Origin of the sequence: Paenibacillus sp. FSL R5-0766, from assembly GCF_037971845.1 — a bacterium.
Lineage (GTDB): Bacteria > Bacillota > Bacilli > Paenibacillales > Paenibacillaceae > Paenibacillus.
The window spans coordinates 4,094,320-4,151,990 of sequence record NZ_CP150227.1 but is presented as its reverse complement, the minus strand read 5'-3'; the positions used below and the strand labels follow the sequence as shown (position 1 = coordinate 4,151,990).

The window sequence follows — 57,671 nt, the reverse complement described above, 5'->3', positions numbered from 1 at the left end:
CCCCTGGAATTGGGGGAGAGGTTGGAGCAATGCTGGGGACAACACGTGGCATCTACCAAGGACTTTACATGGCACCGACAATTGTAGGACAAGCTATCAAAGGAAGTACGTTTGCTGCTGCGATGTTTGCTGAATCCGGATTTGTAACCAAACCAGCTTGGAATGAAGCTCGCACAGATCTGATCCAGGCTGTTAAGTTTAGCTCTGCCGAGCATCTGATCGCCTTCGTGCAGGGGATTCAGCGTGCAGCAGCTGTGGACAGTCATGTGGTTCCTGAACCGTGGGATATGCCTGGTTATGAGCACCCTGTCATTATGGCGGCAGGTACGTTCATTCAGGGTGGAAGTCTGGAATTATCAGCCGATGCGCCTATTCGGGAGCCATATATCGGGTATATGCAAGGCGGATTAACGTACTCTCATGTCAAATATGGCGTTTTGATGGCGTTGCAGACTATGAAAGATCGTAAATTATTGTGAGTTTATCTAACACGTCATTGACACTTGGTAATAACTAAATGTACAATAGGGTGAAGAATAGATGACTGGAAGGTTGATGAACATGGGTGATGAAATCCGCAGAAATATGGCCTTATTCCCAATTGGTATTGTAATGAAACTTACGGATCTGTCTGCACGTCAGATTCGTTACTATGAGCAGCACAGCTTGATCGTTCCTGCGAGAACGTCAGGTAATCAACGGTTATTCTCTTTTAATGACGTAGAGAGATTGCTAGAGATCAAGGCTTTGATTGAAAAAGGAGTTAACATCGCGGGGATCAAACAAGTGATGAATCCTGTTTCGAAAGAATCCGAGGAAGCTACAGTGATCACGCCGGATACTGAAGTTAAACGCAGAGAGCTGTCCGATACGCAGTTGCACCGCTTGCTGAAGCAGCAGCTTGTATCAGGTAAGAGACCAGGACAAGTATCTCTCATTCAGGGAGAGCTTTCCCGATTCTTTAATAAAAACTAAATTCGCATAACTTGGCGAGTGAGGGGAAAACATGCACTTTTGGTGTGAGACTCCTTGACCCGTGGAACTTTCTAATGTACAAATATAACAGGCAAGCCAAATACGCAGATAAGAAAGGGAGAGGTTATAGTGAGTTATACAAAAGAAGACATTCTCCGCATTTCGAAAGAAGAAAACGTACGATTCATTCGATTGCAATTTACTGATTTGCTTGGAGCTATCAAAAACGTTGAGATTCCTGTGAGTCAGTTGACTAAGGCTCTGGATAACAAAATGATGTTCGATGGATCTTCCATTGAAGGTTATGTACGTATTGAAGAGTCCGACATGTACCTCTATCCAGATCTAGATTCTTGGCTTATTTTCCCATGGGTTGCAGAGAACCGTGTTGCACGTCTGATTTGCGACGTATATCTTCCGGATGGTAATCCGTTCCCAGGAGATCCACGTGGCATCTTGAAACGAAACCTGAAGGAAGCCCAAGATATGGGATTCACTTCCTTTAACGTTGGTCCTGAACCCGAGTTCTTCTTGTTCAAAACAGACGAAAAAGGAAACCCAACTAACGAGCTGAATGACCAAGGTGGTTATTTCGACCTTGCGCCTACGGATCTTGGTGAAAACTGTCGTCGTGACATCGTTATCACACTTGAAGAAATGGGCTTTGAGATCGAAGCTTCCCACCATGAGGTAGCTCCAGGTCAGCATGAGATCGACTTCAAATATGCAGACGCTCTGAAAGCAGCTGACCAGATCCAAACGTTCAAACTCGTTGTTAAAACGATTGCACGTCAGCATGGTTTACATGCTACATTTATGCCGAAACCGCTGTTTGGTATGAACGGATCCGGTATGCACTGTAACCAATCCTTGTTTAAAGGCAATGAGAACGCATTTGTTGATGAGTCGGACGAGTTGGGTCTGAGCAAAACTGCTCGTCACTTCATGGCTGGAACTCTGAAGCACGCACGTGCGTTTGCAGCAATTACTAACCCAACTGTGAACTCATACAAACGTCTTGTACCAGGTTATGAAGCACCTTGTTATGTAGCATGGTCTGCTAGTAACCGTAGCCCAATGATTCGTATTCCAGCTTCCCGTGGTCTGAGTACACGTGTTGAGGTTCGTAACCCGGATCCGGCTGCTAACCCTTACCTGGCTCTGTCTGTTCTGTTGAAAGCAGGTCTGGACGGAATCAAACGTGAGCTTTCCTTACCAGCTCCAATTGACCGTAACATCTACATCATGTCAGAAGAAGAGCGTGTGGAAGAAGGCATTCCAAGCTTGCCAGCTGACCTGAAAGAAGCATTGAATGAATTGATCCGCAGCGAAGTCATCTGTGATGCTCTGGGCGACCACGCCTTGGCTCACTTCTATGAGCTGAAAGAAATTGAGTGGGATATGTACCGTACACAAGTCCACCAATGGGAACGCGATCAATATATTACTTTGTACTAGGGATAACTAAACCTTGGTAATGCTGGATTTTCAGCGTTCCAAGGTTTTTCTCTTTCTAGAGAAAAATTGGTGGGATATTTGTTTTGACCGCGGTTTTGACCGCGACTTAATTTATCTATTCTTCTGGATAGTCCATATAAGAAGAGTATTTATCTATGCTCCTAGCCTCTATCACTTCTGTAATATGTGCGTAAATATCAGACGTGACTTCAATGGAAGCGTGTCCTAATCTTTCCTGGACTTCTTTCATGCTTGCCCCGGATTCTAACATCATAACAGCATGTGTGTGTCTGAGTCCGTGAATAGTGATATCTTTATCTATTCCATTATTTTACAGGTCTTTTTGAGAGATGATAGATATTTGCAAGAAAAAAGTTTCTGATATTTCCTAAGTTAAACGTAATTATAGAAATAGGAACGAATGTTTGGCTTGATTCAATAAGAAAGAGAATGCACCTTTCAGTCAAATCCTGAAAGGTGCATTCTCTTTCTTATTGCTCACATCTAATTAGAAATATATCCTCCATAGGTAACAGTCCACGTATAGCCTGTCTGACCATCCACTGATGATAACTGCAAAACACCAAAAAGGTCGTTTTCAGCATAGTTTAATGTTGTAGGGATATCCCCGAGAGTAGGATATTGATATTTCGGTAAAATTTGTTGAACCTTAACATATTTTGAAGCGAAAGGAGCAGCGTGTACTCTTTCTAAAGAGTTGTTGTTTGGTGTAATGGCACTAGCTGCAAAGGAAGTTGAACCAACAGTCATGCATGCAATGGCAGTTAAAAGACCAATCATAAGCTTCTTTTTCATCTTAATCTCCCTTTCTTTATTTGGAATACAAAACCATTATATAACATTATTATACATAAATGTATAATTGTTAACATAAAATTTTTGTCCAATGAATATTGTGTGAACTAACAAGAATGAATTGTTTTTTAATTAAGAGAAAGAAATTTAAGGCTTCATTGGGATTATGAGAAATGCTCGATAGAAACTAGGGTGTGTCTGAAAACGCTGAATGTAGCCAATTTTGCCGAATTTCCGTTCCAAGTCAGGAAGTTTACCGTAGTTGTGTCGGGGCACGTTAAGGGAAAGTGACGCAGGAGGGGGAGAAAAGGCGGTAAAAGATGCACTTCAGTGGGTTTCAGGACACGCCATAATTTGAAACTCAAGTTTCATGAAAACGTAGTGAATACGGACTATTATTATGATAAATTTTATCCATTCCATATAATAACGTAAATGAGAAGGTCGCTCTTTGAGCGGCCTTTTTGTATAGAAGGGAAGAAAGTGGAGGGTAACTATTTCAGTAAAACTGAACCGGCTATTCCAAGGGTATCTGATCAGCATCCTAATAAATGCCGGGGATGTGGGTGGGAACGTGGACCGGATTGAAACAGTTATGTATTATGCCGCGATGCTGGAAGAAGGATGATGATGTAGAGAAGGTGATGAGATGAGGAAAGTACAGCCGATCTGGGACGAACGGGTTATAGATGAAATGAAGGAAGACTTCTATATACGGAGTATGCGCAACTACTTATTTTTTTGTATGGGGATATACAGCGGACTGCGGGTTTCTGACTTGCTAAGTCTTAGGGTTTGGCAAACGAGAGGCACACACATAGCATGGTTGAGTAAAAGAACAAGCATGCCAAAACTTTTATCATTCATCCGAGTATTCGATCAGATCTGGATGACTACACAGCCGACATGCTTCCGACTGATTTTATATTTCCCAGTCGCCAGGCAAAGACAGTTAGCCGGATGCGGAAACAGCCAATTGGCCGAACGACAGTATATTCGATTTAAAACAGGCGATGTCGGAGGGACTTCTGACAGCGCCTGTTATTTTAGTGCAACTGGCATGGGTGCACTAAAGTTTGTCATTGTTCGTTGATACTAATAGCTAACATGGAATTTGAAAAGTATCGTATAAGTACCGTGGTTTGCACTTACAACTGTAAGCCCAGGTTGAATAGGAGTAACTAAAAAGTCAGGGCCAATATCACAAGCGCCATCGCTATAGATTACATCATAAGTGTAGCCGCTATACCATTGTCCAGGTTGGCCTACTTTAAGGTAAATATCGCGCTCAAAAAAAGCATGAGGTGCTATCACCTGGGACATTTCCGATGGTGAAGAATTAGGTGTTGAAATAGTGGCATCAGCAGCGAAGGACGTGGATCCAATTGAAAAACATGCAGATACAGCTAATAATCCAGCAAGTAATTTCTTTTTCATTTAATCTACTCTCCCTTTAGTTATTTTATCCCGATCGGTAAATTTATCATACCTTATATGGAAAATATATACAATAATTAAAAATTTAAGTTTTTACACTACTATTTTGGTTTTGATAAATAAGAAAACTCGCTACCCTTTTGGTCGATGCTTTTGAGTGTGGCAATCGGTATCGCCTGACCGCTGTTGTACTATTATAAAGGGGTGTTTCTGATATATGATTATAATCTATTGGAGCTGTACTGACGGTTCATTTAAAGTTCGTGGAGCATCCCCCAAATCGTCTCCTGAATGTCCCCAATGTCGTGAAAAGCTATGATCGACTACGAACTTTAGTTCCTATTCTAGTCGTAAATAGCGCATAAATATTGAAAGAAACAATAATATTAAGCGATCGTACATAAACTGCACACCAGCCCATCAATGGGAACGCGATCAATATATCAGGTTGTACTAATAGCTCTCAATACCTTGGTGCTCTAGCGCTGAGGTTTTTTTCCTTTTGTGGACAATTCTCAACATACTTAATCAAAAACCAAATTACCCACAAAAGTTCACTATTTGTGCTAAATAAATGAGCAAAAATAGTTATTAACAAGATCATCAAAGAGATTTTACAGAGTAATTTACTCTGTAATTGAAAAACTAGGAGTGCTACTACTATATCGCTAAATGTAGATAATTTTTATAAGTGATATATTTCCAGGCGTTTAGAAATAGAATAAGGCCTTATCAGGTCTTAGCTGACAGGGCCTTATTTTCATTTAATCAGACTTTTCTTAACAATGTCGAATATCATCTGATGGTAGACTTTGTTATAAAATGCCCATTTCGGATTTCATAGCTATCCATATCCCAGTTTGATGAACGATGACTTATTTATATAGGTTTGAGCTGGAAAATGCTCTTTCAGGCTGGGCTTCACAATCCGATCTTCATTACATTTTACTGTCAATCTGAAATTTGAAAGAATCGTAACCCGTAAGATCATCCATTGAGTAAAACTCAACCGTTTTGCTTTCACCTTTTCCCAGGAAGTCAACCGTACCGTCTGCTGTACCGATTTGTTTTCCGTCTTTGTCGTTAATGGTCGCTTTTAGCAAAGCAACTTCGAATTCTTTATCAGTGTTTTCAATAGAGGCTGTTAAAGACCACATCCCATTATCATCTTTCACGGACACTTCTGATATTTTTAAACCATCAAGTTCATATTCGATTGCTTCACCTGTTTCTGCTACTTCCTCTTGCTTAGTTTCTTCTTTTGCCTGCTCAGTGTCTTCTAATACAGGCGTTTCTACTAGATCTGTTTCAGTTGATTTCACTGGCGCTGTATTGGCTGTTTTTTCTGTCTCACTTCCACATGCTGTTATTGCTATAGTCAGCATTAAAGCTGACAATAAAAGTGATGCTTTTTTCAAGATGATTCCTCCAATATATGTATTCTGCATATAGTCTATCAGACCAAGGTATATTTTTCTATGTAAATGAGTGGATAAGGAAAAGCTAATACATGTGGAGTCGCAACTAGAAGGGGATAGCCTCTCATAAACCTTAATAAAGGTCATTGTATCAGTCAGTCTGTCCTAGATGGTCGCGAACTTCTAACTTCTTGCGGCACCTTGTCTTTAGGCATCTCAGTTGTTCTTATCAGGCAACGGCTGAACATTCAGTCATTTCTCCTTAGGCATTCATCCTTTTACTCAGATATTAGAATACCTGCTACGATAATAGATGTTTTCCATGAGACTGTTGAGTTTAAAGCCAGAACTCACCTACTATCGCAGTAAGCTGATACTGTCTATAGAATGAAAGACTTACATAGCACCCTCATAAGGCAACTTGATAGCCACGAATAGAAAGGAATACTAGCTTTCACTCTTTCAAAATTCCAACCATCGTTCAAATACATACAAATGGATGTTTCATTTGTATGTTGAAAGTTTCATATAGAAGAGGTATACTTTAATTGAATTTTGAACAATTAAATTTTTAATAATTAATTGGAGATGTTAATATGGATCAGGCAAAACAACTTGTGACAGAACAACGTACATTTTTTTATACAGGACAAACTAAAAAAATCGAGTATCGGATTAATGCGCTTCAACAGCTTAGAAAGGGAATTGAAAAGTTTCAGCAACGGATTCAAGACGCACTTCGGGCGGATCTGAACAAATCTGAGGCGGAAGCTTACGGTTCCGAGATTCGCGTTGTTCTGGGTGAACTGGATTTTGCATTAGAACACCTGCAGGAATGGGCTGCACCAAAACAAGTCCCAACCAATTCGGCTATGCCGGATGGGGTGAGTACCATTTACCCTGAACCATACGGAGTGGCTCTTATTATTGCACCTTGGAACTATCCTTTCCAACTGGCCTTTGGTCCACTGATTGGAGCAATTGCAGCCGGTAACTGTGCAGTTATCAAGCCTTCTGAATTAACACCAGCCGTATCTCGTCTGACGTATGATCTGATTCAGGAGATCTTCCCTCAGGAGTATATTGCGGTTATGGAAGGCGAAGTTGAGGCTAGCACAGCATTGTTGAAAGAGAAGTTTGATTATATTTTCTTCACAGGCAGCACAGGTGTTGGTCGCATTGTTATGAAGGCAGCTGCGGAGCACTTGACTCCTGTAACTCTTGAGTTGGGTGGTAAGAGTCCTGCTATTGTCCATAGTGATGCAGATCTGAAGCTGGTGGCCCAACGTATTGTTCGTGGTAAATTCCTGAATGCGGGGCAAACATGCGTTGCTCCGGATTATTTGCTTGTACATGAACAAGTTCATGACGAATTGATCAATCTGATTGGCGCAGAGATCAAAGATAAATTTGGGGATGATGTGTTACAGAACGCTGATTTTCCGCATATTGTTAACGCGCGTAACTTTGATCGGTTGTCGAAGTTCCTTACAGATGGGAAAACGCTGATAGGTGGACGGTCTGTGTGTGAGCAGTTGCTGATTGAGCCAACTGTACTTGGGGATGTGAACTGGGAATCGGCTGTCATGCAAGAAGAAATCTTCGGTCCGATTCTTCCTGTATTTACGTACAGTGACCTGAATCCTATGCTGGATGAGATTGTTCGCCGGCCAAAACCATTGGCGCTATATCTCTTCACACAGGATGAGCAACTGCAGGATCAGGTTCTGAATCAAGTATCCTTCGGTGGGGGATGTATTAATGACACACTTTCTCATATGACTTCACACTATCTCCCGTTTGGTGGTGTAGGAGAGAGCGGTATGGGCTCATATCACGGACAACAGAGCTTTGATGTGTTCTCGCATCACAAGAGTGTTCTGAAACGCAGTGAATAATTGGCCGCAAAAAAACATGAAAAAAAGAGGTTGTCCTGTTGATCAGGACAACCTCTTTCGTATTTCATTACATCTAGTTTGTTACTCAAGTTAAATATTAATGAATATCTCGGAAAAGGCCAATGACTTTACCCAGAATACTAACATGTTTCAAACGTAAAGGTTCGAAGGTCGCATTCTCCGGTTGAAGGCGAATATGATCTTTCTCTTTATAGAACGTTTTCACTGTAGCTTCATCGTCTTCAGTCATTGCAACGACGATATCACCGTTATCAGCAGTTTGCTGTTGACGGACAATAACGTAATCTCCATTAACGATTCCAGCTTCCACCATACTATCTCCGACTACTGAAAGCATAAACACTTTTTGTTCGCCTACATAATGTGTAGGAAGAGGGAAGTAGTCTTCAATGTTCTCGGTTGCAGTGATTGGAACCCCGGCTGTAACTTTACCAACGACAGGAATACGTGCAACGCTATGAGCAAATTGATGAGAATGCTCAGATTCTTCCTGGCTCAAAAGCTCAATGGCTCTTGGCTTGGTAGGGTCGCGTCGGATCAAACCTTTTTTCTCCAAACGATCCAAATGTCCATGTACTGTTGAGCTGGAAGCTAGTCCAACCGCTTCACCAATTTCCCGTACGGAAGGAGGATACCCCTTCAACCGGACTTCATTTCGTATAAACTCCAGAATAGCCTGCTGCCTGCTGGATATCTTCGACATACCGTATCAACCCCATTTTAGTAACGTTTGGGAAAATTATAACATAGAACCTCCGTTCGTACAAACATAAGTTCTAAATAAAATAGCATTAAATCAGTGTTTTTTAACTTTTAGAACAGCATCTGTCCAAAATCCAGAGCATAATACTGCAAATGTGCAAATGCTTTGCAAAAGAACTTCATATATGATATATCTCCCTTCGAAAAATAAGCGAACAATTGTTCTAAAAATCTATTGAACAAAACAAGTGTTCGTGTTATATTGATTTCAACAGATAGGAACAAACGTTTGGAGGCGGGTATTTAATGAGATATTCTACTTATCAAAGCATTTATGAACCGATGAATTCGGAACTGGTGAAGTCTAACATAGGGAACTACAAGAAGGTTTTAGCGCGTTTCAAGATTTCTTCATGGATGTTAAAGGTAGCCATTACCTCTATGATTATATTTATTGGATGCAGCACCGTTTTAACTGTATTTGCCGGCAATGAGAATGATGTTCTGCCTGGAGGAAAGATAGCTGTTTCACAAGGGGAAACATTATGGAGTATTTCTTTGGAACATAAACCGACGAATATGGATACACGTATTTATATAGAAGCAATTAAGAAAGTGAATCAACTTCATACAACTTCCATCCAAGTGGGACAAGTACTAGCTCTACCGCAATTTGCAGAATAAAATGCACATCAATGAGTGTTAGCGCGTGTCAGCTTGACAAGTAGCCTTTATAATGGCAAAGTTAATATGACTTTGTATTTTTGGAGGGGACAAGCTTGGATATAGATAGTCTGGTAGCACGCATTAACGAATTGGCTCGTAAGCAAAAGTCCACTGGATTGTCGGAGGAAGAACTTGCTGAACGTGCCGAGCTAAGAGAGATTTATTTGAGCAATATTCGCAGTAATTTCAGACAACAACTGGATACCATTGAGATTGTTGATGAGGAGAATGACAAAGGCCACCAAGGCAAACTCAAACACTAACGAAACCTAATGATATCATTATGATATTTAGGTTTCTTCCTGTTATTTTGAGTGTGCAATTTATAGGGGGAAATGTTGGTTTACAGTTATGTAAGCCGATACAAAGACACATAAGGGGGATTCTCATGTCGCGTTCGTTCGAGAGAACGGTTAAGAAAAATTCCAAGCAGTTAAATCAGCAACGCAAAAAAAGTGGTCAACCAATCACAGGTACACCAGGTGAAGAAGTCTTTAAGGGACGCAGCTTGTTGTTCCCAATATTTTTGATCGGTCTCGCCTTTTTGTATCTGTTTATGAGCACATTCCTTGTGCAAGCTCCAATGACAACTTGGGACTGGGTGACCATGCTGCTTTACGTATTTTTGGCAGTCATCTTCATGCTTCGCCGTCCATACATCAAGATTAGCAGTAATCGGATTATAACGACGAAGGGTAATCGTGAACGTTCAATTGGGGTTGACGATATCGTCAAATTCAGAATTGAACCAGGTACAGTTGTTATCGAACATAACAGTCGCGGGAAAAGATGGGTGTTTACCAAGTTATTGAACCGTTACGATACAGATGCGATTGCAGAACGTTTGCTGAAATTTGCAAAAGCACACCAGATCACCGTGGAAACCGTCGAAAAGTAATTATTGCATAAAGGGGTAGATGATCGGAATGGCGTTAAAAGCGATTTTGTTCGACCTGGATGATACTTTATTATGGGATGAGCGTAGTGTTCGAGAAGCTTTTCATGAGACTTGTCTAATCGCAGCGCAAGAGACTGGGGTCAAACCAGAAGAACTTGAAGAAGCTGTTCGTAATGAGGCACGTGGGCTGTATGAATCATATGAAACCTTTCCTTTTACCAAAATGATTGGAATCAATCCGTTTGAAGGCCTTTGGGCTAACTTTACTGGTGGGGATCAACCTGAGTTCCGTCAGTTGGAGCAGCTTGCTCCAGTATACCGTAAAGAATCCTGGCGTCGTGGCTTGTTGAAGTTGGGTATAGATCGGGAAGATCTTGCTGAACAACTTGCTGCGCAGTTTGGAGTAGAACGGAGATCCAGACCTCATGTATACGAAGAAACGATGGATACCTTGCGTCAGTTACAAGGAAAGTACAAACTGTTATTGTTAACAAACGGTTGTCCTGCTTTGCAACAAGAAAAGTTGGATGGTGTACCTGAATTGACTCCTTTCTTTGATGAGATTATTATCTCGGGTAACTTCGGAAAAGGAAAACCAGATCCGTCGATATTTGAACATGCTTTGAGTAAACTGGGTGTTAAACCCGAAGAGAGCATGATGGTTGGAGACAAGTTAACGACTGATATTCGTGGTGCTTTATCATCTGGCATCCAATCCGTATGGATTAACCGTGAGCATAAGACCAACAATGAAACGTATGCGCCAGACCATGAAATAACGCATTTATCGGAATTAAATCAGCTTATAGCTAATTTCTAAGCAGATCAGCTATAACATCTTTCCTCAGCACCCTGAAACATTGGAAGCTTCAATGAACGATAATGTCGTTCTTGAAGTTTCCAATGTTTTTTTATTTGAGCTTGTTGACTAAATTACCTTGTTAAAAGAGATCTCCATTTATTTTGCTAAAAGTTATTGAAATTAGGGGGAAGCTGGATTAAAATATAACTAACATACTAGTATGACTAGTATTTAGATTGTCCTAAAGCAATTTCTTTTTGACTTACATCATTAAATGGAAGCAGGGAGTTATTGCTAATTATTTTCGATTGATTGTAAGCGCTTAATATTTTGAAAAAGCTTGTTTTGATTTGGAGATCACACCACTTAGTAAGTGCTAATGAATGATGTGAAGCACCTTGGATTGTGTGATTCTACATAATACATCAAATTGATATCGCTTACATTCAGCAATTATCTATTTGGTAGTGGGGGTGAAGTTAAAGGAGTTGTTGTCTTCTACAAGAGGAGAAACGATGGAGTTTGTACATGAATTACTCTTACTTATCAAGTCCTGGATCGGAGTGAAAACACATGGAGTCGGAAACCGCTAAAACAACGTTAACCATGACATCTTTACGTAAAGAGAGCAGATTACGAACGGCAGCAACCTTGTTTCGCAAAGACTGGCAGCTGTATTCACTATTAATCCTTCCCATCATTTATCTCCTTATTTTCAAATATGGACCTATGATTGGTAATGTGATTGCGTTCAGACGTTTTGTTCCCGGGGGAAGTATATTTGGAGAAACTTGGGTTGGATTAAGGTACTTCAAAATGTTCATTGAGGACCCTACCTTCTGGAGAGTATTCGGTAATACGCTGATGTTAGGCGGACTTGCGTTACTCTTTACATTCCCGGTTCCAATCATTTTTGCCTTGATGCTTAACGAAGTGAAAAGTAAACGATTCAAGAAGTTTGTACAGACCGCGTCATATCTGCCTCATTTTCTGTCTATCGTTATCGTTGCGGGTATGATCCTGCAGCTGACAGCAGTGAATGGTTCCATTAATGGACTGGTGGCTTTCTTCACCGGAGACAATATTCCTTTTATGCAGCGGGCTGAGTGGTTCAGAACAATCTATATCACTTCCGAGGTATGGCAGGGTATGGGTTGGGGAGCGATTCTGTATCTGGCTGCACTGACAACCATTGATGATTCTTTGTATGAAGCTGCGCGTATCGATGGTGCCAATCGGTGGAAGCAAACGATTCATGTAACGTTACCAGGGATCTTGCCAACGATTGTGACGTTATTGATTTTGAACATGGGTAATTTCCTGGCAGTTGGGTTTGAAAAAATCTTACTCTTGTACAATCCGCTTATCTACGAAACATCTGATGTGATCTCCACTTACCTGTATCGGGTTGGACTGGAATCCAGTAACTTCAGTTATGCTACCGCAATTGGCTTGTTCGAATCGCTGATCGGTCTGATTCTGGTGTTCTCCGTAAATGCCATCTCACGCAGACTGACACAAAGAAGCTTATGGTAAAGGAGGAGCATCATGCAGGAATCCAGATCTTATAAGGTATTTAAAGTATTTAACGTTATCTTTCTGCTGTTTGTGGTATTTATAACGCTCTATCCATTCTTAAATGTCGTGGCACAATCCTTCAGTAGTGAGTCCTATATTAATTCAGGCAAGGTTAGTCTGTTCCCAAGAGGATTCAATGTGGAGACATATAAGACTATCTCACGTGACAGCATGTTCTGGACGAATTATAAAAATACGATTATCTATACTGTAGTAGGTACATTAATCTCCATGTTTATGACGACTATTTTCGCCTATGCCCTGTCCAAAAAGAGGTTGATGGGTCGCAAGTTTCTGACGATGTTCGCCGTATTCACGATGTTCTTCAGTGGTGGATTGATTCCAAACTATGTGTTGATTAATTCCCTTGGGTTCAACAACACCATGTGGGCACTTGTTGTTCCTGGCGCAATTAGCATATACAACATGCTGATCATGAAATCATTTTTTGAAAATATGCCTGAAGAACTGGAGGAAGCTGCCTCCATTGACGGTTTGAACACCTACGGGATCTTGTTACGCATTATATTGCCGCTTAGTAAAGCAGTTATGGCAACCATGGTGCTATTCTACGCAGTAGGTCATTGGAATTCCTGGTTCCCAGCCTTTCTGTATCTGGACAAAAAAGAACTGTTCCCGGTCACCATTTATTTGCGCAATATGATTGCAGGAGCGACAAGCGGGGCATCTGCCGGTGCAACCTCAGCTGATAACCTGACACAGATTGCTGCCAATATTAAGTCTGTAACGATGGTATTAACCATCTTGCCGATACTCACCATCTATCCATTTGTCCAAAGATACTTTGTAACCGGTATCATGTTAGGGTCTGTTAAACAGTAATACGTAGAAGCTATATAAATTGAACTAAACATTTACACAAAACGGAGAGGACAGAAAGGACCTGAAGAAGCAGCGCGTTCGTCTTTATTCCCGGATTTCCCCTTTATAAAAGGAATCAAAAAATCTGGGGATAACAGCGATCGGAAGGTTGTTCTGTCATCGGAGTGTGCAGTGTAAATATTCTTTAGTTCAATTTGTATAGAATACCAAACCAAATTCAGGGGGATAACCTAAATGAATCAAAAGCCACGTAAGTTTGTTGGTAAAATGGTGTTGGCATCAATGATGACCGTTGTTCTGGCAGCATGTAGCAGCGGTAATGGAGCTGGAGGTGACGTCACAGAAGTTCAAACCAAGGCAGCGATGGAGACGTACAATGTCGGGGATACATTCAAGGCGACTGAGCCGTTTAATCTATCGATACTGTATAGTGATCAACCCACCTATCCGTACAAAAAAGACTGGTTGCTTTTCGAAAAGATGACTGAAATGACTGGTGTTACACTTGAGCCAACGATTGTTCCTATGAGTGACTATTCTCAGAAGAGATCTCTTCTAATCAGTTCTGGTGATGCACCACTGGTTATTCCTAAAACGTACCCTGGTGAAGAGTCTGCATTTGTATCTTCCGGTGCGATTCTGCCCGTTAGTGATTATATTGATTTGATGCCCAACTTCAAGGATAAAGTGGAAAAATGGGGATTGGAAGAAGAAATCGAAGGACTTCGACAGGAAGATGGCAAGTATTATGTACTCCCGGGTCTGCATGAAGAAGTATGGCCAGATTATACATTAATCGTAAGAACAGATGTTTTTGAAGAAAATAACATTGCTATCCCAACCACATGGGATGAACTGTATGACGCTGCAAAGAAACTCAAAGAGCTGTACCCGGATTCCGTTCCGTTCTCGGACCGATTCCAATTTAATAGCACATTAGGTATTGCGGCTACCGGCTTTGGTACCAAGGCTGGATGGGGTTTTGGTAACGGATTGACGTATAAGGAAGATCAGGATGAATTTGTATATACGGCTACTACGCCGGAGTATAAGGAAATGCTAACGTACTTTAACAAGTTGGTATCCGAAGGATTGCTGGACAAAGAAAGTTTCACACAGGATGATGATCAGGCTGTACAGAAATTTGTATCCGGCAAATCATTCATGATTAACGGTAATTCCCAAACGGTGGTGCTGCACCGAAATGATATGAACAAAACGCTGGGAGAAGGCAAATACTCTGTTGCGAAGATTACAGTTCCTGGTGGGCCAAAAGGGCAATTAATGTCTGGCTCCAGACTTGAAAACGGTGTTATGATATCCGGAAAAATTCAAAAAAGCGAAAACTTCAAAGCCATTATGCAATTTGTGGATTGGTTATACTACAGTGATGAGGGTCAAGAGTTTGCCAAATGGGGCGTTGAAGGCGAAACATTTACCAAAGAGGGCGGAAAACGTAAATTGGTAGAAGAAGTGAACTACAATGGCTTGAATCCTAAAGGCACGAAGGATCTGCGTATTGACTTTGGTTTCTCTGGTGGAGTATTTGCCTACGGTGGTACGACAGATCTGCTGCAATCGATGTTTAGTGAAGAAGAGTTGAAATTCCAACAAGACATGAAGGATACCAAGGAAGTGATCCCGGCAGAACCACCAATTCCTTACTCTTCAGAGGACCGTGAACGGGTGACACTTCTGAGTACACCACTGAAAGATTATTCGGATCAAAATACACTTAAATTTATCTTGGGTGAGCGGGACTTGTCTGAATTCGATACGTTTGCCAAAGAGCTGGATAGCCAAGGATTATCTAATTATCTGAAGCTGGCAAATGACACGTACAAAGCCTACAAAGAAAACAAGCAATAATATAGTTGATGTTGGCCAGTTTACCGTTTCACACCGATATATAAGTGGAACGGTAATTTGTGCTAAGATGAATGAATACGGCTGATAGAAAGAGGTCTAGGCATGTCACTTAATCAAAAAATTAGAGGCTCGACCCGGGCATATTCATATAACCTGTTAAAAGAACGAATTCTTCACCTGGAACTTAAGCCGGGTACCAAGATTTCAGAGAAAGAGATTGCAGATGAACTGCAGGTGAGCAGAACACCCGTTAGAGAAGCATTCATGAAGCTTGCTGAAGAAGAACTGCTGGACATTATTCCCCAGAGTGGAACGATCGTCTCTCATATTAATCTGGAGCATGTGGAAGAAGGCAGGTTTATGCGGGAGAAGATGGAGAAGGAAATCGTGACTTTGGCTTGTGTTTCTTTTCCTGAAGAGTACAGATTTCGACTTGAAACCAACATTGCAATGCAGGAAGTCTGTATAGGAAAAAACAATTTCTATCGTCTATTTGAACTGGATGAAGAGTTTCATCAGATTTTGTTCCAGGGCACGGGTAAGCTAAGAACATGGAAAATGTTGCAGCAGCTGAATATTCCGTTTAATCGGTTGCGTTTATTACGTCTAGCGGAGGACTCCAACCTGGAGGTCATTATCTCCCAGCACAAAGAGATTTATCGTCTTATCACAGAGCGTCAGACCGAGCAAGCTGTTCAGGTGATGGAAGCTCATCTTAGACTAGTTGTTATTGAACAGGAATCGATAAAGGCGAAATACCCGCATTATTTTATATAATGCACCAATGTTGTATACTACTCTCCATATGCATATGCCAAAACCCCTGTTCAATTGAACAGGGGTTTTGGTTAAGCAAGTTGTAACACGAGAGTGTTAGGCTTGTTTGATAAAAGTAGGATCAGGGTATGGATCTGCAATCCAGCCATCTTTTTCGATGAACAGACGTACAGCAATAATTTGTTTGTTCTCCATTAAAGTGAAGAAGTGCGGTGTATTCTCAGGTACGGAGATAACGTCTCCAGGAGACAGTTCTACATTAAAGTAGCCCACATCATCTTTAGCTTTGATAACAAAGATTCCTTTACCAGCAACAATTGCACGAATCTCATCTTCAGCGTGGGTGTGGATCTCTTCGAACTTGGCCAGCTTTTCTTCGATATCTGGTGTTTGTTCGGACAGTGTGATGACATCCCAGATCTGGTATCCGCGACGTGCAGCCAAATCTCTGATTTCATAATCGTAAGTTTCTAAAACCTCGGTTTTCTGTTCATCAGTTAATCCAAAGTTATTTTGCAGATCAGTGTTCAGTTTGGAAGCGTCCCACTTCTCATATAATACATCGTATTTGTTCAAGAAATTTCGAACATTTTCGTCACCAGTGATGCGTTCGTTCGTATTTCGGATAACAATTTCAGCCATGTTCTTTCCCTCTTTTCCACTTGGTTTAATTGAATTATATCGGATTGCTTTGTTTTTGTCGATTCTCAAATTCCGTTCATATTCGTGCAAACCCGCCATCTTTCGGGACCAAACCCGATCTTTCACAATAAGTTAGTTTCTGTTAAACTAAGATCTAACGTTTTGCGGGGGTGAAGATATTGGATAAGATTAGTCTACACGATGCATTAAAACAACGAATATTAATCCTCGACGGTGCAATGGGGACCATGATTCAACAAGTTGATCTGACTGGCGAAGATTTTGGCGGCGAAGATCTGGATGGATGTAATGAAATGTTAGTGCTTACTCGTCCAGAGCTGATCCAGCGCATTCATGAAGAATATCTGGAGGCTGGCGCCGATTTAATTGAAACCAATACATTTGGTGCGACATCCGTTGTGCTTGCTGAGTACGATATTCAGGATCGGGCACGCGAGATCAACCTGGAAGCAGCCAGAATTGCGAAAGCTGCGGTTGATCGTTTCTCTACACCTGAATCTCCACGTTATGTGGTAGGTGCGATGGGACCAACAACCAAAACACTGTCTGTAACTGGGGGAGTAACGTTCCAGGAACTTATCGACAGTTATTTGGAGCAAGCGCTTGCTTTAATAGAGGGAGGCGTTGATGCGCTACTACTCGAAACCTCACAGGATACCCTCAATGTAAAAGCAGGCAGCATTGGAATTCAGCAGGCCTTCGAACAGAGTGGCGTTACACTGCCTCTGATGATATCAGGAACGATCGAACCGATGGGAACGACCCTTGCGGGTCAGAACATCGAATCCTTTTATATATCCTTAGAACACCTTAACCCAATTTCGGTAGGACTAAACTGTGCTACGGGTCCGGAGTTCATGCGTGATCACATTCGCTCTCTTTCCGGAATGGCATCGGTTGCCGTTAGTTGTTACCCGAACGCGGGTCTTCCGGATGAGAATGGTAATTACCATGAGTCACCAGACTCGCTTGCTCAGAAGATTGGTGCTTTTGCCGAACAGGGCTGGTTGAATATTGCTGGTGGATGTTGCGGGACAACCCCTGCACATATTCGGGCGATGCGCGACACACTTGCCCAGTACCCCCCAAGAGAAATGAACGGAACACATCCACCGGCATTGTCTGGTATAGAACCAATCTATATTGAACAGGACAATCGTCCATATATGGTCGGTGAGCGTACGAACGTGCTGGGATCACGGAAATTCAAACGCCTCATTGTAGAAGGCAAATATGAAGAAGCTTCGGAAATTGCTCGTGCTCAAGTGAAAAATGGAGCGCACATTGTTGACGTGTGTGTACAAGATCCGGACCGTGAAGAGTCTGAAGACATGGTGAAGTTCCTTGAACTGGTTGTGAAAAAAGTAAAAGTTCCTCTCATGATTGATACGACAGATGCTTCAGTAATTGATCTGGCCCTTCAGTACTCACAAGGTAAAGCGATAATTAACTCCATTAACCTTGAGGATGGCGAAGAGAAATTTGAGCTGATTACGCCGTTGCTTCATAAATATGGTGGTGCGGTAGTTGTCGGAACGATTGACGAACGAGGTCAGGCGATTAGTCGGGAAGACAAGCTTGACGTAGCGAAGCGCTCTTACGATTTGCTGGTGAACAAATATGGTCTCAAACCAGAAGACCTAATTTTTGATACGTTGGTGTTCCCAGTTGGGACCGGAGATGAACAGTACATCGGTTCAGCTAAAGAAACTATTGAAGGTATAAGAGTAATTAAGGAAGCGATGCCAGAGTGTCATACGATCCTCGGGATCAGTAACATTTCATTCGGACTGCCAGAAGCAGGCCGTGAGGTGTTGAACTCAGTTTTCTTATATGAATGTACCAAAGCAGGTCTCGATTATGCGATCGTGAACACAGAGAAACTGGAGCGTTATGCCTCCATTCCGGAAGAAGAACGCAGACTCTCGGAAGAACTTTTATATAACACAAATGATGAAACACTGGCAGCGTTCGTAGCGGCGTTTCGTAACAAGAAGGTTGAGAAGAAGGAAAAAATCTCAAACCTTTCATTAGAAGAGCGTCTCGCTTCATATGTAGTCGAAGGAAGTAAAGAAGGATTGTTGCCAGATCTCGAACAGGCACTTGCCAAATATACAGCACTTCAAGTGATTAACGGTCCACTGATGCGGGGGATGGAGGAAGTAGGTCGTCTCTTTAACAACAATGAGTTGATTGTAGCTGAGGTGTTGCAGAGTGCGGAGGTTATGAAGGCTTCTGTAGCATATCTGGAGCAATTTATGGAGAAGAATGAGACTTCGGTTAAAGGCAAGATCATTCTCGCCACGGTCAAGGGCGATGTGCATGACATCGGTAAGAACCTGGTTGAGATCATCCTGTCGAATAACGGTTACCGAATCATTAATTTGGGTATAAAAGTACCACCAGAACGTATCATTGAGGCATACCGAGAAGAAAAAGTCGACGCAATCGGCCTCTCGGGTCTATTGGTAAAATCAGCGCAACAGATGATTCTTACCGCTCAGGATTTGCGAACAGCAGGTATTGATGTGCCTATTATGGTTGGCGGAGCGGCGCTAACACGTAAATTCACCAAAAATCGTATTCGTCCTGAATATAACGGAATGGTTGTATATGCGAAAGATGCGATGGACGGTCTGGATCTGGCGAACAAATTGATGAATCCCGTTTCACGTGAAGTGATGCAACTGGAGATGGAAGCAGAAAAAGAAGCTGATGCTTCAAGTGCTGTAGCTGTTCAGGCTCTTCCAGAGCTTACGCGAGTGGAGCGTTCGGATATTGCTGTAGATAATCCGGTTCTTGTCCCGCCTGACCTGGAGCGGCATACGATGCGTAACTACCCATTATCACATATCCTGCCATATGTGAACATGCAGATGTTGCTTGGACATCATCTGGGGTTGCGCGGTTCAGTAGAACAACTGCTTGCTTCAGGTGATAAGAAGGCTACCGACCTGAAAGCAGTCGTGGATGATATCATGCAAGAAGCTGTTCGTGACGGGATTATTCAGGCACATGCCATGTATCGTTTCTTCCCTGCTCAGTCCAGTGGTAACAGCATCATCATCTATGATCCAAAGGACACCAGCAATATTTTGCATACTTTTACGTTCCCACGTCAAAAAGTCGAGCCGTTCCTGTGCCTGTCCGACTTCCTGAAGCCTGTTGAATCCGGTCAGATGGATTACGTTGGTTTCATGGTTGTTACGGCCGGACACGGTGTACGTGAACTATCCACGGCGTGGAAAGATCAAGGGGATTACCTTCGCTCGCATGCTCTGCAATCCGTAGCGCTTGAAGTAGCAGAGGGATTAGCTGAGCGTGTGCATCATATGATGAGAGATATATGGGGATTCCCGGATTCAGCCCAGATGACCATGAAGCAACGTCACGGTGCACGCTATCAAGGGATCAGGGTATCCTTTGGATATCCGGCTTGTCCGGATTTGGAAGACCAAGGGCCGCTGTTCAAGTTGCTGCAGCCTGAGGATATCGGGGTGGAATTGACGGAAGGTTTCATGATGGAACCTGAAGCTTCCGTATCAGCGATGGTATTCAGCCATCCGCAAGCTAAGTATTTTAATGTAGAGAAGGCATAAATTCAGTAGAGTGTCAGGCAAAGCCCTCCGCATTGTCGGAGGTTTTTTGCTGGCAACAGAAAGAGGTGCGATCCAGAATGGAACTATATTTCCTGGGAACTAATGCTGGTGTACCTACGCTTCAACGGAATGTAACTTCCATTGGGCTACGCATGTTGGATGAGCGCAGAGCTTTGTGGTTGTTTGACTGCGGGGAAGGAACGCAGCATCAGATTTTAAGTTCTCCGCTTAAACTGAGCAAATTGGAGAAAATATTCATTACACATCTGCATGGTGATCATGTATTTGGACTTCCAGGACTGCTTTCGAGCAGAGCCTATCAAGGTGGCACCACACCATTAACCGTATATGGTCCGCCAGGTACGGAACGAATGATCAGTACAACAATGGAGCTTAGCCAATCCCGGGTTAACTATGATTTGAATATCGTGGAACATACGGGCGGCGTCCTGTTCGAGGATGACAGTTTTATTGTGGAAGCAGCTTTGCTTGAGCATCGGATTGACAGCTATGGATACCGGATCACGGAAAAAGATCGCCCAGGAAGCCTGGACCCAGCCAAACTGGCGGAATACGGTTTGAAACCAGGCCCATTGTTCGGCCGGCTGAAACGTGGAGAAACCATTACGTTGGATAACGGTGATTCGCTTCGTCCAGAAGATGTATTGGGAGCGCCAAAGCGTGGTATGGTAATCACCATATTGGGTGATACACGTCCATGTGACAATGTACAGCCTCTTTCCATCAATGCAGATGTACTTGTACATGAAGCTACATTCATGCATGATCTGGCCGATACAGCACATGAGTACTATCATAGTACTTCTAAACAAGCGGCAGAAGCGGCTAGAGCAGCCAATGTAGGGCAACTAATCATGACTCACTTCAGTTCACGCTATAAGGATGAGGATCAACTTCAGCCCCTTTTGGAAGAGGCGCAGTCCGTATTCCCGAATACCAGACTTGCAAACGAACACCAGCTTATTCCTGTCGTGCATCGCAAGCAAGAATCTTAACCCTGATTGCGAACCAGTGCACGGTTAAACACGTCATATAAAGATCCGGGTAATTGCACGGGACTGAGGGAGAGGAACTCCCGCGGTCCCTTTTGCAATCTGGTCAGAAAGCGTGTAGGATGGGCAATATGAAGAGGGAAATGATTCAAATTATTTTCCGGGAAAGCGCAGGAAATGACAAGCTTGTACAGAAGACGCGCGAGTTAAACCGTCGGTGTTCGATCCGGTTCGACTTGTTGCGTACATATGTCAGCAAGCCATTATTTTTTGCCTGAATACATAGGTTCGCGGTCAAGTTCGAGGTAGATGATTAAGGACATGAAATGTTAATGGAATAAAGAAAGGAAGTGCTGTGTGTGATTAAGGCCTATCTGATTGACTTGGATGGTACGCTCTATCATGGCAGACATCGTATCGAAGGAGCCGATCAGCTTATTCGAACACTGCAAGAGCTAGGAAAGCCGTATTTATTCGTAACAAATAATTCTTCCCGTACACCACAAGGTGTGGCAGATCATCTGAACGGGATGGGCATACCTGCCGACGCGTCTCAAGTATGCACTTCTGCAGTGGCAGCTGCTGAATATGTTGCTGAAGAGTCCCCAGGTGCAACAGTGGCATGTATCGGAGAAGCAGGATTGCTGCAAGCCATAGAAGAAGCAGGACTACAGCTGACGGAAGATGCGCCAGAATATGTGATACAGGGGATTGATCGTGAATTTTCCTATCATAAACTGACCAAGGCGCTAAGGTGGATTAATGCGGGATCAAAATTCATCATGACCAACCCGGATCTGCAGCTTCCTTCCGATGATGGACTGACACCTGGGGCGGGGACTATTGGAGCAGCAATTGAAGCAGCAACCGGAGTCCATCCTACAGTCATAGGAAAGCCATCGAGTGTTATAATGAAGTCGGCCATTAGCAGGCTAAACCTGGCGTCTCATGAAGTGGCAGTGATCGGAGATAATATGCGAACCGATATTGCAGCTGGAGTGGCAGCAGGGTGTGAGACACTGTTGGTACTTACCGGTATCACAACACGGGATAATATGGATGGACACATTCAAGCGGCGAAGGCTCGACCTGATCATGTGTTTGAAGATTTGCATAAATTGATGGAGTGGCTGTCGCAAGAGGCAGACCAAGCTTCCAAAAAGGGGTAATGTACGATGCCGGAACTACCGGAAATGGAAAATTACCGGACCTTGCTGTCCGAGAAAATACTTGATCTACTGATTACAGGTGTGGTAATTAACCGTGATAAAACGATAAATACGGAGCCTGATCTGTTCATCAATGAACTTACAGGTAATCGCATCATATTTGTTGAGCGCCGAGCGAAGCATCTGATTTTCCACTTGGCTAATGGTAAACGTCTGGTGCTGCACCTCATGTTAGGCGGTATGATTTTCTGGGGCACGGAAGAGGAACGCCCTGATCGTTCCACACAAGTGGAAATTCAGTTTGGCGATCACATTTTATTCTTTATCGGACTGCGCTTGGGTTATTTACATCTGCTTACTTCGAAAGAAACCGAAGAGGCGATGTCTGATCTTGGACCTGAACCTTTGGATCGACGGATGAACGTGGAACGTTTTGCTTCCCTGTTGAAAGGTCGCCGGGGTACGCTCAAGACAACGTTGGTAAACCAACATATTATTGCGGGGATTGGCAATTGTTATTCGGATGAGATTGCTTTTGCTGCCGGTCTGAGACCAAGCTCCAAAACGCAGAACATCGCGGCTTCACCTGAGCTGACGGAGCGTTTGTTCCATTCGATGCAGTCGGTGTTGCGTGAAGCAGCTTCTGAGGGCGGTTATATGGAAATGCCGCTGATGCAAGGGGATACGAAGACAGGAAGTTTTGACGAGCAATGTCGCGTATACGATCGGGAAGGCGAGACTTGTCCGCGCTGCGGGGGAACAATTGAACGAGTGGAAATTACGGGCAAGAAGGCGTTCTTCTGTCCGAAATGCCAGCATGAGGCCTAAAACCGGAATCGGGGCACATGTCAGCACGAGAGGTGGATTTCTTCAGGCAGCCAAAAGAGCACATGCGATGGGGGCAACAGCATTTCAGTATTTTCCGAAGAACCCGCGTAGCCTTGGCCTGAAAAGTCTGGATCTCAAGGATGCTGAGCAGTGCAGGGATTGGTGTGAACAGCAGGGACTTGCTTCGATTGCACATTCACCCTATCCCACGAATCCGGCGTTGGGTATGACCCGTGGAGAGGCGGGGTTTCATGCTACAATAGCTTCTATTCGCAATGATCTTGAAATTTCGAATGCTTGCGGTTCTGTTGGGACGGTGGTCCATTTCGGACATATCAAAACAAACGATCCGCTGGAGGGTTATCAGAACCTCATTCATTGTCTGGATACCGCCTTGGAGAATTGGAATGGACATTCAAAGGTACTGATTGAAAATCAGGCAGGTGATCATGGCCCGATGGGCACGACGATGGAAGAAATGATACAGATTCGCAAATTGAGCCGATATCCGGAGCATATTGCTTTTTGTTTTGACACATGCCATGCTTTTGCTTCAGGTTTGTGGTCGTCAGGCAACGAAGCGGCGATGCTCGATAAGGGCAGGATGCTCGGGTATTGGGATAATGTTGCTGCTGTCCATTTTAATGATTCCAAATATGCGTCTGGTTCGTGTAAGGATAGACATGCGAGGATCGGACAGGGATATATCGGAAATGAATCAATGAAGGCATTGTTAAAGGCGCCTGAGTTCCAAAATGCGGTTGTTGTGCTCGAGACAGAAACGGGCGAAGATGGAACGCACCATGATGATATAGCGCTCATGCGTTCCTGGTTATAATGGGGAGAGGAGCGATTGTATGCATGTTTTTTTGGATGACTATCGGGCATGTCCGAAAGGATTTGTTCTGGCAACGAATGCTGAAGAGTGCCTGATGCTGCTAAGAGAAGGTGACGTGGACATTTTGTCTCTGGATTATGAGCTTGGTCCAGACTCGCCCAATGGCGGTGAGGTCGCGGCATCTATTGTACGAGAAGGTTTATTTCCGCGCGAGATCTATTTGCATACGTCCAGTATGTTTGGGAAACGCCAGATGTACGAGATGTTATATAGCAATAAACCGGATTCGGTAACCATTCATAATGGACCAATGACGGGTGAGGTCATGCTGCGTGTTGCCGCGGGAGAAGAAAGTTAATGAAGCCAATTACATCCAAAATGTTAATGCGCAGTGTATGGGAAGGCATGCCACAGGCTGTATTTATATATACCCCTTTATGTGGGACATGTGCGGCAGCACGGCGTATGTTAGAGGTCGTTGAGCACATGCTGCCAGAAGGTATTTTATTCGAAATGAACATTCATGACATTCCTGAACTTGTACAACAATTTCAAATTTCAAGCGTTCCAGCAGTGATGCTTTTTGACGGCCAGTTAGATGTTCCAAAAATGGTTTATCGGATGAGCTCTGTGGAGCATTTGCTCTCGGAGATCCGGAAGGCGGTGCTGAAATGAGTATAATCTCGATGGAACATGTCTCACTTAGACGAGAAGAGAATCAAATCTTGGATGACGTACATTTGCGCATCGAACAAGGCGAACATTGGGTTATTCTGGGCCGGAATGGTTCTGGCAAAACAACGTTACTGGAAATGATGAATGGATATATGTTTCCAAGCCAGGGGCGCATTGAAGTGCTCGGTAATCTGTATGGACAATGTGACGTCAGGGAAGTTCGTAAGGAAATCGGTTATATCAGCCAAACGTTGATTGAGAAACTCACACCCAGAGATCCGGTATGGGAGGTCGTCGCTACAGGAGCTTATGCTTTTTTGCGTTTTTATCAGACAATTCCGGATGAAGTAAAAGCAAAGGCAATGAGTTTGCTGCATGACATGGGTTTTGCCAACCTGGCTAACAACTCGCTTGGAACGTTATCCCAAGGGGAGCGCAAAAAAGTCATGCTTGCTCGTTCATTAATGGCCGAGCCAAAATTGTTGATTATGGACGAGCCTTGTGCCGGACTGGATTTATATGAACGTGAGAAAATGCTGGCTGAGATTGATCGTCTGCGCCAGCGTAACATTACAGTTGTGTATGTAACACATCATGTTGAAGAGATCGTACCTTTATTTACACATGTGGCCTTGATCCGCGATGGACGTATTGCGGCAGCCGGCCCCAAACATGAAGTTTTGACACAGGATACAATTAAGCATACGTACGATGTTCCGGTCGATATCCAGTGGGATAATGGTCGTCCGTGGATACGCGTACGTTCTGGAGGGTAACACAATTTGAGTACACAATCGTCTTGGGAAGAAGGCAACTTCTCCCGTTTTATCTGCACGGCCAATCATGGCTTTGCCCCTTATGCTCAGGAAGAGTTGCGCCGTACGTTTGGTGCGGTGAAGAGCACGGTACTCGTACCAGGAGAAATACTGCTTGCGGGTCTGCCTGTAGCGGAGGAAGAAGTTGCAGATAAGCTGTGGGCAGAGTATCCAACGTTTTTACGTCATATTCAACCTGTTCAGTTTCAGGAGAATACAGAAGATTCGGAGCAGTCTATTGAGAAAATGATTGCATTTGTGTTGAATCATAAGGAATTGACTGGTGCCTCTGTCGTGTTGCAGGTACGGAAGACAGAAGGGGCCTTTTGGCAAGAAAATGCAGCCTCATTGAAGCAACTGCTAACTGAAAAGCTGGATGAGCTAGGCTGTGAATGGGTTGTACGTGATGCTGCATATGTCATTTCTGTATTTGCAACGAATGATATGTTGTATGCTGGCATATCCAGACCTGAACAGAACCTGTCAGACTGGAGCGGCGGAGCCGTACGTTTTCAAAAAGAAGATGGGCAGATCTCGCGGGCCAAATTCAAATTGCTTGAAGCCGAGCTAACGTTTGGCATTGACTTTACTTCATTTCATAAAGCACTCGATATCGGTGCAGCACCAGGTGGATGGACCTCGTTCCTGCTTGAACGTGGGCTTGAAGTAACGGCGGTAGATCCGGCGAAGATGGACGCTACGCTGCTGGCATCACCAAAACTGACTTTTTTGAAGAAAAATGCAGGGGATGTGCGCTTCCGCGAAGGAGAGTTCGATCTGCTCGTATGTGATATGAGTTGGAGTCCGAAGCTGATGAGCCGACTTGTGTCGGATATTCTATATAGCCTTCAGCCTGGAGGAACAGCGATTGTTACCGTGAAACTGTTGCATAAAAAACCGCTCGCGCTCATTAAAGACGTCATTGATACGTTTGAGCGTTCGCGGATGCAGATTCAACGTTCCAAGCAGTTGTTCCATAACCGGGAAGAGATTACACTTTATATGGTCAAATATTAAGAGATCTAGCTTGATTAAAGCAGTTAAAGGTATTATGAAATTGATTCGATTAAGCTCATTTTATTTTGTGCTTTACAATCTATTCCTGCCTGTACTATAATGATACCAATATTAACCATAACAAACCTGAGGGAAAGCATCCCGAAGTGAACAAAACCGGATATCCGGTCTGTTCTTCTTCGGTGAAGCTTTCCCTTTTTTGTTGTGTATTAAAGGAGGAATTGGTATGAGACATCCGGCCAGGCTGGAACGCGGAAGCCTGCTGGGAGGTAGATATCGTATCGTATCCATTCTGGGAACAGGCGGAATGAGCCATGTATACGAGGCGGAGGATCTGAAGTTGCCGGGCAAGATATGGGCAATTAAAGAAAGCGTAACGATTATGCCATATGAAGGCAGTATGGAGACGGAGGCAGCTCTGCTAACATCTCTTCGTCATCCAAGATTGCCGCAAATTGTTGATTTTTTTGTCCCGGATGAAGATGGGTACACATACTTGGTGATGGAATACATCGACGGGTTAACGCTCAGTGAGTATTTCAAGCAGTGTCGTGGGAAGATCCCGATGGAGCAGTTGACGGAGCTTGTACTTCAATTGCTCGATGTGTTGAGTTATTTGCATAATCTGAATCCACCTGTGATCTATAGGGATCTGAAACCATCAAATATCATGATCACACCGGAACATGAAGTAAGATTAATTGATTTTGGCATCGCCAGAAGTTACAAACCGCAAAGTGCCGAAGATACCGTTAAGCTGGGAACTGCTGGTTTTGCCGCACCTGAACAGTATGGCTCGGGTCAGACTGATGCGCGTTCAGATCTATATGGACTCGGCGCATTGCTGCTGTATCTTATGACAAGTGGGGCCTACACGGAATGGATTCAGGGTGTGGAAAGCTCTATCCGGAGTGATGTTCCGCGGACGTACATCCCTGTGGCAAGAAGACTGTTAAGATATAATGCCGAGGAGCGATTCCAATCTGCCGATGAGGTGCGGAAGGAACTGCTCCGAATACCCGGTGGAATAACGCCTGGTGGAGATACAACCATGACCTTGAATGGCGGAACAAGAGTGATTGCCTTGACTGGTGCTTCATCTGGTGTAGGGGTTACCCACACGGCTATAGCTATCAGTCATTATCTCGAAAGGCAAAACTTCAAAGTAGCTGTGATTGAAATGTCACCTCGCTCTCAATCCTTTGCAAGGATTCAACAAATCGCTCAAGCGGGTAAACCGGTGCCAGTAGGCAGACAGTTTGCAGTGGATGGTGTGCATTATTGGAAACAATCCGGGCGAGCGGATATTTTGTCTTTGCTTGGGGGGAGTTATCAGTTCATCGTGATGGATCTCGGTAGTGGTCAGGACCAGAACCGGCTGGAAGAATTCCTTCGTGCAGATCTGCCGATTGTTATAGGCTCAGGTGCCGAATGGAGACAGGCGGAGATTGGTGCTTTTGTTCGATCACATCATCGGTATCCACGAGAGAAATGGATCTATTGTCTGCCCCTGGCAGCAAGTGAAGCAGTTCAGCGCATTCGTAAAGCTCTGGATACATCGAGTGTGTATGGGCTGCCATTACATATTGACCCTTTTGACAAGGACGCACAGATGGATAAAGTGTTTTCTCATATTTTAACGCATATGATGGCACAGCAGCCCAAGAAACGTTCATTCTTTTCAAGAAGGAAAGTACATGATTAGAAGATTACGAAAGGAGAGCCTCTTTTGTCTAAATTAAGAAAACAAAGCCGTCAACTGATCTATGCTGGACTTATCGGAGCAGGAGCTGTAGGGTTGGTGTTCGGAGGATATGTTATTTACAATGTCAAAACGATGGGGGATGTCAGGTCAGCTGTAGAAGCCCGTTATTTATCGGCATATGAGGAAAAGGAAGCTGAATTAAAGCAACAATGGGATTCGGGAGCACAAGGATGGGTTACGATTCGGGATATTGAAGCAGGTGAACCGATATTACCGGAGGATCTGAAGCTTATTGCTGTTCCGGATGCACAAGCACCGCGAAATCTCTGGTCCAGTACCAAGCAGATGGAGGGCCAAGTGGCCAAAATAGAGTTGAAAAAAGGAACAGCCATTACCACCGAGATGGTGTATGAGGATGTACCGGCTCCGCCTGATTTAAGAAATCGAGAGCTGCAAGTTGTATTACTGCCGTCCTCACTTGTTAAGGGAGATATTATTGATGTTCGTATCCAATTCCCTACCGGACAAGACTATGTTCTCTTATCGAAGAAAAAAGTGGAACGACTCAATGCAGCTACCTTATGGATTACGATGACGGAGGAAGAGATTCTGTCACTCTCAAGTGCAATTGTAGATGCCTATTTACATAAAGCTTCAATCTATGCCTTAACCTATGTAGAACCACAGTTTCAGACACCTGCAATCGCGACGTATCCTGCCAATTCAGAAGTGTTAAAACTGCTGGAGAGTGATCCGAACATTGTTCGACGAGCCGAACAGGAGTTATCCAGACAGGTGCGAAGTTCGCTTGAAAGTTCACTGGCCGCCTCCATGACAGCACCGTCAAAAGGGGTTGAACAGGATGTGGCACAATCCTCAGTTACCTATAACAGTCGTCCATCATCAAATAATCCGGCAACGTCGGATGGAGTGATGTGGAATGATGGTTCAGGAAACGGAGCAGGAGCTGATTTGGGAAGCTCAGATAATTCTGCGCAGGCTTCACAATCAGATGAACAGCAGAGCCTGCTAACGGGCGGAGAATAGAGATCGAATCGAGGTTTACATTAGTCTAATTCAGATAACAGGGAGTTTAAGAAAAAGAAAGGAGTTGTAACATCTATGCATACATGGATCTTTGCGGGTTTATGTGAGAAGAATGATTTGATGTTATATCTTTGCAAGATATTGGCTTCAACAGGCAACAAGGTCTTGCTCGTAGATGGAACCTTACAACAGAAGTATGGGTACGGTGTAGGTGACAGTCAGCAGTCTTTGCGAATTACTGAATTTGAAGGATTTGATATCGCTTGTCATTTTGTCACTTCAGCAGCTGTAGAGAATCATCTTGAAGTAAATGGAGAGCGATTGGACAGTTATGACTATGTGTTATATGACATGGAGACCTCGCATTTTGCTTCACGTAATCTCTGGCTAACCGCTGATGTAAGAGTCTGGGTGAGTGATTATGAGCGTTACAATCTGGAACGTGGCAAGGGATGGTTGAAGCGGTTGCTTGAAGAACAGTCATTACCTGGTGAGCTGTCATTTCAGCGGCTCTTAATTAACGGGGTTGACTGCAAGCTTGAAGCTCGTTATCTATGGGCGTATCTGGAGGGCAGTCCGTTTGTGTGGACAGGAGAATCCTTAGTGCTTCCTTGGGATGAGTTAACAGCTGCGGTTAAGCTTGAGAATGAGCATCATCGCCGAGTTCATCTTGGACCTTTGTCACGAAATTACAAAAAATCGTTGTGTCGCGTGGTCGAGCAGTTAACAGGTTGGGAAAGTGTTCGCAGTCGCCGTGCGATGAAAGAAGCAGAGAGGATGAGAGCATGAGCACCATTACCTTTTGGAGTCCTTTTGCAGGTACAGGTTGCACTTCGAGCACATTAATTAGTGCTTATGCGATGGCACTTCACTATAGGACAAGAGTGTTACTTGTTAATGCAGGCCTTGCAGGAACTGGCACAGAAGCTGCTCTACCATCCAAAGATACGGATTCAGCGGATTTTATGTTCTCCTTTGAAGAGGGTGGTTGGGATGCGATTGAACGGCTGCATTCGAGTGGCAGTCTGAATAAGCACAATCTCAGGGATTATACCAAGCCACTTCTGAAGGAAAGACTTGATTTCTTAACCGGAAGAATGGATGAGATGGAACGTTCCCCGCAGGAACATGGTGAGACAGTGAAAAAGCTGCTAAATGTAGCTAACGAGTATTATGATCTGGTTCTTCTGGATGCGGATCATGCTGATGTTGATTCACAGCTCAAGCTGCAACAGGCGGACTATGTTGTAATTAATCTCGATCAAAATATGCGAAATCTGGAGTTGTTCTTTGAAGAGATCCTGCCAGAACGAATGAACAATAAGAATATACATGTTGTCATTAACAAATACGATTTGCATTCCCGTGCAACGCTTTCCAATATTAAGCGACAGTTCAAATATAAAGGCACGATATCCGCGATACCGTACACAACCGGATACCTGGATGCAATGAATCGGCGAGATGTCGCCAGGTACTTGCAGTTGGAAAGTTTGACTGAGGATAAGGATATTCGTAAAGGGAGTTTTGCTGCAAGCATGAGCGAACTCGCTCGCCTGATTATGGACGGTGCAGGTATGCGCACAGTTCTGAAGAGGCTGGAAAGGGGAGCCTGAACCTCCGATGCTCTGGAATACCATATGGATAAGTTTAATTTTGATTCTGTGCCTGACTTATATCTGGTTCAAGTATAGAACGTTTCTTCGTGAAAAGAATGCTCGTGTTCCTGAACAGGAATCATTCACGATTGGCATGTTGATTGAGAAGGTGAAGAACTCACTTCATGAGCTTAGTCATAGTCAGCTCGCGGATGCGGGTCTGCATGAAGAAGAATATCGTCGGAGAATTAATCAACGTGCCGAGATGAGAAAAGCGCTGAAGGGCTGTGTCTCAGGCAGTGTCAGCGACAAAACGTATGTTAAAAATCTGATAGGGGATCTCCTGACCCGAAGCATAGGGCTGAACAAATCAAATGTAGATGAAGTTATTTTGTTTGCAGAACCAGATTTGTTGACGATCCAGGACCGATTCGAAATTGTATTTTATCTGTACCGACAGCAATTCGGTGTGGATGCACTCTCCCGAATGATTGATACCTACGATCTTGGCAGACTGAGAATGGATGAAGGTACGGACGATGGAGGAAGTTATTATATCTCTGAGGAGGATATTCAGTATGTGTTCGAGTGCGAATATCGAGAGCTTGGATTCAGAGAAAAGACTGATATCATCGTGCAACGTATCTACCAACATTATAAAGGATTCTCGGTTGTTGATGAGATAAGGGACCAACGTATTGACGGCGTTAGTGGTGGTGTCAGCGGTATGCTTGATGCTGTTCATAATATGGGACTTCGAAAACCGGCATCATGGAATGATTTGCTGGATCAAGGACTGGAGGATAATGCACATGAAGAACCGCTTAGCGGCATGGAAAGTGTCTGGATTTTCTATAAAGGTAAGTCCATTCATCTATCCTTTCTGTCCTTCGGAAGCATCCGTGAACTGAAAAGGGTATGCCAGAATATTTACAAATACAATTATCCCGGACAGTTGTCGGAAGCAAGTGGCTACAAGGTGAACGAGATGAAAGACGGCTCCCGTGTCGTTGTTGTTAGACCTCCTTTTGCAGAATCGTGGGCATTCTTCGTCCGGAAGTTCGATATTCCGAATGCTTCACTTGAACAATTGGTTACGGGTAACAACGCAGATCTGCCAATTACATTGCTTCAATACCTCATGAAAGGAAGCCGGATTACAGCTGTAACCGGGGCACAGGGTTCTGGTAAAACAACGTTGCTTATGGCTATGGTGAAACACATCTATGCATCGTACACCCTTCGGGTGCAGGAGATGGCGTTTGAACTTCAATTAAGGCGGATCTATAGCCGACGTAATATTTTGAGTTTCCGAGAGACTGAACACATTTCAGGTCAACAAGGGCTTGATTTGCAGAAAAAAACGGATGGTACCGTCAATATACTTGGTGAGGTAGCGAGTGATGAAGTGGCCGCATGGATGATTCAAATGTCTCAGGTTGCCAGTCTGTTTACCCTGTTTACCCACCATGCCAAAACGTTTCGTGATCTGGTCTTCTCCCTCCGTAATTCCTTGCTCAAGACAGGTATGTTCCAGCATGAGCATATTGCTGAGGAGCAGGTTGTGAGTGTCATCAATTTCGATGTTCATATGAAGAAAGATGCTGAGGGACGAAGATATATCGAACGGATTACGGAATGTCTTCCTCGTGCGAATCAAGGTGACAGCGTGGAAGAGAGGGCAGGTTTTACATTTCGTAATGTTGTGGAGTACAGAGATGGAGCGTATGTTGCAACAGCTCCAATCTCCTCTGGATGCATGATGGATATGCGAGAACAGATGACATTACAGGATGCTGAGAAGTTTGAACAGTTTATGAAGCAACACTGGGGTGATCAGTATGACAATTAAATGGATTCTGCTCCTCGTATTAAGTATTTGTGCAGGAGGTTTGCTGATCACACTTCTGGTTTTAAGTATGTTACGTCACAGAGGAGGTGGTTCAGCAATTCAATCCGGCGTGATTTTTGCTCCTAGCGGGAAGGGATTCAAGGGATTGGGATCAATCTTGTTGCAGTCCTATCGTCTTGGAATGAAAGTGCCACTGCTATCAGCTTATATTCTACAGGTTCAGAAACGTATTTCATTCCGCCATGTTGGGGATGAGCCTTCACTTCGCAGGCTGACGATGACAGTGGTTCTGATTATTCTTGGAGGTTATGGAGGCATAAGTGTCATTCTGTTTTTACTACAGCCGGGTATCGCTTTTGTAATACTTTCTGTACTCTGTGCTGTGGTGCTAAACAGTCTGGTATTAGATATGTGCCTCAGTCGTATGGAGAAAAGGTTGCTGGTGCAGATGTTGGATATCTTCGCAGATGTAAGGCATCGGTATCATCAGCATGGCATGGTTGAGGAAGCGCTCTATGAAGCCGCTGAAGCAGGTACAGGAGAAGCGGCAGAACAGGTAAGACTGATCTACGAAGCTCTGACTTCTCCAGATCCAAATGAAGCACTTGAGCGTTATTATGAAGTGGCTCCCAACCGTTTTCTCAAAGGATTCGCTGGCGTTTCCTATATGGTCATGGAGTTTGGGGATAAGGACAGAGCACAAGGCTCTATCTATCTTAAAGGACTGGGTAACCTGACTCAGGAGATTCATCTGGAGATTTTGCGGCGTGATAAATTGGATTACCTGCTCAAAGGACTTAATATCATTGCGCTAGCTCCGGTATTGTTCACCGCTCCAATCGAACGCTGGGCCAGAGTCAGTTTCCCAACGATGGATGAATTTTATCGCAGCAAAATCGGTTTTGTTACCAAAATATCGATCTATGTCATCATCATCCTTGCTTATTTGCTTTTGCAAAGGCTCCAGCAATACGATGAGACCCGTTACCGGTCAGGGCATAAGCATTCATGGTTGGATCAGTTTCTGTACAGGCAAACCTTCATACGGAAATTGGCAATGTTGTTTGCAGCAAAACCTGGCAGTGCACAGTACAGTCAAACGATACGGCTCATGAGGGAGAGCAGTTCAGAGTTGAAATATGAATGGCTTGCCATTCGACGAGTGATGTTATTCGCAGGTTGTTTGGTCCTTACAATGGCTTGCATCTTGCTGTTGCACCAGGTTGAACGTAACCACATCTTGCATGATCCGATCCGGGATGATCGAATGTTTGGTGCAATGGCTGAAGCGGATCTCAGGAAAGCTGAGGAAAAAACAGCATTAGATCAATCCGTGCTGAAAAGTGTAGAAATGAACCGAGGAGCTACATATGAAGAAGTCTCCAAAGCGTTACAGCAGTTATCTCCCTTTCAGTTGGACCATGATACTCAGGCTGAGACGATCGCGCGCATTATGCAGAAACTTGAGGTGTATAACAAGCAGTATGTACGCTGGTGGGAAATGATTATAGCCATTCTCATGGGTGCAGCAGGGTACTACATGCCCGTATGGCTTATGATATTTCAGCGGAAAATGCGAAGGCTGGATATGCGACATGAAATCTATCAATTCCAGACAGTGATATCCATTTTGCGTGAGATGGACCGAATGTCAGTCGAGGAGATATTGGAATGGCTTAATCGATTTGCCGTCATTTTCAAGCGCCCGCTGCAAAAATGTTTGTTGCATTTTGAACATGGACCAGAGCTTGCACTTGAACAATTAAAGGAAGAGGCGGGTTTGCCCGAGTTCCAGCGACTGGTTGATAAATTGCAGCTTGCCCTTGGCAAAATCTCAATACGTGAAGCCTTCGATGATCTCGAGAGCATGATGGCATTTTATTTTGAACAACGCAAGCAGGAGTACAGCAAAATGATAGATGTCAAAGCATCATGGGGGAGAACTATTGGATTTACACCTATGTACGCCCTTATCTTTTTGTATCTGGTTATTCCATTGGTCGGTATGAGTTTCTTGCAGATGAGCATTTATTATGAGCAAATTCAGAAACTGTAGCACAATTCATCTGTGTGACAGTCTGAAATAGTTTAATAACTTATAACTTGGGAGGATTTATTATGAACAATGCATCAAGCGCTTTAAAGGTGGCAGCAGGGATATTTTTAACAATCGCTTTGATCACAATTGTAGTTCTGTTGTTTATTTCAGCTCAGGAGGCAACCAAGACGGCCCAGAACAATTTTGCTGATATCCAAACCGAGTTGTCCCAGGCTGCATTTACAGTATATGACGGAACAACCATCAGTGGATCACAGGTAACCAATGCGCTGCGTAAATATGCGGACAAGGATCAGTTCGGTATTCAAGTCATTACAGGTAAAAATAAAGCGGGTCAATGGTACGGTAATCAATTGAATATTTCACAGGATCTCAATAATGCGGACTACGGCTCGGTTATTGCACCCGACGATAAAGTGGGGATTATTAACCAGACCATGAGTGAAAAAGACAATCAATATGTCAATCCAAGTGGTAAATTCAAAGCCATTATCGTAAAAGACCGTTCTAACGTGGTAAGAGGGCTGATCTTCCAGCAATCCTGACAGGAGTTGGTATAACATGTCCCGGAATACACAGCATCTCATGTTGTTTTGTACGGCGGTTGTCCTGTTTTTGACAGCCTGCCTGTACGGGCAACAGAATGTTAAGATTTTATCAGCGGCCTTGAACGACAGAGTACAGACAACAGCAGGCATGGAAGGTCGACTGACAACAACACTGCATACCACTAATCCGGATCAGTATAGTGGTGCAGAAGTGTTGCATACCGTGAGGCAGATGACTGGTACAGGCATTCCTGTGGAGGTAGATGGGACTTCGTATGTGATCGATCCACTTGTCAGCAAAACAGCGACGATTCCTGTCCAGCTCGATGCCACCTACAGACCGGAGTTTATACGAAATGAAGCTGGAGAACTGCTCAAGATTGTTTTTTGGAAGGAGACCAGTGTGAATTGATTAATGCCGCGTCCAAGCTGCTTGCCGTATTGCTCGCAGTCCTTTTGCTCTATGTGTACCCAGCTGCTGAAACAGCCGATCGGCAGGATGATATAGCACGTATGACGGCTATTCAGAATGTAACACGTTTTGTTGATGCTGTCCGAACGAAAGGGTATATTTCACCTCGAATGTTGGCTGAGTTTGAGGAGCAACTGGCCCAGACGGGCAATGTGTATGAGGTGTCGATGGAACATTTACATAAGAAATATGTACCTCACTATACAGACCCGATGGACAATAACAGTTTTACCGGGACCTATGAGGTAGTGCAGGATGGATATTATGCAGCTCAGATTCGAGAGAGACTATTCCCATCCTCAGGTGTGATACCGGTTGATGATCCTGGCCGAAGATATACGTTGACCACAGGGGATTTTTTCACCGTGACGCTCCAAAATACAAATCGTACACCTTCCATGCTCATTCGTGAATGGTTGAGTGGTACGGCTCAGGCTTCAGCGGTATTTGTAACATACGGAGGTATGGTTCTCAATGAAGATTACTGAGCTTTCCATTGTATTCGTGCTGATCTTTTTCCCGCTTTTCTGGATCATCTCACTCCATACGCAAGATGCCGAGGAGGCTCAATATCTTGGTCAACGATACAGATCTGCACTTCAAACTGCAGTCATGGATGCAGGTGCAGTCATGCATCAGAATGAGAAACAAAATGATGAAGCGGGTTATGATTCAACCAAGTTTGTTAAAGCGGACAAAGAGCTTGCCTTGTTAACATTTACTCAGACGATGGCTTTGAATATGGGGATTCAGGATGATCCCGCAGCTATTCGAAACATGTTTAATTACATTCCTGCCGTGGTTATTCTGGATTATGATGGCTATTATATGTTGTCCACAGAAACAGAGATGACGGGTAACCTTGAAGATTCTTTCAGGCAAGTGTGGAGCCCCAAGAAACCTTATACATATTCAGATTCTAATGGTAACAGTATTAACTTTACACTGGACGACTACGTATATGCCTATGACGCAAACGCAGGGAAATGGATTGAAGGATTTCAAAAAGAACTGGCCTCAAGCGCACAGATTCCTTTACTTCAGAATACCAGCGTATTTGAGCAAGTTAGACAAAGCCGGATTGTGACTACTGTGCAGGATGATCTGGCTGATGTGATTAACCGCCATAATGAGTTTGCCAGAAAGAACGGTATTTCCTATACTTTTACGATGCCCCTGATTGCGCAGGAAGAATGGTACAACTCCATTAACGATATAGGGATTATGGCCTTTATCCAAGGTATAGGTGTGGGTGACCAGAAGATCAACAATTATGCGATCGGTGGAGGCAGACTTGTGAAGAAAACGGCCATCGTAGGTGGGGTAGATCCTTTAACGGGTATCAGGTACTATTACCCCTCCACATGTGGTAATGGTTACCGTGCTGAAGAGGTGTTCACAGACGCAAGACAAGCAGCTGCACAAGGCTATTTCGAATATAAATGCTCTAATCGTTAGGTTAGCCTGTATGACAAAATCATGTAAGAGGTTCCTGAACTGTTTACATTACTTTCAGAAAAGACTGGACCTGTGCTAGAATAGGGTTTCGGAACAATAACAAAAGTAATGTCTAATAGATAGGAGCAACCTCATCTTATGAGTTTATTGTCAGTAGAGAACGTAAGTCACAATTTTGGAGATCGCACGTTATTTAAAAATGTATCGTTTCGTTTACTTGCCGGAGAGCGCGTAGGACTTGTTGGTGCCAATGGTGTGGGTAAATCCACATTAATGAACATCCTTACCGGTAAATTGCTTAAAGATAGTGGAAAAGTGGAATGGACACCTAAGGTCCGTTATGGATATCTGGATCAGCACACGAAGCTTACCCCAGGCAAAACCATTCGTGACGTGCTTAAGGATGCATTCCTTCCGTTGCTTGAATTGGAAAAAGAAATGATGAATATTACGGACCAGATGGCAGATGCAGATCCAGATAAGCTGGAGCAGTTGCTGGAAGAGATGGGCGATATTCAGGAACAACTGGAACAGGGCGACTTTTATCTGATTGACGTAAAAGTGGAAGAGATGGCCAATGGTCTTGGTTTATCCGCAATTGGTCTGGATCGAGATGTCGCAGCTCTAAGTGGTGGACAACGTACCAAGGTGCTTCTTGCCAAGCTTCTGCTTGAGAAACCTACAGCTCTTTTACTGGATGAGCCGACCAACTATCTGGATGTAGAGCACATTGAATGGCTGTCACGTTACCTGAAGGACTACCCACACGCGTTTCTCTTAATCTCCCATGACACGGAATTCATGAATGAAGTCGTAAATGTCATTTATCATTTGGAATTTGCCAAATTAACGAGATATGCAGCGAACTATAACAAGTTCCTCGAGATGGCTGATATGAATAAAGCCCAGCATATTGATGCATACGAGAAGCAGCAAGAGTACATCAAGAAACAGGAAGATTTCATTCAGCGTAACAAGGCACGTGCTTCAACTTCAGGTCGAGCGAAGAGCCGGGAGAAACAGCTGGACAGAATTGAACGTATTGATCGTCCAGATGAAGCAGCTAAACCAACGTTCAAATTCAAGGATGCCCGTGCGAGCAGCAAAACGGTCTTTGAGGGCATTGATTTTGAAATTGGATATACGTATCCTTTGCTGCCTAAGATGACAATGACAATCGAACGTAGTGAGAAAATTGCTATCGTAGGTTGTAATGGTGTGGGTAAATCGACACTGCTGAAAACTATCCTGGGCAAAATATCTCCACTTAGTGGAAAGACCTTTTTGGGAGATTATCTCGAAACGGCCTATTTTGAGCAGGAAGTTCGTGCTGGAAATATCACGCCGATTGAGGATGTCTGGAATGAGTTTTCACATTTGACCCAGAATGAGGTCCGAGGACATCTCGCTCGCTGTGGGTTGAAAAATGAGCACATTACCCGTCCGCTTAACATGCTGAGTGGTGGAGAGCAAGCCAAGGTTCGTTTATGCAAACTCTTGATGCGTGAAAGCAACTGGATTCTATTCGATGAGCCGACAAACCATCTGGATGTCACAGCTAAAGCGGAGTTGCAGCGTGCTTTGCAAGAATTCAAGGGAACGGTGTTACTGGTATCTCATGAACCTGATTTCTACGAGGGTTGGGTCACCAAAACATGGAATGTCGAAGAATGGTCTGAGAAAAACTAGACGATTCAAGACAATGTTTAACAGAAATGACGGTGACAAAAAAATCCGTCTATGGTAACATAGGCTACAACTTCATATGAACACTAGGGGGGCCGCACGATGCGGCTGAGATGGAAGAATGCGATTCCGGACCCTTTGCACCTGATCTGGATCATACCAGCGTAGGGAAGTGGCGAGCGCGTTTCAGTGAATGACGTGAGCAAACGGCAATTCGAAGGATTCAACCGTCTGTTTAACGAATTGAAACATGCAGTTGCGTGTATAACGTTAAGGCTATAGAGTCTATAGCTTTATTGCACGAAATGAACTGTATGTATCAGTCAGTCATCTGGTCCTATAATTAATACGCAGCCACTCCCCTACGGGAGTGGCTTTTTTGTGTTTTCATAGCATTCATGTCTGGAAGGAGATGAACAGTACGGTATTTTCTCATGAACATGTACACGGATCATTTGAACTGCATGTTGTATCTACGGGTGCAGGGGATCAAGCATCTTTTGTAAAAGCTGCAAAGAACGTGTGGCCTTGGGTGGACTATATTCACATACGAGAGAAACAACTCTCGTGGCAACAAAAGATCGCTTGGGCTGAAAGTCTGCGTGGTGTTGGCGTTCCATCTTGTCGTATCGTTATCAATGGTTCAGAGCTGCCTTCACAGAATGACATCCATGGCGGTGTACATTGGGGGCAAGATGCAATACGTAACTATAACCCTGCAGCTATAAGCAATGTGCAGCGACTTCGTCTGGGTGTATCTGTTCATTCAATCGATGAGGCAAAAATCGCTGAAGAACGGGGAGTCGATTACCTTTTCTTCGGGCATGTCTACTCAACCAACAGTAAGCCTGATCTTGAACCAAGAGGATTATATGCTCTGGCTGAAGTGTGCTCTGGTGTCTCCATTCCTGTCATGGCGATTGGGGGTATCGAACCGGGAAACATTCACTCTATTCACTCTGCAGGCGCACAGGGAGTCGCTGTGATCTCGAATGTATGGGCGAGCGATTCCCCGGATCGGGCGGCTGCATTATTAAGGCAGGCTATCGTTGGTACAGAAAGTTTGAGCCGCTGAATCAAGGAGATGAGCTGATGAAGAAGATCATTACTGATAGACCGGATAAGGTTCATGCCGAAACCATTATTGTAGGTGGAGGCGTCGTTGGTTGTGCCATTGCTTATGAGCTTGCCTCTCGTGGACAAGATGTACTGTTGGTAGAGCGTTCAGCAATCGCGGGAGGAACTTCGTGCGCCGCGGCTGGAATGCTGGCAGCAGACAGTGAAGATTTTGCTCATCCTTTGATGGCTAAGCTTGCCAGGCAGAGTAGACAGTTACTTACCGAGCAACAGGTGCTGATGGCTACACTCAGTGAGGTAGAGACTGGTCTGCAACGCCAAGGATTCCTAACTCCTTTTCGTTCATACAGTGAATTAAGTAGTTATAAGGACAATCGGAAGTCTGCGTTGTCTACTTCTGCTGATGAGGTGTGGTGGGATCGTTCCGTTGTGCAGCAGGAGGCATCATGGCTTAACAGAGATACGTATGGAGCCTATTACAGACCTTACGAGAGTGAAATTCTCCCAGTCCACCTAACGAAGGCATACGCCGAATCCGCTCAAGCAATGGGAGCACGGGTAATGGAGGACATACAGGATATACGTGTGCAAGCAAACGAACACGGTGTGCAGGGAATCACCACATCGATCGGTGAGATGAGATGCAAACATGTCATTATAGCGGCTGGATTACAGAGTGAAGAGTTGATGAGACATGTGAATCTGAGCTTGCCTGTGTGGTCGGTAAAAGGTGAAATAGCCGCCGTTCAGTTCTCAGATGAACATGCAGGGTACAGACCTGATAGAACGGTGTATGCAGAGGATATCTATATAGTTCCCAAAGCCAATGGAGAAGTTTGGCTCGGGGCAACCAGTCTGCCAGGCAGAACGGATCTGAACGTTTCTGTACAGGGTGTTCAGAAGCTATTAACTGCGGCTACCCACTGGGTGCCTGGGATGAAAGAAGCACAATTTTTGCGGGCGTGGGCAGGCGTAAGGCCGGCAACTCCGGATGGTCTGCCTTATATAGGTGCTTGCGAAAGTGTTCCTGGGCTGTTTGCCGCCTTTGGACATTACCGTAACGGTATTTTGCTCAGTGCGATAACAGGCAGACTAATCGCTGAATTGCTCGTGGGCAAAAGCTCAGAAGAGCTCGGAATTGAGGCGCTGAGCCCTGAGCGATTGAACAGAAAGGGAGTGGTGCAGTGAATATCATCGTTAATGGTCAACGGATGGAGATTGAAGACAGATTGAATCGTGTGGATAAACTGCTTCAATCTTTTGATCTGCAAGTCAAGACTGTAGTTGTAGAGCTGAATAAGCATATTTTAACCCGCGAGTACCATGAAACGACGGCATTAAGAGAAGGCGATCGAATTGAGATTGTACATTTTGTAGGAGGCGGTTGATGATGTTGAACATTGGTAAATATACGTTTGAGTCCAGATTGTTGCTCGGAACAGGCAAGTTTTCCGATCTGGAAGTGCAAAGTCAGGCTGTGGAAGCATCTGAAACGGAAGTTTTAACCTTTGCTGTTCGTCGTCTGAATCTGGAGGAACGTAATCAGAAGCATTTCCTGGATACGTTGGATCTGGATAAATACACACTTCTTCCGAATACGGCGGGGGCTTCCACTGCGGAAGAGGCGGTGCGGATTGCCGAGCTTGCGCGGGCTTCAGGACTTTGTGATATGATAAAAGTCGAAGTCATCGGAGATGGAAACACGTTACTCCCAGATCCGATTGAAACGTACAAGGCTTGCGAAATTTTGCTTGAAAAGGGCTTCACGGTATTGCCTTATATTTCAGATGATGTCATTCTGGCCAAAAGGCTGCAATTGCTTGGCGTACATGCTGTAATGCCTGGCGCTTCTCCCATCGGAGCTGGCAGAGGCATCATCAATCCCTATAACCTTGAGATCATCATTGAGCAGGCCGTTGTACCTGTAATTGTGGATGCAGGGTTGCGCTCCCCAAAAGATGCTGCTTATGCGATGGAACTTGGTGCAGATGGTGTATTGTTAAATACAGCCGTATCCGGATCAGGGGATCCAGTGAGCATGGCTAAAGCAATGCGATTGGGGGTAGAAGCGGGTAGATTGGCATATGAGGCAGGCATGATTCCCATAAAGCGTTATGCAGCAGCCAGTAGTCCGGTGGAAGGAATGGTTCATACATGACAGATCAAATAACATCTTCCGAGCAGGCCGATCGTTATTCCAGACAGGAACGTTACGCGCCACTTGGTAAGGAAGGCCAGGCCAGATTAAAGGGCAGCAGAGTTTTAATTGTAGGCGCTGGCGCACTCGGAACAGGAATTGCAGAAACGTTAGTTCGTTCAGGAGTCGGACACTTAACAATTGTGGATCGTGATTATGTGGAGTGGAGTAACCTGCAGCGACAGCAATTATATGTAGAACAGGACGCGCTTGAGCGGATACCGAAGGCAATGGCGGCGGAAAAACGTTTATCTGCCATTAATTCCACGGTTCATGTGGAAGGGAAAGTGTTGGACGTCAGAGTAGATGAGTTGGAAGAACTCGTTCAGCATACAGACTTGATCATGGATGCAACGGATAATTTTGATACCCGACTACTCATTAATGATATGGCACAGAAGCACCGTATTCCCTGGATTTATGGTGGATGCGTAGGTAGTTACGGTATTACCTATACATTTATGCCTGGAGATACGCCATGTTTAAATTGTTTGCTGGGTGAAGTCCCTCTGGGTGGAGATACCTGTGATACGTCTGGCATCATACCTCAAGCGGTACAGATGGTAACGGCGAATCAGACCGCAGAAGCGATGAAGTTACTTAGTGGCAATGCAAATGCATTGAGACGTAAGTTATTGTCATTTGACGTGTGGAGGAACGAATACATATCCATCAATGTGGATGGTGCGAAAAAGCAAGACTGTTCTTCCTGCGGCACTTCGGCAACGTATCCATATCTTTCTGCGTCCAATCTGGAGAAAACCGATGTGTTGTGTGGCAGGGACACCGTTCAGATCCGACCTGCACGGCGTATGAATCTGGATCTTCAACAAACAGCGGAACGTCTGGATAGACTTCAAGAAGGAAAAGTGGAATCCAATCCGTTTCTGGTTTCTTTTACAACAGGGGTCTACAGAATGGTCATTTTCCAAGATGGACGTGTCCTCGTACACGGAACAAAAGACACAGCTGAAGCACGTACGCTCGTCCATCGCTACTTTGGTTAAAGCACGAAAGAAGCAAAGTCTGTTCCCTTGAGGGAATGGACTTTTTCATTTTACGGCATGCTATCTGTACCAACCATTGCTGCGAGCAGTGGGGATAGAGACAGGCCGGGTGAAAAAGAGTGAAAACAGCCATTTTGCTGATTGGAGCAGGAGAGCAGGTCAGCCTTATTCAGGATGTTTTATGTAGCGAAGGGTATGAGGTGAAACGAATGGAGTGGTCCGAACTAAACCAATCCGTCGAGCCTTCGTTGCTGCATATTAACCTAATCATCCTGGTAGACCGGGAAGAGGGGAAGAAGAATTGTGGTCAGGATCAGAAATTAGAGTTAAAACGATGGTTAGATAAAGGTCAGGTTGTACCTCTACTGGTTATTACTTCAAATGCATTTCCTCAGTTCATCGTGGAATGGCTGGATTATGGAGCTAATGACGTGATGGAGGAACCTATCCACATGACCGTAATGCTTGCCAGAATACGAAACTTGTTGCGTGTTTTTGCGAATGCAACACCAGAGGGCGAAGAAGTAATTGTAGTTCATGATCTTAAAGTCAATTTGCGTTCAAGACGGGTAAATCGTGCGGGTGAATACCTGACATTAACGCCAAAAGAGTACGAATTGCTGGAATTCCTGGCCCTGCATGTGAATGAAGCATGTACTCGGAGTGACATTTTGCGGGAAGTATGGGGATATGAATATGCGATGGATACGAACGTTGTGGATGTGTATATCAAACATCTGAGGGTTAAGGTGGATAAGGGAAGAAGTGTGAAACTGATTCATACTGTGCGTGGGATCGGTTATATGCTACATGATAAAAATTAGATTACGAAGATAGTTCCATGAATCACCAGTTTAGAGTGTGGCAAAAAGAGGGTAAAAATAAAAGACCGGATAGTAACCTCCGGTCCTTACTGATTAGCTATGATGTGATTCTAAAGTACACGACGAGCTTTAACATACGTTCTCTTCCAAGTACCAGAATCCAGATCAGAGAGGGTTACGCCTGGAGATCCATACGTATGCAGAATCTTACCATTTCCCGCATAAACGCCTACGTGAGTGACATTGGAACCGGTAGAACGGCTACCACTGGAGAAGAATACCAGATCTCCGACACGCAGATTAGCTTTAGACACAGCTTTACCTTCTTTGGATTGTTTCACGGAAGTGCGCGGCAAATCTACACCATACTTTTTGAAAATATATTTCATAAAAGAAGAGCAGTCAAAAACCTTGGTTGTTGAAGTTGAAGCACCAAATTTATATGGAGTTCCAGTGAATTTTTTGCCATAGTTAACAATTTGTTGACCTGTGGATACAGAAACAGTTGCTGCCTGTGCAACAGGTGCGTTAGTCATTAATACAGCTCCAAAACCTAGTGTAGCGCACAACCCGACGGTTACGGCCTTTTGGACAAAGATGTTTGTTTTCATGTTAGTTAGTACCTCCAAAATTCGTTTTCGTTAAGTTGCTAGAGCGAGTATAACAGCTTTGTAACAGCCTAGAAATTGGATAGAGGAGTGTAATCCCTTGCGCCACAATGGTTTGGGTATGTTTATTAAAATATGATTAAAAATGTCAAAAAATTAATCATTGACGGATGAAGAATTAAGATGAAACAACAAAGACCCTTGAGTATCAAGGGTCTTTGTTATGTGTGAACCTATTTTATTCATTGAATCACTGGTTACAAAAACGTAATAAATAACTATGAAGCATGCGAATAGATTCAATCTTTGCTCTGAATAATCAGTAATAAGCCACTATCAATCGTGACTGTACCGGAGGAGCCTAAGAGCTTGTTGCTTACACCCAAGGATTGTCCCATGCGAATGGTGGCTTGATCTAGCGGATACATAAAACCATCTAGAGTTATTCCTGTAACTTCATGAGTCAAGGGGAGCAGAGAAACATATTTATAGTCACGATGCTCAACCACAGCTTTGGATGTGGTCAGTGTCATGTAATTGTGCTTGTCCTGAATGGCACAGGAGATATGATGCTGCATCGCGCGAACCATAATATGTACATTGGCGAGTGTGTGATCCATACGTGTACCTGTAGCACCTAACATTAAGATATGAGATGGTTCGTAATCTAGCGCTGTCTCAAAAGCCATTTCTGTATCAGTAAGATCCTTATGAACAGGGTCACATGTAATGAACCGAATGCTATTGTTGCTTACAATAATACGTTCCTCTTCAGTAATGGAGTCGAAGTCTCCAACTGCAATGTGAGGCTGAATACCGTGTTCAATTAAAAATAATGCACCACGATCGGCCGCGATGATCATATCATCTTCTCGTATTTCCTGAAGTAATTCTACAGATAAGTTTCCGCCTGTAAAAATAACAACTCGTTTCACCGTCATTTTATTTCATCCTTCCTAATTCAGAGCAAAATAGGTCATTGTTCAAATATAATGTTGGAACCTGTACAAATATATTCACCAAACCAGTATAATCCACAAAATGTGGTTGCACAATTTCAGTGCTCGCGGATACAATGGGTAGAGCGACATGGAGATGACTTGAAAAGTGAGGTTTGAACAGGTTGGACTTACACATTTTTGAAGTATTCAGCATTATAGGCACTATCGCATTTGCAATGTCCGGTGCCTTCGTGGCAATGGAAGAGGAGTATGACATTCTGGGTGTACTAGTGCTTGGACTTGTCACGGCATTCGGAGGCGGGATTATCCGGAATGTACTTATAGGTATACCTGTAACGACACTGTGGAGTCAGGGATCACTTATTATGTTAGCCCTAGTATCAGTAGCGATTGCGTTTATATTACCTCTCAAGTGGATTAGTCACTGGAAGAGAACAGAGGCGCTGTTTGATGCAATCGGACTCGCAGCATTTGCAATTCAAGGGGCTCTCTACGCGGCGAACATGGGACATCCTATTAGCGCAGTTATCGTTGCAGCAGTAATGACCGGTATTGGTGGAGGCGTTATTCGTGATGTGCTTGCAGGACGTAAACCGCTTGTATTGCGTGACGAAATCTATGCTGTATGGGCAATGACAGCCGGTTTTGTTATAGGTATGGGTTGGTTGACAACAAATGCCGGATTATTGCTTTGTTTCGCGGCCGTCGTGTTTTTCCGGATGTGTTCTGTACATTATAAATGGAAACTGCCACGTCGTTCGTTGGTGCCGTCTGAGACCGGGAACGTCAGTCCTCAGCCGGAGAGCATTGTGACACAGCCAACATCGTCGGTACTTCAAGGTACGCTAAGCAAGGGGGATTAATATGATTAATGTTTTGTTTGTATGTCTGGGCAATATATGTAGATCACCAATGGCTGAAGCCGTTCTGCGTCACAAAGTCGTGGAGAAGGGGCTTGAACACCAGATTCGTGTGGACTCTGCGGGTACAGGGGACTGGCATGTTGGTAAGCCTCCGCATGAAGGGACTCGAAAATTGCTGGATTCGTACCAGATTTCTTATGCCAACATGGCAGCAAGACAGTTCGCCAGCGAAGACTTTACTCAATTTGATTACATTGTGAGTATGGATAATTCCAATGCAGATAATGTGCGCAACGTTCCAGGCGGAGCTGAGGCGGACATCATCAAGTTCATGGACATGCTTCCCGAGGAAAAACTCAGAGAAGTACCTGACCCATATTACACAGGCAATTTTGAAGAGGTGTACGAGCTGGTTAACGCAGGCTGCGATGTTCTGTTGAGTAAGATTGAAGCGGAACATTCCTTAGCCTAAAAAGTAAACGAAATTCATGCTTAATTTGTAATTCGACAAAGAAGCAGGATTAGAGCACTTAAAGCAAGCAGGATATCCTGCTTCTTTTTCAGGTTACAATTGTAAGCGGTATCAATAAAATTAAAAACAATAGCGGCATTTCAGCCGCCTGTTAATGTGGTCCTTTTATCTTTCCTGAAGAAAATAAAGTAATGCTTCGGGCAATTCCTTCTGCCAAAAACCCCATTGGTGTTTTCCATCTTTCTCCTGGTAGGAGACGAGAGCACCACGTTTTTCGAGCAATTCTCGAGTATCCCGGTTTAATTGAACAAAATTATACGTACCCGTGTCTGCCTCGAAATCAGTCTCCTGCAAACCAACGATCATCCAGATCGAGAGCCAGGACAGATCTTCAGCTGCGGCATAGATTTCCTGTGAAGCAGAGTAGAAGGCGCCAGACATGCTGATCACACGTGTGAACAGATCCGGATATAACAGAGCAAGATGAAGCGAAACACTGCCACCGAGCGAATCTCCGGCAAGAATGCGTTCCTGCGGAGAACGGCGTACAGGATATTTCTCTTCTATATAGGGAATAATCTCTTCAGCGAAGCAAGCAGTATATGCCTTGAACCGATCTCCAAATGGAGCATATTCCTGCGTTCTCACAGACACATCGACCTGAACCCCTACAATAATGAAAGGTTCGGCTCCTTCGTCCAGAATAATTTGGTTAGCTGTTGTAGCAATTCGTCCGAAATTAAAAAATTCTTCGCCATCCTGACAATAAACGACAGGGTAGCTAAGCAATTCGTTATAGCCTGGGGGAAGGTAAATACGGAGCGTTCGCTTCTCTCTGAGATAGCGACTTTCAATCTCTTCCTTCACAATCGTGCGTTTCAAATAGCGGGAATCCGTCATAAAACGTCACCTTTCTCGGTTAATTTTTTGCATTCGACCGCGCAATACGGTAAGATTACCCTTGTGCGGGGTTAGGTCAAACACGCAATCATGTATTATGCTGTTATACCAATATTAAGCCCCTGTTATACATACAATCCGGCAGGAAACATAAAAAAATTACGGATTTCTTTGACGTATGGAGTGAAACAGGTGTATAATAATATTATAACAGCGGAACTTGATATTCAAATTTTTTGTTGAGGTGAAGAAAAAAATGAGCAAGGTTCCTTATGAAGTGTATACAGAGGATGTAGAAGCTCTGTCCGTGCTGTCTCCTGACGGCGAAATTGTTAACAAAGACATGATGCCTACACTTTCCGATGATCAATTAAAAGAAATTATGTACCGCATGGTATTTACCCGTACTTGGGATGACCGTGCAGTAAACTTGGGCCGTCAAGGTCGTCTTGGTTTCTATGCTCCAGTATCTGGTCAAGAAGCGACAATGGTTGGTAGTGAATTTGCAATTGAAAAAGAAGACTTTGTATGTCCTGGCTATCGTGACATTCCGCAACTCGTATGGCATGGACTTCCTCTTTATCAAGCGTTCTTGTACTCCCGTGGACACCAACATGGTGGACAAATTCCAGATGGCGTTAATGTATTGATGCCACAAATCATCATTGGTGCACAAATTCTGCATGCAATGGGTATCGCTATGGGTTACAAATTGAAGAAACAAAAACAAGTTGTTATCACATACACAGGTGATGGCGGTTCTTCTGAAGGTGACTTCTATGAAGGTCTGAACTACGCTGGTGTATACAAACTGCCTGTTATCTTCTTCGTACAAAACAATGGTTATGCCATCACAACTCCTTTTGCTAAACAAACAGCAGCTCTGTCCATCGCTCACAAAGCGGTAGCAGCAGGTATCAAAGGTGTTAAAGTTGACGGTATGGACATCTTCGCTGTTATCAAAGCTGTTCAGGAAGCTGCTGAGCGTGGACGTAACGGAGAAGGCGCAACATTGATCGAAGCAGTAACTTACCGTTTCCGTCCTCACTCCCTTTCGGATGATGCTTCCAAGTATCGTACAAAAGAAGAAGAGGCAGAATGGTCTGCTAAAGATCCTATCGCACGTTTCGCTAAATATCTGGAGAAAAAAGGTCTTTGGACTGAAGAAGATACAGCACGTGTGAAAGAAGAAGCAAAAGCTAAAGTAAATGAAGAGATCAAAAAAGCGGAAAAAACCGAGAAAATGACGATTTCAGGCTTGATCGACAGCATGTTCGAACAAACGCCTAAGCACTTGGAAGAGCAAAAAGCTGATTTCCAATAAGTTTTTTCCGATAAAGCATAAACATCCGCGACTTTAATGTCCCGGTATACATGTACGAATTCAAATGTGAACTGTCAATGTTTAAGGAGGAAATGAAGCAAATGGCACAAATGAACATGAAAGAAGCAATCCGTGATGCGCTTCGCGTGGAGTTGAAACGTGATCCTAACGTTCTGCTTTTCGGTGAAGACGTAGGTAATGTAGGCGGCGTTTTCCGTGTAACGGAAGGTCTGCAAAAAGAGTTTGGCGAAGAGCGTGTATTTGATACTCCACTGGCTGAGTCCGCTATTGGTGGTCTGGCTGTAGGTCTGGGTGTACAAGGCTTCCGTCCGGTTGCTGAGATCCAATTCGTTGGTTTTATCTTCGAAGCTCTTGACCAAATGGTAGTGCAAGCTGCTCGTATGCGTTTCCGCTCCGGTGGAAAATACAATTCTCCAATCGTATTCCGTACACCATTCGGTGGCGGTGTAAAAGCGGCAGAATTGCATACAGATTCCCTGGAAGGTTTGCTCACGCAAACACCAGGTATCAAAGTAGTTGTTCCTTCCAACCCTTACGATGCAAAAGGACTGATGATCGCTTCTATTCGCGATAACGATCCTGTATTCTTCATGGAGCACTTGAACTTGTACCATGCTTTCCGTGCTGAAGTGCCTGAAGAAGATTACGTTGTTGAGTTGGGTAAAGCGAACGTTGTTCGTGAAGGTTCTGATGTAACAATCATTACTTACGGTATGATGGTTCACACTTCTGTGAAAGCAGCAGATGAACTCGAAAAACAAGGAATCAAAGTTGAAGTTATCGACCTTCGTACGGTTAGCCCGATCGACATCGATACTATCGTTGCTTCCGTTAAGAAAACAAACCGTGCAATTGTTGTACAGGAAGCTCAAAAGAGCGCAGGTGTTGCAGCTGAAGTCATTGCCCAAATCAATGAAAAAGCAATCCTGCACTTGGAAGCACCGGTTCTGCGTGTAGCTGGCCCGGACACTGTATATCCATTTGCACAAATCGAAGATACATGGCTGCCTAACCCGGCGCGTATCGTTGCTGCGGTTAACAAAGTCGTAAATTTCTAATTTAATCATCTGACATGCCGCAAGGCGCAGTATGGTGATTCACACCGCAGCGCAAGCTGCACTGTAAACAGCCATTAGCCCCTTGAGTAACAGTTATTTGCATTAGCAGTAACAGTTGTTTCTTGGAGTTAAGGGTTGTTTTCAGGATTGAGCACATAATCAAGGAGGTTTTTCAGTTGGCTAAATTTGAATATAAATTCCCTGAATTGGGCGAAGGCCTGCACGAAGGCGAAATCATCAAGATGCACATCAAAGTCGGTGACAAAGTAACTGACGACGACATCATCATGGAAGTACAGAACGACAAAGCGGTTGTAGAAGTACCTTGTCCGGTTAACGGAACAGTTACAGAAGTATTCGCTAAAGACGGTCAAGTCTGCCACGTTGGTGAAGTTGTAGCGATCATCGATGCAGAAGGCGAACTTCCTGAGCAAGACGACGCTCCTGCTGGCGATCAAGGCGAGCAAGAGAAAGATGCAGCTCAAGGCGGAGCTGACACAAGCGGTTCTTCTGCAGCAGCTTCCAGTTCGGATGCAGCTAAAGAAGGCGGCAACAACAGCGTTCCGGCAGTACCTGCCAAAGACGTTCTGGCAACACCAAGCGTGCGTAAATTTGCTCGCGAACAAGGTGTAGACATCGCTCAGGTTAACGGCACTGGCAACAACGGTAAAGTAACCAAAGAAGATGTTGAATCCTTCAAAAACGGTGGCGGTTCTTCCGCAGCGGCATCTTCCGAAGCTCCGGCTCAAGAAGAGAAAAAATCCGCAGCACCAGCAGCGGCTGCAGCTGATCAACACGTTGAAGAAGAGCGCGTACCATTCAAAGGTATCCGTAAAGCGATCTCTAATGCGATGGTTAAATCGGCTTACACAGCACCTCACGTTACAATCATGGACGAAGTGGACGTAACTGAATTGGTTGCTTTCCGTACTCGCATGAAACCAATTGCAGAGAAAAAAGGAACAAAAGTTACTTATCTGCCATTCATCGTTAAAGCACTGGTTGCGGCTTCTCGCCAATTCCCGGCTCTGAACGCTATGATTGATGAAGAAGCTAACGAAATTGTTTACAAAAAATACTACAACATCGGTATCGCTACAGATACAGACAACGGTTTGATCGTTCCTGTTATCAAAGATGCTGATCGTAAATCCATCTGGATGATTGCTGATTCTATCCGTGATCTGGCTGCTCGTGGTCGTGAGGGCAAATTGAGCGCGAATGAAATGAGAGGAAGCACGATCTCCATCAGTAACATCGGTTCTGCTGGCGGTATGTTCTTCACACCAATCATCAACTTCCCTGAAGTTGCTATTCTCGGAACAGGACGTATCAGCGAAAAAGCAGTGATCAAAAACGGCGAAGTAGTTGCAGCACCTGTAATGGCTCTTTCCCTGAGCTTTGACCACCGTATCATCGATGGCGCAACAGCACAAAACTTTATGAATTACATTAAACAGCTGCTCGCTAACCCTGAGCTGCTTGTTATGGAGGTGTAAGATATGGTAGTAGGCGACGCTTCTCTCAATATCGACACATTAGTAATTGGTGCGGGTCCTGGCGGCTATGTAGCTGCCATCCGCGCTGCTCAACTGGGCCAAAGCGTATTGATCGTAGACAAATCCGAACTGGGCGGTGTTTGTTTGAACCGTGGATGTATTCCATCCAAAGCCCTGATCTCTGCTGCACACCAATATGAGTCTGCACTTCACGGTGAAGCTTTTGGTATCTCTGCTGAGAACGTAAAAGTGGACTTCAGCAAAACTCAAGAGTTCAAAAACGGCGTTGTTAAGAAAATGACTGGCGGCGTAGCTGGTTTGCTCAAAGGCAACAAAGTTGAAGTTTTCAACGGTGAGTGCATGTTCATCAACGAAAACGAAGCTCGTGTATTCAATGACCACGAGTCTCCACGTTACAAATTTAAAAATGCAATTATTGCAACAGGTTCCCGTCCAATCGAACTGAAACCTTTCCCGTTTGGCGGACGCATTCTGTCTTCGACAGAAGCTCTGAACTTGCCTGAAGTACCAAAAAGCATGATCGTTATCGGTGGCGGATATATCGGTGCTGAGCTTGGTCAAATGTACTCCAAATTCGGTGCAAAAGTAACAATCATCGAAGGTTTGGATACAGTACTGCCAGGTTTCGATAAAGACATGACTAGCCTGGTGGCTAAAAACATGAAGAAAACAGGCATCGAAATCGTAACGGGTGCAAAAGCTGAAAGTGCTGAGCAAACGGATAAAGATGTAACTGTTAAGTACTCTGTAAATGGTGAGTCCAAAGAAGTAACTGCAGATTACCTGCTGGTAACTGTTGGACGTCGTCCAAACACAGATGGAGAACTGGGTCTCGACATGATTGGTGTTGACGTTGACGAGCGTGGATTTGTCAAAGTTGACCACCAAGGTCGTACCAGCATTCCTCACATCTTTGCTATCGGTGACATCGTATCTGGCTTGGCTCTGGCACACAAAGCTTCTTATGAAGGCAAAGTGGCTGCTGAAGCAATCGCAGGACAACCATCTGTAGTTGACTACAAATGTATGCCAGCTGTTGTGTTCACAGATCCAGAATGTTCCAGCGTAGGTTACACTGAAAAAGAAGCTAAAGAAAAAGGTTACAAAGTAAAAGCAGGCAAGTTCCCTTATGCGGGTAACGGCCGTGCTGTATCTTTGAACCACGCTGAAGGCTTCGTGAAAATCGTAGCTGACGAAGAAAGCGGCCTTGTATTGGGTTGCCAAATCGTAGGTCTGGAAGCTTCCAACCTGATTGCTGAGCTTGGTTTGGCAATTGAGATGGGCGCTACTTTGGAAGATCTGGCTCTCACAATTCACGCTCACCCAACTTTGGGCGAAATCGTGATGGAAGCTGCGGAATTGGTTATGGGTCACCCGATCCACATCATCTCCCGTTAAGATCATCTAAGCTTCGGATCCGTCCGGCATTATACGTATATCAGAAGAGACGAATGACGTTAACGCGTTATTCGTCTCTTTTTTTCTGAGCAAGAGCCGAGAAATTTAAGATGCCCTTGTATGTGATATGATGAAAAGTTACACGCTCATAAGTTTCAGTGAATTGATTTTATCAACAACTCAATTGTGGTACACTGTAGTAATGATCAGTCATGATGTGGCTCCAAGCCAATCACGGTCTATATATTTAGTTAAACTAACCTTTTACACGAGAACGTAGAGGACAGAAAAAACCTGAAGAAGCGGAGCTAAAAGCTTTCTGAAGGAAAGCTGCATCGGAAGCATACGCTTCGCCTTTATCCCCGAATTTTACATTTGAAAAAGGAGATTAAAAAAATCTGGGGATAACAGCGATCGGAAGGTTGTTCTGTCATCGGAGTGGTGAGTGTAAATATTCTTTAGTGAGGGGATAACAACATGAAAAACTATCTCGATTTATTGCAGGATATTCTGAACAACGGCGTGCATAAAGGAGACCGTACAGGAACGGGGACACAATCTGTATTTGGCAGACAACTCCGTTATGATCTCTCCGAAGGATTTCCGCTGGTAACAACCAAACGAATTCATCTCAAATCGGTTATTCATGAACTGTTATGGTTTTTGAGTGGCGATACCAATATATCTTATCTGAAAGAAAACGGTGTGAAGATCTGGGACGACTGGGCGGACGAAAATGGTGATCTCGGTCCGGTATACGGCTCGCAGTGGCGTACATGGGAAGCACCAAACGGAGAAAAAATTGATCAGATCTCTGCAGTCATTGATTCGATCAAAAATAATCCGGATTCACGTCGTCACCTTGTCAGCGCATGGAATGTGGCTGAAATCAACAATATGAAGCTCCCACCTTGTCATTTTGCGTTTCAGTTTTACGTTGCAGAGGGTAAATTATCATGTATGCTTACGATGCGTTCCGTGGATACGTTCCTCGGATTGCCGTTTAACATCGCGAGTTATGCGCTCTTGACTCATATGATCGCTCAGCAATGTGATCTTGAGGTGGGTGATTTCATCTGGTCTGGAGGGGATGTTCACATCTACTCCAACCACGTAGATCAGGTTAAAACTCAGCTGGAGCGTGAACCGTATGCTTTACCTAAGCTGGTAATCAAGCGTAAGCCGGATTCTATTTTTGATTATACGTTTGAAGATTTCGAGTTTGAGAACTATCAGCATCATCCGGGCATTAAAGCTCCAATTGCAGTCTAATTATGTGTTCAATCTCGATAAGAGACTTGGATTGAAGGAGTGTATTACCCTTGAGTATTGAACTGGTATGGGCAATGGGGGAGAACGGTGTGATCGGATTGAATAATTCGATTCCATGGCGTTTACCCAAGGATATGGCCTTTTTCAAACAACGTACGCTGAACAAAACAATTATCATGGGACGCAACACATGGGAATCTTTTGGTGGTAAGCCGCTTCCTCAGCGCCGTAATATCGTAGTGACAAGAGATCTGAACTACAAGGTGGAACAGGCTGAAATCGTACATACGATTGAAGAAGGGCTGAGTGTAACCAAAGGTGAGGAACTGTGTGTAATTGGGGGTTCCCAAGTGTATCGTGAGTTCCTGCCACTTGCAGATCGTCTTGTGGTGACCAAAATTCATGAGAATTTTGAGGGAGATACGTTTTTCCCTGAAGTGGATTGGTCCGAATGGGAACTGATTGAACAGATTGAAGGCGAACAGGATGAAAAAAATGTTTATGCGTATACATTCGAATTCTACGAACGTAAACGGTAAATTTGGCATAAGAAATTCCTGACTTCGGTCGTATTTTTATGATGAGAGGCGCTGATTGCGAAATATTCGTGAACAGCGTCTTTTCTTTTATAAAAAAATGAGTCACTTGTTTAAATTGGAATACATATAACATTAATATAACATGATTAATTGGTATTTATATATATTATACATACGACCAAGCATTAAACAGTAAAAAAGTGTAAAAGTTTTGAGGTTTTAACGTTGTGAAGCCCTAAAACCAGTCTGATCTTCGGAATTGAGAACGATTTATAGTAAAATATGTTGGATTTGATGACAAATTATCTGACATTCACTTAACGTTTCGACCTTTTATTTCTTTAACACACAACAGATTTTGCAGTTCAAAACCACATTAAACACCAAAATAAGGGTATTGACCATGGGTAGACTTGAAAGATATGATGTATAAAATACAAATAATTATGCGGATAATCCATTTAATATTCAGCACAGTAAATGCTACTATAATTGAAATATCTTCGAGAAGATTTTGTGATACAATAGACAAAAACTCAAGTAATGAGTAATCCATTTCATATAGAACCATGCACATGAAGGGATTAAGACAAGAACGGATGGGGGAAAACGTAAGATGTCTACACCTACTGGATTTATGGAATACAAACGTCAACTGCCAACAGATCGTGAGCCAGCGGAGCGGATTAAGGATTGGGAAGAGTTTCATAAACACATGGCTGAAGAAGAGCTCAGAACACAAGGTGCACGATGCATGGATTGTGGTACCCCGTATTGCCATACAGGTATAGATATGATTGGCGGCACGTCAGGTTGCCCCGTGCATAACCTGATTCCAGAATGGAATAATCTTGTATATCGCGGACTGTGGAGAGAAGCACTTGAGCGCCTTCACAAAACGAATAATTTCCCAGAGTTTACAGGTCGCATCTGTCCAGCTCCTTGCGAAGGATCATGTACAGTTGGCTTAATTGGTCAGCCTGTAACCATCAAAACGATTGAAGAAGCAATTATTGAAAAAGGTTTCGAAGAAGGATGGGTCGTTCCCCAACCTCCTGAAAAACGTACGGGTAAACGTGTAGCTGTGGTAGGCTCAGGTCCAGCGGGATTAGCTACTGCGGCTCAGTTGAATAAAGCAGGACACTCGGTAACCGTATATGAGCGTTCGGACCGTGTCGGCGGATTGCTGATGTACGGTATCCCAACGATGAAATTGGATAAAAACGTAGTTCAACGTCGTGTTGATCTGCTCGAAGCAGAAGGCATTCAATTCATTACGAACACCGAGATTGGTAAAGATATTGCAGCACAACAACTGGTGGATGAATATGACGCTGTTGTATTGTGCGGTGGTGCAACGAAGCCGCGTGAATTCAATATTGAAGGCAGCGACTTGAAAGGCGTTCATTACGCAATGGATTTCCTGAATGGCAGCATTAAGAGTTATCTGGACTCCAATCTGGAAGATGGTCAATATCTGTCCGCTAAAGATAAAGATATTATCGTCATTGGTGGCGGTGATACAGGATCTGACTGTGTGGCTACATCGCTGCGCCATGGTTGTCGTACGATCACTCAATTCGGTACGCATACACAAGCGCCTATGGAGCGTGATCGCATTAATAATCCTTGGCCACAATTCCCGAACGTATACACACTTGATTATGCGCAAGAGGAAGCCAAAGCGTTGTTTGGTCAAGATCCGCGTGAGTTCTCCATCATGACAACGAAATTTGTCGGAGACGATGAGGGGAACCTCAAAGAATTGCATACAGTACAGATCGAGCGTATTGTGGATGAGACTGGTCGCAAGATTTATCAGCCGATTCCAGGTACAGAGCGTGTATTCCCGGCTCAGATGGCCATGATTGCCATTGGTTTTGATGGACCGGAACAAACGTTGGTAGAGCAACTGGGACTTGCAACAGATCGTCGCACAAACGTTAAGGCACGTTACGGCAAATACAACACCAATGTGGATAAAGTATTTGCAGCAGGTGACATGCGTCGTGGTCAAAGCTTGGTTGTATGGGCGATTAATGAAGGCCGTGAGGCTGCTCGTGAAGTGGACAAATACTTGATGGGTGCTTCGGTTCTGGTGTAAAAGTATAGAACAAGATATCATTGACAACCTTCGCGAATCAGCGAGGGTTGTTTGCTGTCTATTGAAAAGAAAAGACTACATATTTCACGTAAGTGTGAGCAATAGCATTGCTTTTTAAGTGATAAAGATTTATTATTATATTATAATGATTATAAATAAGGATTAACTGAAACCATGAATCCGTACGATAAAAGTAAAATTCAATGAATATAAACCGGAGGTGCGACCTGCTATGGCAAGTAACCGGGACAAGTCCATTTCAGAA

The 57,671-nt window shown here is 44.0% G+C and carries 58 protein-coding genes and 1 riboswitch (2 of these 59 only partly in view); of the genes, 49 read left to right on the top strand and 9 right to left on the bottom strand.

From position 1 onward, the window contains the following. The 3 genes from MKY66_RS17830 to glnA form a co-directional block, all read left to right on the top strand. Positions 1 to 479, top strand: partial view of a methionine gamma-lyase family protein gene (locus MKY66_RS17830; protein WP_076210081.1) — the final stretch only. Its footprint begins 775 nt before the window's first position; only the last 479 of its 1,254 coding nucleotides appear in the window; its start codon lies beyond the left edge, outside the window; it ends in the stop codon at positions 477 to 479. An 82-nt stretch (positions 480 to 561) separates the two neighbouring features. Beyond that, a complete protein-coding gene (locus MKY66_RS17825; protein WP_017687924.1) occupies positions 562 to 975 on the top strand; it encodes a MerR family transcriptional regulator in 414 nt (137 codons plus the stop codon). Between the two features lie 129 nt (positions 976 to 1,104). Further along, positions 1,105 to 2,433 (top strand): type I glutamate--ammonia ligase, encoded by a 1,329-nt coding sequence (glnA, locus tag MKY66_RS17820; RefSeq protein WP_076210082.1) that lies wholly within the window; start codon positions 1,105 to 1,107, stop codon positions 2,431 to 2,433. A gap of 115 nt (positions 2,434 to 2,548) precedes the next feature. On the opposite strand, the gene MKY66_RS17815 is transcribed toward glnA, so the two are convergent. Beyond that, on the bottom strand, positions 2,549 to 2,755 hold the full coding sequence (locus MKY66_RS17815; RefSeq protein ID WP_083656992.1) for a tyrosine-type recombinase/integrase: 207 nt from the start codon (positions 2,753 to 2,755) through the stop codon (positions 2,549 to 2,551). 182 nt (positions 2,756 to 2,937) lie between these two features. After that, positions 2,938 to 3,249 (bottom strand): hypothetical protein, encoded by a 312-nt coding sequence (locus MKY66_RS17810; RefSeq protein ID WP_076210083.1) that lies wholly within the window; start codon positions 3,247 to 3,249, stop codon positions 2,938 to 2,940. Positions 3,250 to 4,075: 826 nt separating this feature from the next. Between MKY66_RS17810 and MKY66_RS17805 the strand changes: the two genes are divergently transcribed. Next, positions 4,076 to 4,342 (top strand): hypothetical protein, encoded by a 267-nt coding sequence (locus MKY66_RS17805; RefSeq protein ID WP_339805489.1) that lies wholly within the window; start codon positions 4,076 to 4,078, stop codon positions 4,340 to 4,342. 2 nt (positions 4,343 to 4,344) lie between these two features. Here MKY66_RS17805 and MKY66_RS17800 read toward each other — a convergent pair whose 3' ends face one another. Together MKY66_RS17800 and MKY66_RS17795 are read right to left on the bottom strand one after the other, a co-directional pair. Beyond that, positions 4,345 to 4,686, bottom strand: coding sequence for a hypothetical protein (locus MKY66_RS17800; RefSeq protein ID WP_076210085.1), 342 nt, complete (start codon positions 4,684 to 4,686; stop codon positions 4,345 to 4,347). Positions 4,687 to 5,624: 938 nt separating this feature from the next. Beyond that, the gene (locus MKY66_RS17795) at positions 5,625 to 6,104 is read right to left on the bottom strand and encodes a hypothetical protein (RefSeq protein WP_076210086.1); all 480 of its coding nucleotides are present in this window, start codon (positions 6,102 to 6,104) and stop codon (positions 5,625 to 5,627) included. A gap of 596 nt (positions 6,105 to 6,700) precedes the next feature. Here MKY66_RS17795 and MKY66_RS17790 point away from each other — a divergent pair. Then, the gene (locus MKY66_RS17790) at positions 6,701 to 8,002 is read left to right on the top strand and encodes an aldehyde dehydrogenase (RefSeq protein ID WP_076210087.1); all 1,302 of its coding nucleotides are present in this window, start codon (positions 6,701 to 6,703) and stop codon (positions 8,000 to 8,002) included. 97 nt (positions 8,003 to 8,099) lie between these two features. Here the strand turns inward: MKY66_RS17790 and lexA are convergent, their stop codons facing one another. Further along, on the bottom strand, positions 8,100 to 8,726 hold the full coding sequence (gene lexA, locus MKY66_RS17785) for a transcriptional repressor LexA (protein WP_017688034.1): 627 nt from the start codon (positions 8,724 to 8,726) through the stop codon (positions 8,100 to 8,102). A gap of 305 nt (positions 8,727 to 9,031) precedes the next feature. Between lexA and MKY66_RS17780 the strand changes: the two genes are divergently transcribed. The 8 genes from MKY66_RS17780 (at position 9,032) to MKY66_RS17745 (ending at position 16,218) form a co-directional block, all read left to right on the top strand. Further along, entirely contained in the window at positions 9,032 to 9,409 is a 378-nt protein-coding gene (locus MKY66_RS17780) for a LysM peptidoglycan-binding domain-containing protein (RefSeq protein ID WP_076210088.1), read from the top strand. A 95-nt stretch (positions 9,410 to 9,504) separates the two neighbouring features. After that, complete coding sequence (locus MKY66_RS17775) at positions 9,505 to 9,714, top strand: DUF896 domain-containing protein (RefSeq protein ID WP_076210089.1); 210 nt, start codon at positions 9,505 to 9,507, stop codon at positions 9,712 to 9,714. A 125-nt stretch (positions 9,715 to 9,839) separates the two neighbouring features. Further along, on the top strand, positions 9,840 to 10,349 hold the full coding sequence (locus tag MKY66_RS17770; RefSeq protein WP_017688037.1) for a hypothetical protein: 510 nt from the start codon (positions 9,840 to 9,842) through the stop codon (positions 10,347 to 10,349). Positions 10,350 to 10,377: 28 nt separating this feature from the next. Further along, positions 10,378 to 11,169, top strand: coding sequence for an HAD family hydrolase (locus MKY66_RS17765; RefSeq protein WP_076210090.1), 792 nt, complete (start codon positions 10,378 to 10,380; stop codon positions 11,167 to 11,169). A gap of 555 nt (positions 11,170 to 11,724) precedes the next feature. Continuing rightward, positions 11,725 to 12,687 (top strand): ABC transporter permease subunit, encoded by a 963-nt coding sequence (locus MKY66_RS17760; RefSeq protein WP_036613590.1) that lies wholly within the window; start codon positions 11,725 to 11,727, stop codon positions 12,685 to 12,687. A gap of 12 nt (positions 12,688 to 12,699) precedes the next feature. Further along, positions 12,700 to 13,572, top strand: coding sequence for a carbohydrate ABC transporter permease (locus MKY66_RS17755; RefSeq protein WP_036613592.1), 873 nt, complete (start codon positions 12,700 to 12,702; stop codon positions 13,570 to 13,572). A 234-nt stretch (positions 13,573 to 13,806) separates the two neighbouring features. Next, the gene (locus MKY66_RS17750) at positions 13,807 to 15,441 is read left to right on the top strand and encodes an extracellular solute-binding protein (protein ID WP_076210091.1); all 1,635 of its coding nucleotides are present in this window, start codon (positions 13,807 to 13,809) and stop codon (positions 15,439 to 15,441) included. 102 nt (positions 15,442 to 15,543) lie between these two features. Further along, positions 15,544 to 16,218 (top strand): GntR family transcriptional regulator, encoded by a 675-nt coding sequence (locus MKY66_RS17745; protein WP_036673866.1) that lies wholly within the window; start codon positions 15,544 to 15,546, stop codon positions 16,216 to 16,218. Between the two features lie 96 nt (positions 16,219 to 16,314). Here the strand turns inward: MKY66_RS17745 and MKY66_RS17740 are convergent, their stop codons facing one another. Then, entirely contained in the window at positions 16,315 to 16,860 is a 546-nt protein-coding gene (locus MKY66_RS17740) for a cupin domain-containing protein (RefSeq protein WP_076210092.1), read from the bottom strand. 179 nt (positions 16,861 to 17,039) lie between these two features. Between MKY66_RS17740 and metH the strand changes: the two genes are divergently transcribed. The 26 genes from metH to MKY66_RS17610 all read left to right on the top strand — a co-directional run bounded on the left by metH (position 17,040) and on the right by MKY66_RS17610 (position 44,365). Then, the gene (gene metH / locus MKY66_RS17735; protein ID WP_076210093.1) at positions 17,040 to 20,480 is read left to right on the top strand and encodes a methionine synthase; all 3,441 of its coding nucleotides are present in this window, start codon (positions 17,040 to 17,042) and stop codon (positions 20,478 to 20,480) included. A 77-nt stretch (positions 20,481 to 20,557) separates the two neighbouring features. Beyond that, positions 20,558 to 21,496, top strand: a complete 939-nt coding sequence (rnz, locus tag MKY66_RS17730) for a ribonuclease Z (RefSeq protein ID WP_017688042.1) — start codon at positions 20,558 to 20,560, stop codon at positions 21,494 to 21,496. A gap of 356 nt (positions 21,497 to 21,852) precedes the next feature. After that, the gene (locus MKY66_RS17725; protein WP_076210094.1) at positions 21,853 to 22,662 is read left to right on the top strand and encodes a TIGR01457 family HAD-type hydrolase; all 810 of its coding nucleotides are present in this window, start codon (positions 21,853 to 21,855) and stop codon (positions 22,660 to 22,662) included. Between the two features lie 6 nt (positions 22,663 to 22,668). Further along, positions 22,669 to 23,490: a DNA-formamidopyrimidine glycosylase family protein gene (locus tag MKY66_RS17720; protein ID WP_036673861.1), complete on the top strand. Its 822-nt coding sequence runs from the start codon at positions 22,669 to 22,671 to the stop codon at positions 23,488 to 23,490. Then, on the top strand, positions 23,480 to 24,328 hold the full coding sequence (locus tag MKY66_RS17715; protein ID WP_076210095.1) for a deoxyribonuclease IV: 849 nt from the start codon (positions 23,480 to 23,482) through the stop codon (positions 24,326 to 24,328). The genes MKY66_RS17720 and MKY66_RS17715 overlap by 11 nt, the downstream gene beginning before the upstream one ends. Positions 24,329 to 24,347: 19 nt before the next feature. Next, positions 24,348 to 24,686 carry a cyclic-phosphate processing receiver domain-containing protein gene (locus tag MKY66_RS17710; protein WP_017688046.1) on the top strand — a complete coding sequence of 113 codons (339 nt, stop codon included), beginning with the start codon at positions 24,348 to 24,350 and terminating at the stop codon, positions 24,684 to 24,686. Then, complete coding sequence (locus MKY66_RS17705) at positions 24,686 to 25,003, top strand: thioredoxin family protein (RefSeq protein WP_076210096.1); 318 nt, start codon at positions 24,686 to 24,688, stop codon at positions 25,001 to 25,003. Before MKY66_RS17710 ends, MKY66_RS17705 begins: the two co-directional genes overlap by 1 nt. A gap of 2 nt (positions 25,004 to 25,005) precedes the next feature. Then, complete coding sequence (locus MKY66_RS17700) at positions 25,006 to 25,779, top strand: ATP-binding cassette domain-containing protein (protein ID WP_076210358.1); 774 nt, start codon at positions 25,006 to 25,008, stop codon at positions 25,777 to 25,779. A gap of 6 nt (positions 25,780 to 25,785) precedes the next feature. Beyond that, positions 25,786 to 26,835, top strand: a complete 1,050-nt coding sequence (locus tag MKY66_RS17695) for an SAM-dependent methyltransferase (RefSeq protein ID WP_076210097.1) — start codon at positions 25,786 to 25,788, stop codon at positions 26,833 to 26,835. Positions 26,836 to 27,061: 226 nt separating this feature from the next. Next, positions 27,062 to 28,540 (top strand): serine/threonine protein kinase, encoded by a 1,479-nt coding sequence (locus MKY66_RS17690; RefSeq protein WP_076210098.1) that lies wholly within the window; start codon positions 27,062 to 27,064, stop codon positions 28,538 to 28,540. Positions 28,541 to 28,564: 24 nt separating this feature from the next. Continuing rightward, positions 28,565 to 29,587, top strand: a complete 1,023-nt coding sequence (locus tag MKY66_RS17685; RefSeq protein ID WP_076210099.1) for an SAF domain-containing protein — start codon at positions 28,565 to 28,567, stop codon at positions 29,585 to 29,587. A 75-nt stretch (positions 29,588 to 29,662) separates the two neighbouring features. Then, positions 29,663 to 30,376 carry a hypothetical protein gene (locus MKY66_RS17680; RefSeq protein ID WP_017688052.1) on the top strand — a complete coding sequence of 238 codons (714 nt, stop codon included), beginning with the start codon at positions 29,663 to 29,665 and terminating at the stop codon, positions 30,374 to 30,376. Continuing rightward, entirely contained in the window at positions 30,373 to 31,203 is an 831-nt protein-coding gene (locus tag MKY66_RS17675) for a hypothetical protein (protein WP_076210100.1), read from the top strand. Before MKY66_RS17680 ends, MKY66_RS17675 begins: the two co-directional genes overlap by 4 nt. A 7-nt stretch (positions 31,204 to 31,210) precedes the next feature. Then, complete coding sequence (locus MKY66_RS17670) at positions 31,211 to 33,037, top strand: ATPase, T2SS/T4P/T4SS family (RefSeq protein ID WP_076210101.1); 1,827 nt, start codon at positions 31,211 to 31,213, stop codon at positions 33,035 to 33,037. Then, entirely contained in the window at positions 33,027 to 35,093 is a 2,067-nt protein-coding gene (locus MKY66_RS17665; RefSeq protein ID WP_076210102.1) for a hypothetical protein, read from the top strand. Before MKY66_RS17670 ends, MKY66_RS17665 begins: the two co-directional genes overlap by 11 nt. 62 nt (positions 35,094 to 35,155) lie before the next feature. Beyond that, positions 35,156 to 35,641 carry a hypothetical protein gene (locus tag MKY66_RS17660; RefSeq protein WP_062834890.1) on the top strand — a complete coding sequence of 162 codons (486 nt, stop codon included), beginning with the start codon at positions 35,156 to 35,158 and terminating at the stop codon, positions 35,639 to 35,641. Positions 35,642 to 35,657: 16 nt separating this feature from the next. Beyond that, positions 35,658 to 36,056, top strand: coding sequence for a hypothetical protein (locus MKY66_RS17655; protein WP_076210103.1), 399 nt, complete (start codon positions 35,658 to 35,660; stop codon positions 36,054 to 36,056). Then, entirely contained in the window at positions 36,053 to 36,604 is a 552-nt protein-coding gene (locus tag MKY66_RS17650) for a hypothetical protein (RefSeq protein WP_076210104.1), read from the top strand. Before MKY66_RS17655 ends, MKY66_RS17650 begins: the two co-directional genes overlap by 4 nt. Next, complete coding sequence (locus MKY66_RS17645) at positions 36,591 to 37,574, top strand: hypothetical protein (protein ID WP_076210105.1); 984 nt, start codon at positions 36,591 to 36,593, stop codon at positions 37,572 to 37,574. Before MKY66_RS17650 ends, MKY66_RS17645 begins: the two co-directional genes overlap by 14 nt. A 138-nt stretch (positions 37,575 to 37,712) precedes the next feature. Continuing rightward, positions 37,713 to 39,263: an ABC-F family ATP-binding cassette domain-containing protein gene (locus MKY66_RS17640; RefSeq protein WP_076210106.1), complete on the top strand. Its 1,551-nt coding sequence runs from the start codon at positions 37,713 to 37,715 to the stop codon at positions 39,261 to 39,263. 75 nt (positions 39,264 to 39,338) lie between these two features. Further along, positions 39,339 to 39,448, top strand: a riboswitch (TPP riboswitch). A gap of 191 nt (positions 39,449 to 39,639) precedes the next feature. Continuing rightward, positions 39,640 to 40,335, top strand: coding sequence for a thiamine phosphate synthase (locus tag MKY66_RS17635; RefSeq protein WP_083656993.1), 696 nt, complete (start codon positions 39,640 to 39,642; stop codon positions 40,333 to 40,335). Between the two features lie 17 nt (positions 40,336 to 40,352). Further along, the gene (gene thiO, locus MKY66_RS17630) at positions 40,353 to 41,525 is read left to right on the top strand and encodes a glycine oxidase ThiO (protein ID WP_076210107.1); all 1,173 of its coding nucleotides are present in this window, start codon (positions 40,353 to 40,355) and stop codon (positions 41,523 to 41,525) included. Continuing rightward, complete coding sequence (gene thiS / locus MKY66_RS17625; protein ID WP_036613636.1) at positions 41,522 to 41,725, top strand: sulfur carrier protein ThiS; 204 nt, start codon at positions 41,522 to 41,524, stop codon at positions 41,723 to 41,725. Before thiO ends, thiS begins: the two co-directional genes overlap by 4 nt. A 2-nt stretch (positions 41,726 to 41,727) precedes the next feature. After that, positions 41,728 to 42,495: a thiazole synthase gene (locus MKY66_RS17620; RefSeq protein WP_076210362.1), complete on the top strand. Its 768-nt coding sequence runs from the start codon at positions 41,728 to 41,730 to the stop codon at positions 42,493 to 42,495. Then, positions 42,492 to 43,541 (top strand): ThiF family adenylyltransferase, encoded by a 1,050-nt coding sequence (locus tag MKY66_RS17615; protein ID WP_076210108.1) that lies wholly within the window; start codon positions 42,492 to 42,494, stop codon positions 43,539 to 43,541. The genes MKY66_RS17620 and MKY66_RS17615 overlap by 4 nt, the downstream gene beginning before the upstream one ends. Before the next feature lie 119 nt (positions 43,542 to 43,660). Next, a complete protein-coding gene (locus MKY66_RS17610) occupies positions 43,661 to 44,365 on the top strand; it encodes a response regulator transcription factor (protein ID WP_076210109.1) in 705 nt (234 codons plus the stop codon). Positions 44,366 to 44,475: 110 nt separating this feature from the next. Here the strand turns inward: MKY66_RS17610 and MKY66_RS17605 are convergent, their stop codons facing one another. Both MKY66_RS17605 and MKY66_RS17600 read right to left on the bottom strand, forming a co-directional pair. Then, positions 44,476 to 44,976: a C40 family peptidase gene (locus MKY66_RS17605; RefSeq protein WP_076210110.1), complete on the bottom strand. Its 501-nt coding sequence runs from the start codon at positions 44,974 to 44,976 to the stop codon at positions 44,476 to 44,478. A gap of 296 nt (positions 44,977 to 45,272) precedes the next feature. Beyond that, positions 45,273 to 45,914, bottom strand: coding sequence for a thiamine diphosphokinase (locus MKY66_RS17600; RefSeq protein ID WP_076210111.1), 642 nt, complete (start codon positions 45,912 to 45,914; stop codon positions 45,273 to 45,275). Positions 45,915 to 46,096: 182 nt separating this feature from the next. Between MKY66_RS17600 and MKY66_RS17595 the strand changes: the two genes are divergently transcribed. Then, a complete protein-coding gene (locus MKY66_RS17595; RefSeq protein ID WP_076210112.1) occupies positions 46,097 to 46,798 on the top strand; it encodes a trimeric intracellular cation channel family protein in 702 nt (233 codons plus the stop codon). Position 46,799: 1 nt separating this feature from the next. Beyond that, a complete protein-coding gene (locus MKY66_RS17590; RefSeq protein WP_076210113.1) occupies positions 46,800 to 47,270 on the top strand; it encodes a low molecular weight protein-tyrosine-phosphatase in 471 nt (156 codons plus the stop codon). Positions 47,271 to 47,435: 165 nt separating this feature from the next. Here MKY66_RS17590 and MKY66_RS17585 read toward each other — a convergent pair whose 3' ends face one another. After that, positions 47,436 to 48,170 carry an alpha/beta hydrolase-fold protein gene (locus MKY66_RS17585; protein WP_076210114.1) on the bottom strand — a complete coding sequence of 245 codons (735 nt, stop codon included), beginning with the start codon at positions 48,168 to 48,170 and terminating at the stop codon, positions 47,436 to 47,438. A gap of 256 nt (positions 48,171 to 48,426) precedes the next feature. On the opposite strand from MKY66_RS17585, the gene pdhA reads away from it, so the two are divergent. The 8 genes from pdhA to MKY66_RS17545 form a co-directional block, all read left to right on the top strand. Next, positions 48,427 to 49,494, top strand: coding sequence for a pyruvate dehydrogenase (acetyl-transferring) E1 component subunit alpha (gene pdhA / locus MKY66_RS17580; RefSeq protein WP_017688072.1), 1,068 nt, complete (start codon positions 48,427 to 48,429; stop codon positions 49,492 to 49,494). Between the two features lie 101 nt (positions 49,495 to 49,595). Next, on the top strand, positions 49,596 to 50,573 hold the full coding sequence (locus tag MKY66_RS17575) for an alpha-ketoacid dehydrogenase subunit beta (RefSeq protein ID WP_076210115.1): 978 nt from the start codon (positions 49,596 to 49,598) through the stop codon (positions 50,571 to 50,573). A gap of 176 nt (positions 50,574 to 50,749) precedes the next feature. Further along, positions 50,750 to 52,072, top strand: a complete 1,323-nt coding sequence (locus MKY66_RS17570) for a dihydrolipoamide acetyltransferase family protein (protein WP_062834876.1) — start codon at positions 50,750 to 50,752, stop codon at positions 52,070 to 52,072. A gap of 3 nt (positions 52,073 to 52,075) precedes the next feature. Continuing rightward, positions 52,076 to 53,491, top strand: a complete 1,416-nt coding sequence (lpdA, locus tag MKY66_RS17565) for a dihydrolipoyl dehydrogenase (RefSeq protein ID WP_036613658.1) — start codon at positions 52,076 to 52,078, stop codon at positions 53,489 to 53,491. Positions 53,492 to 53,968: 477 nt separating this feature from the next. Then, positions 53,969 to 54,763 carry a thymidylate synthase gene (thyA, locus tag MKY66_RS17560; protein ID WP_076210116.1) on the top strand — a complete coding sequence of 265 codons (795 nt, stop codon included), beginning with the start codon at positions 53,969 to 53,971 and terminating at the stop codon, positions 54,761 to 54,763. 50 nt (positions 54,764 to 54,813) lie between these two features. Beyond that, positions 54,814 to 55,302 (top strand): dihydrofolate reductase, encoded by a 489-nt coding sequence (locus MKY66_RS17555; RefSeq protein ID WP_076210117.1) that lies wholly within the window; start codon positions 54,814 to 54,816, stop codon positions 55,300 to 55,302. Positions 55,303 to 55,918: 616 nt separating this feature from the next. Then, positions 55,919 to 57,406: a glutamate synthase subunit beta gene (locus MKY66_RS17550; protein ID WP_076210118.1), complete on the top strand. Its 1,488-nt coding sequence runs from the start codon at positions 55,919 to 55,921 to the stop codon at positions 57,404 to 57,406. Positions 57,407 to 57,638: 232 nt separating this feature from the next. Continuing rightward, positions 57,639 to 57,671, top strand: partial view of a Fur family transcriptional regulator gene (locus MKY66_RS17545; RefSeq protein WP_036613667.1) — the start only. It continues 459 nt past the right edge of the window; 33 of the gene's 492 nt are visible here — the first part of the coding sequence; the start codon lies at positions 57,639 to 57,641; the stop codon falls past the right edge of the window.

Coding starts and splice junctions, on each gene's coding strand:
- MKY66_RS17825 (WP_017687924.1), top strand. CDS start 562: ATGGGTGATGAAATCCGCAGAAATATGGCCTTATTCCCAATTGGTATT.
- MKY66_RS17810 (WP_076210083.1), bottom strand. CDS start 3,249: ATGAAAAAGAAGCTTATGATTGGTCTTTTAACTGCCATTGCATGCATG.
- MKY66_RS17800 (WP_076210085.1), bottom strand. CDS start 4,686: ATGAAAAAGAAATTACTTGCTGGATTATTAGCTGTATCTGCATGTTTT.
- MKY66_RS17790 (WP_076210087.1), top strand. CDS start 6,701: ATGGATCAGGCAAAACAACTTGTGACAGAACAACGTACATTTTTTTAT.
- lexA (WP_017688034.1), bottom strand. CDS start 8,726: ATGTCGAAGATATCCAGCAGGCAGCAGGCTATTCTGGAGTTTATACGA.
- MKY66_RS17780 (WP_076210088.1), top strand. CDS start 9,032: ATGAGATATTCTACTTATCAAAGCATTTATGAACCGATGAATTCGGAA.
- MKY66_RS17770 (WP_017688037.1), top strand. CDS start 9,840: ATGTCGCGTTCGTTCGAGAGAACGGTTAAGAAAAATTCCAAGCAGTTA.
- MKY66_RS17765 (WP_076210090.1), top strand. CDS start 10,378: ATGGCGTTAAAAGCGATTTTGTTCGACCTGGATGATACTTTATTATGG.
- MKY66_RS17760 (WP_036613590.1), top strand. CDS start 11,725: ATGGAGTCGGAAACCGCTAAAACAACGTTAACCATGACATCTTTACGT.
- MKY66_RS17755 (WP_036613592.1), top strand. CDS start 12,700: ATGCAGGAATCCAGATCTTATAAGGTATTTAAAGTATTTAACGTTATC.
- MKY66_RS17750 (WP_076210091.1), top strand. CDS start 13,807: ATGAATCAAAAGCCACGTAAGTTTGTTGGTAAAATGGTGTTGGCATCA.
- MKY66_RS17745 (WP_036673866.1), top strand. CDS start 15,544: ATGTCACTTAATCAAAAAATTAGAGGCTCGACCCGGGCATATTCATAT.
- MKY66_RS17740 (WP_076210092.1), bottom strand. CDS start 16,860: ATGGCTGAAATTGTTATCCGAAATACGAACGAACGCATCACTGGTGAC.
- rnz (WP_017688042.1), top strand. CDS start 20,558: ATGGAACTATATTTCCTGGGAACTAATGCTGGTGTACCTACGCTTCAA.
- MKY66_RS17720 (WP_036673861.1), top strand. CDS start 22,669: ATGCCGGAACTACCGGAAATGGAAAATTACCGGACCTTGCTGTCCGAG.
- MKY66_RS17715 (WP_076210095.1), top strand. CDS start 23,480: ATGAGGCCTAAAACCGGAATCGGGGCACATGTCAGCACGAGAGGTGGA.
- MKY66_RS17710 (WP_017688046.1), top strand. CDS start 24,348: ATGCATGTTTTTTTGGATGACTATCGGGCATGTCCGAAAGGATTTGTT.
- MKY66_RS17705 (WP_076210096.1), top strand. CDS start 24,686: ATGAAGCCAATTACATCCAAAATGTTAATGCGCAGTGTATGGGAAGGC.
- MKY66_RS17690 (WP_076210098.1), top strand. CDS start 27,062: ATGAGACATCCGGCCAGGCTGGAACGCGGAAGCCTGCTGGGAGGTAGA.
- MKY66_RS17680 (WP_017688052.1), top strand. CDS start 29,663: ATGCATACATGGATCTTTGCGGGTTTATGTGAGAAGAATGATTTGATG.
- MKY66_RS17675 (WP_076210100.1), top strand. CDS start 30,373: ATGAGCACCATTACCTTTTGGAGTCCTTTTGCAGGTACAGGTTGCACT.
- MKY66_RS17670 (WP_076210101.1), top strand. CDS start 31,211: ATGCTCTGGAATACCATATGGATAAGTTTAATTTTGATTCTGTGCCTG.
- MKY66_RS17665 (WP_076210102.1), top strand. CDS start 33,027: ATGACAATTAAATGGATTCTGCTCCTCGTATTAAGTATTTGTGCAGGA.
- MKY66_RS17660 (WP_062834890.1), top strand. CDS start 35,156: ATGAACAATGCATCAAGCGCTTTAAAGGTGGCAGCAGGGATATTTTTA.
- MKY66_RS17655 (WP_076210103.1), top strand. CDS start 35,658: ATGTCCCGGAATACACAGCATCTCATGTTGTTTTGTACGGCGGTTGTC.
- MKY66_RS17645 (WP_076210105.1), top strand. CDS start 36,591: ATGAAGATTACTGAGCTTTCCATTGTATTCGTGCTGATCTTTTTCCCG.
- MKY66_RS17640 (WP_076210106.1), top strand. CDS start 37,713: ATGAGTTTATTGTCAGTAGAGAACGTAAGTCACAATTTTGGAGATCGC.
- thiO (WP_076210107.1), top strand. CDS start 40,353: ATGAAGAAGATCATTACTGATAGACCGGATAAGGTTCATGCCGAAACC.
- MKY66_RS17620 (WP_076210362.1), top strand. CDS start 41,728: ATGTTGAACATTGGTAAATATACGTTTGAGTCCAGATTGTTGCTCGGA.
- MKY66_RS17615 (WP_076210108.1), top strand. CDS start 42,492: ATGACAGATCAAATAACATCTTCCGAGCAGGCCGATCGTTATTCCAGA.
- MKY66_RS17605 (WP_076210110.1), bottom strand. CDS start 44,976: ATGAAAACAAACATCTTTGTCCAAAAGGCCGTAACCGTCGGGTTGTGC.
- MKY66_RS17600 (WP_076210111.1), bottom strand. CDS start 45,914: ATGACGGTGAAACGAGTTGTTATTTTTACAGGCGGAAACTTATCTGTA.
- MKY66_RS17590 (WP_076210113.1), top strand. CDS start 46,800: ATGATTAATGTTTTGTTTGTATGTCTGGGCAATATATGTAGATCACCA.
- MKY66_RS17585 (WP_076210114.1), bottom strand. CDS start 48,170: ATGACGGATTCCCGCTATTTGAAACGCACGATTGTGAAGGAAGAGATT.
- pdhA (WP_017688072.1), top strand. CDS start 48,427: ATGAGCAAGGTTCCTTATGAAGTGTATACAGAGGATGTAGAAGCTCTG.
- MKY66_RS17575 (WP_076210115.1), top strand. CDS start 49,596: ATGGCACAAATGAACATGAAAGAAGCAATCCGTGATGCGCTTCGCGTG.
- lpdA (WP_036613658.1), top strand. CDS start 52,076: ATGGTAGTAGGCGACGCTTCTCTCAATATCGACACATTAGTAATTGGT.
- thyA (WP_076210116.1), top strand. CDS start 53,969: ATGAAAAACTATCTCGATTTATTGCAGGATATTCTGAACAACGGCGTG.
- MKY66_RS17550 (WP_076210118.1), top strand. CDS start 55,919: ATGTCTACACCTACTGGATTTATGGAATACAAACGTCAACTGCCAACA.